General features: G+C 62.0%; 59 protein-coding genes and 2 tRNA genes (2 of these 61 only partly in view). 20 read left to right on the top strand and 41 right to left on the bottom strand.

The window, feature by feature from the left end:
- From KUV82_RS06635 to KUV82_RS06605, 7 genes are all read right to left on the bottom strand, one after another.
- On the bottom strand, positions 1-364 hold the 5' portion of the coding sequence (locus KUV82_RS06635) for a DsbE family thiol:disulfide interchange protein (RefSeq protein WP_219956076.1). 161 nt of this gene lie to the left of the window's left edge; the window shows 364 of its 525 coding nt (coding positions 1-364); its start codon is at positions 362-364; its stop codon lies beyond the left edge, outside the window.
- Complete coding sequence (locus KUV82_RS06630) at positions 361-2,316, bottom strand: heme lyase CcmF/NrfE family subunit (protein ID WP_219956075.1); 1,956 nt, start codon at positions 2,314-2,316, stop codon at positions 361-363. Before KUV82_RS06630 ends, KUV82_RS06635 begins: the two co-directional genes overlap by 4 nt.
- Entirely contained in the window at positions 2,313-2,783 is a 471-nt protein-coding gene (gene ccmE / locus KUV82_RS06625) for a cytochrome c maturation protein CcmE (protein WP_219956074.1), read from the bottom strand. Before ccmE ends, KUV82_RS06630 begins: the two co-directional genes overlap by 4 nt.
- Positions 2,780-2,920 carry a hypothetical protein gene (locus tag KUV82_RS06620; RefSeq protein ID WP_219956073.1) on the bottom strand — a complete coding sequence of 47 codons (141 nt, stop codon included), beginning with the start codon at positions 2,918-2,920 and terminating at the stop codon, positions 2,780-2,782. Before KUV82_RS06620 ends, ccmE begins: the two co-directional genes overlap by 4 nt.
- Positions 2,920-3,642: a heme ABC transporter permease CcmC gene (gene ccmC, locus KUV82_RS06615; RefSeq protein WP_219956072.1), complete on the bottom strand. Its 723-nt coding sequence runs from the start codon at positions 3,640-3,642 to the stop codon at positions 2,920-2,922. The genes KUV82_RS06620 and ccmC overlap by 1 nt, the downstream gene beginning before the upstream one ends.
- 60 nt (positions 3,643-3,702) lie before the next feature.
- Positions 3,703-4,767 (bottom strand): Leu/Phe/Val dehydrogenase, encoded by a 1,065-nt coding sequence (locus KUV82_RS06610; RefSeq protein ID WP_219956071.1) that lies wholly within the window; start codon positions 4,765-4,767, stop codon positions 3,703-3,705.
- A 50-nt stretch (positions 4,768-4,817) separates the two neighbouring features.
- Positions 4,818-4,894 (bottom strand) — tRNA-His (locus tag KUV82_RS06605).
- 192 nt (positions 4,895-5,086) lie between these two features.
- On the opposite strand from KUV82_RS06605, the gene KUV82_RS06600 reads away from it, so the two are divergent.
- From KUV82_RS06600 to KUV82_RS06590, 3 genes are all read left to right on the top strand, one after another.
- Positions 5,087-5,722 (top strand): prolyl hydroxylase family protein, encoded by a 636-nt coding sequence (locus tag KUV82_RS06600; RefSeq protein WP_219956070.1) that lies wholly within the window; start codon positions 5,087-5,089, stop codon positions 5,720-5,722.
- Positions 5,722-6,144 (top strand): GFA family protein, encoded by a 423-nt coding sequence (locus KUV82_RS06595; protein WP_258319886.1) that lies wholly within the window; start codon positions 5,722-5,724, stop codon positions 6,142-6,144. Before KUV82_RS06600 ends, KUV82_RS06595 begins: the two co-directional genes overlap by 1 nt.
- Before the next feature lie 71 nt (positions 6,145-6,215).
- The gene (locus KUV82_RS06590; protein WP_219956068.1) at positions 6,216-6,533 is read left to right on the top strand and encodes a TraR/DksA family transcriptional regulator; all 318 of its coding nucleotides are present in this window, start codon (positions 6,216-6,218) and stop codon (positions 6,531-6,533) included.
- Between the two features lie 63 nt (positions 6,534-6,596).
- On the opposite strand, the gene rpmE is transcribed toward KUV82_RS06590, so the two are convergent.
- The 12 genes from rpmE to rpsB all read right to left on the bottom strand — a co-directional run bounded on the left by rpmE (position 6,597) and on the right by rpsB (position 18,011).
- Complete coding sequence (gene rpmE / locus KUV82_RS06585) at positions 6,597-6,821, bottom strand: 50S ribosomal protein L31 (protein WP_219956067.1); 225 nt, start codon at positions 6,819-6,821, stop codon at positions 6,597-6,599.
- Positions 6,822-6,916: 95 nt separating this feature from the next.
- On the bottom strand, positions 6,917-7,369 hold the full coding sequence (gene fabZ / locus KUV82_RS06580) for a 3-hydroxyacyl-ACP dehydratase FabZ (RefSeq protein ID WP_219956066.1): 453 nt from the start codon (positions 7,367-7,369) through the stop codon (positions 6,917-6,919).
- A gap of 22 nt (positions 7,370-7,391) precedes the next feature.
- On the bottom strand, positions 7,392-8,069 hold the full coding sequence (locus tag KUV82_RS06575) for an OmpH family outer membrane protein (protein WP_219956065.1): 678 nt from the start codon (positions 8,067-8,069) through the stop codon (positions 7,392-7,394).
- Complete coding sequence (gene bamA / locus KUV82_RS06570) at positions 8,069-10,780, bottom strand: outer membrane protein assembly factor BamA (protein WP_219956064.1); 2,712 nt, start codon at positions 10,778-10,780, stop codon at positions 8,069-8,071. The genes KUV82_RS06575 and bamA overlap by 1 nt, the downstream gene beginning before the upstream one ends.
- Before the next feature lie 171 nt (positions 10,781-10,951).
- Positions 10,952-12,094 carry an RIP metalloprotease RseP gene (gene rseP / locus KUV82_RS06565; protein WP_219956063.1) on the bottom strand — a complete coding sequence of 381 codons (1,143 nt, stop codon included), beginning with the start codon at positions 12,092-12,094 and terminating at the stop codon, positions 10,952-10,954.
- Between the two features lie 3 nt (positions 12,095-12,097).
- Positions 12,098-13,246: a 1-deoxy-D-xylulose-5-phosphate reductoisomerase gene (gene dxr / locus KUV82_RS06560; RefSeq protein WP_219956062.1), complete on the bottom strand. Its 1,149-nt coding sequence runs from the start codon at positions 13,244-13,246 to the stop codon at positions 12,098-12,100.
- The gene (locus KUV82_RS06555; RefSeq protein ID WP_219956061.1) at positions 13,246-13,962 is read right to left on the bottom strand and encodes a phosphatidate cytidylyltransferase; all 717 of its coding nucleotides are present in this window, start codon (positions 13,960-13,962) and stop codon (positions 13,246-13,248) included. The genes dxr and KUV82_RS06555 overlap by 1 nt, the downstream gene beginning before the upstream one ends.
- A complete protein-coding gene (uppS, locus tag KUV82_RS06550; RefSeq protein WP_219956060.1) occupies positions 13,949-14,632 on the bottom strand; it encodes a polyprenyl diphosphate synthase in 684 nt (227 codons plus the stop codon). Before uppS ends, KUV82_RS06555 begins: the two co-directional genes overlap by 14 nt.
- A 25-nt stretch (positions 14,633-14,657) precedes the next feature.
- The gene (frr, locus tag KUV82_RS06545) at positions 14,658-15,215 is read right to left on the bottom strand and encodes a ribosome recycling factor (RefSeq protein WP_219956059.1); all 558 of its coding nucleotides are present in this window, start codon (positions 15,213-15,215) and stop codon (positions 14,658-14,660) included.
- 31 nt (positions 15,216-15,246) lie between these two features.
- Positions 15,247-15,963, bottom strand: a complete 717-nt coding sequence (gene pyrH / locus KUV82_RS06540) for a UMP kinase (RefSeq protein ID WP_219956058.1) — start codon at positions 15,961-15,963, stop codon at positions 15,247-15,249.
- 248 nt (positions 15,964-16,211) lie between these two features.
- Positions 16,212-17,138, bottom strand: coding sequence for a translation elongation factor Ts (tsf, locus tag KUV82_RS06535; RefSeq protein ID WP_219956057.1), 927 nt, complete (start codon positions 17,136-17,138; stop codon positions 16,212-16,214).
- Positions 17,139-17,258: 120 nt separating this feature from the next.
- Positions 17,259-18,011: a 30S ribosomal protein S2 gene (gene rpsB, locus KUV82_RS06530; protein WP_219956056.1), complete on the bottom strand. Its 753-nt coding sequence runs from the start codon at positions 18,009-18,011 to the stop codon at positions 17,259-17,261.
- Between the two features lie 351 nt (positions 18,012-18,362).
- Here rpsB and KUV82_RS06525 point away from each other — a divergent pair, with 351 nt between their 5' ends.
- Complete coding sequence (locus KUV82_RS06525; protein WP_219956055.1) at positions 18,363-18,593, top strand: hypothetical protein; 231 nt, start codon at positions 18,363-18,365, stop codon at positions 18,591-18,593.
- On the opposite strand, the gene KUV82_RS06520 is transcribed toward KUV82_RS06525, so the two are convergent.
- From KUV82_RS06520 to KUV82_RS06510, 3 genes are read right to left on the bottom strand one after another with little or no spacing between them, the layout of a single operon-like run.
- The gene (locus KUV82_RS06520) at positions 18,577-19,389 is read right to left on the bottom strand and encodes a CDP-alcohol phosphatidyltransferase family protein (RefSeq protein WP_258319870.1); all 813 of its coding nucleotides are present in this window, start codon (positions 19,387-19,389) and stop codon (positions 18,577-18,579) included. The genes KUV82_RS06525 and KUV82_RS06520 overlap by 17 nt on opposite strands.
- Complete coding sequence (locus tag KUV82_RS06515; protein WP_219956054.1) at positions 19,386-20,138, bottom strand: phosphatidylserine decarboxylase; 753 nt, start codon at positions 20,136-20,138, stop codon at positions 19,386-19,388. The genes KUV82_RS06520 and KUV82_RS06515 overlap by 4 nt, the downstream gene beginning before the upstream one ends.
- A 40-nt stretch (positions 20,139-20,178) precedes the next feature.
- Positions 20,179-21,321: a beta-ketoacyl-ACP synthase III gene (locus KUV82_RS06510; RefSeq protein ID WP_219956053.1), complete on the bottom strand. Its 1,143-nt coding sequence runs from the start codon at positions 21,319-21,321 to the stop codon at positions 20,179-20,181.
- 112 nt (positions 21,322-21,433) lie between these two features.
- Between KUV82_RS06510 and KUV82_RS06505 the strand changes: the two genes are divergently transcribed.
- Positions 21,434-22,144 (top strand): Crp/Fnr family transcriptional regulator, encoded by a 711-nt coding sequence (locus KUV82_RS06505; RefSeq protein ID WP_258319869.1) that lies wholly within the window; start codon positions 21,434-21,436, stop codon positions 22,142-22,144.
- Between the two features lie 409 nt (positions 22,145-22,553).
- Here the strand turns inward: KUV82_RS06505 and KUV82_RS06500 are convergent, their stop codons facing one another.
- Positions 22,554-23,327 (bottom strand): helix-turn-helix transcriptional regulator, encoded by a 774-nt coding sequence (locus KUV82_RS06500; RefSeq protein WP_219956052.1) that lies wholly within the window; start codon positions 23,325-23,327, stop codon positions 22,554-22,556.
- 145 nt (positions 23,328-23,472) lie between these two features.
- Here KUV82_RS06500 and KUV82_RS06495 point away from each other — a divergent pair, with 145 nt between their 5' ends.
- Positions 23,473-23,880: a hypothetical protein gene (locus KUV82_RS06495; protein ID WP_219956051.1), complete on the top strand. Its 408-nt coding sequence runs from the start codon at positions 23,473-23,475 to the stop codon at positions 23,878-23,880.
- Entirely contained in the window at positions 23,880-24,218 is a 339-nt protein-coding gene (locus KUV82_RS06490; protein WP_219956050.1) for an HdeA/HdeB family chaperone, read from the top strand. Before KUV82_RS06495 ends, KUV82_RS06490 begins: the two co-directional genes overlap by 1 nt.
- On the opposite strand, the gene KUV82_RS06485 is transcribed toward KUV82_RS06490, so the two are convergent.
- Genes KUV82_RS06485 through KUV82_RS06460 form a run of 6 tightly spaced genes read right to left on the bottom strand, consistent with a single transcriptional unit; the run spans position 24,215 to position 32,169 of the window.
- Positions 24,215-24,715 (bottom strand): hypothetical protein, encoded by a 501-nt coding sequence (locus tag KUV82_RS06485; RefSeq protein ID WP_219956049.1) that lies wholly within the window; start codon positions 24,713-24,715, stop codon positions 24,215-24,217. The genes KUV82_RS06490 and KUV82_RS06485 overlap by 4 nt on opposite strands.
- Before the next feature lie 20 nt (positions 24,716-24,735).
- A complete protein-coding gene (locus KUV82_RS06480) occupies positions 24,736-25,314 on the bottom strand; it encodes a DUF4136 domain-containing protein (protein ID WP_219956048.1) in 579 nt (192 codons plus the stop codon).
- Positions 25,315-25,335: 21 nt separating this feature from the next.
- A complete protein-coding gene (gene gltS, locus KUV82_RS06475; protein ID WP_219956047.1) occupies positions 25,336-26,553 on the bottom strand; it encodes a sodium/glutamate symporter in 1,218 nt (405 codons plus the stop codon).
- 6 nt (positions 26,554-26,559) lie between these two features.
- Positions 26,560-27,987 (bottom strand): efflux transporter outer membrane subunit, encoded by a 1,428-nt coding sequence (locus tag KUV82_RS06470; RefSeq protein ID WP_219956046.1) that lies wholly within the window; start codon positions 27,985-27,987, stop codon positions 26,560-26,562.
- Positions 27,984-31,088, bottom strand: a complete 3,105-nt coding sequence (locus KUV82_RS06465) for an efflux RND transporter permease subunit (protein ID WP_219956045.1) — start codon at positions 31,086-31,088, stop codon at positions 27,984-27,986. The genes KUV82_RS06470 and KUV82_RS06465 overlap by 4 nt, the downstream gene beginning before the upstream one ends.
- A 10-nt stretch (positions 31,089-31,098) precedes the next feature.
- On the bottom strand, positions 31,099-32,169 hold the full coding sequence (locus KUV82_RS06460; protein WP_219956044.1) for an efflux RND transporter periplasmic adaptor subunit: 1,071 nt from the start codon (positions 32,167-32,169) through the stop codon (positions 31,099-31,101).
- A gap of 115 nt (positions 32,170-32,284) precedes the next feature.
- Between KUV82_RS06460 and KUV82_RS06455 the strand changes: the two genes are divergently transcribed.
- The 5 genes from KUV82_RS06455 to KUV82_RS06435 are packed head-to-tail and all read left to right on the top strand — an operon-like array spanning position 32,285 to position 36,277.
- Complete coding sequence (locus KUV82_RS06455; RefSeq protein WP_219956043.1) at positions 32,285-32,716, top strand: potassium channel family protein; 432 nt, start codon at positions 32,285-32,287, stop codon at positions 32,714-32,716.
- A 56-nt stretch (positions 32,717-32,772) separates the two neighbouring features.
- Entirely contained in the window at positions 32,773-33,150 is a 378-nt protein-coding gene (locus KUV82_RS06450) for a hypothetical protein (RefSeq protein WP_219956042.1), read from the top strand.
- Positions 33,098-33,568: an HdeA/HdeB family chaperone gene (locus KUV82_RS06445; protein ID WP_258319885.1), complete on the top strand. Its 471-nt coding sequence runs from the start codon at positions 33,098-33,100 to the stop codon at positions 33,566-33,568. Before KUV82_RS06450 ends, KUV82_RS06445 begins: the two co-directional genes overlap by 53 nt.
- 16 nt (positions 33,569-33,584) lie before the next feature.
- Positions 33,585-34,769 carry a patatin-like phospholipase family protein gene (locus KUV82_RS06440; RefSeq protein ID WP_219956040.1) on the top strand — a complete coding sequence of 395 codons (1,185 nt, stop codon included), beginning with the start codon at positions 33,585-33,587 and terminating at the stop codon, positions 34,767-34,769.
- Positions 34,766-36,277 carry a DUF4403 family protein gene (locus KUV82_RS06435; protein ID WP_219956039.1) on the top strand — a complete coding sequence of 504 codons (1,512 nt, stop codon included), beginning with the start codon at positions 34,766-34,768 and terminating at the stop codon, positions 36,275-36,277. The genes KUV82_RS06440 and KUV82_RS06435 overlap by 4 nt, the downstream gene beginning before the upstream one ends.
- Positions 36,278-36,584: 307 nt before the next feature.
- Here the strand turns inward: KUV82_RS06435 and KUV82_RS06430 are convergent, their stop codons facing one another.
- The 7 genes from KUV82_RS06430 to KUV82_RS06405 all read right to left on the bottom strand — a co-directional run bounded on the left by KUV82_RS06430 (position 36,585) and on the right by KUV82_RS06405 (position 41,323).
- Positions 36,585-37,829: a tyrosine-type recombinase/integrase gene (locus KUV82_RS06430; protein WP_219956038.1), complete on the bottom strand. Its 1,245-nt coding sequence runs from the start codon at positions 37,827-37,829 to the stop codon at positions 36,585-36,587.
- Between the two features lie 389 nt (positions 37,830-38,218).
- Positions 38,219-38,413 carry a helix-turn-helix domain-containing protein gene (locus KUV82_RS06425; RefSeq protein ID WP_219956037.1) on the bottom strand — a complete coding sequence of 65 codons (195 nt, stop codon included), beginning with the start codon at positions 38,411-38,413 and terminating at the stop codon, positions 38,219-38,221.
- On the bottom strand, positions 38,410-38,616 hold the full coding sequence (locus KUV82_RS06420; protein WP_219956036.1) for a helix-turn-helix transcriptional regulator: 207 nt from the start codon (positions 38,614-38,616) through the stop codon (positions 38,410-38,412). Before KUV82_RS06420 ends, KUV82_RS06425 begins: the two co-directional genes overlap by 4 nt.
- A gap of 534 nt (positions 38,617-39,150) precedes the next feature.
- Entirely contained in the window at positions 39,151-39,543 is a 393-nt protein-coding gene (locus KUV82_RS06415; RefSeq protein WP_007163745.1) for a hypothetical protein, read from the bottom strand.
- On the bottom strand, positions 39,540-40,871 hold the full coding sequence (locus KUV82_RS06410) for a dihydrolipoyl dehydrogenase family protein (protein WP_007163746.1): 1,332 nt from the start codon (positions 40,869-40,871) through the stop codon (positions 39,540-39,542). Before KUV82_RS06410 ends, KUV82_RS06415 begins: the two co-directional genes overlap by 4 nt.
- A complete protein-coding gene (locus KUV82_RS14260) occupies positions 40,864-41,076 on the bottom strand; it encodes a GDCCVxC domain-containing (seleno)protein (RefSeq protein WP_081432306.1) in 213 nt (70 codons plus the stop codon). Before KUV82_RS14260 ends, KUV82_RS06410 begins: the two co-directional genes overlap by 8 nt.
- Positions 41,069-41,323 (bottom strand): hypothetical protein, encoded by a 255-nt coding sequence (locus KUV82_RS06405; protein WP_241761238.1) that lies wholly within the window; start codon positions 41,321-41,323, stop codon positions 41,069-41,071. The genes KUV82_RS14260 and KUV82_RS06405 overlap by 8 nt, the downstream gene beginning before the upstream one ends.
- A 168-nt stretch (positions 41,324-41,491) precedes the next feature.
- On the opposite strand from KUV82_RS06405, the gene KUV82_RS06400 reads away from it, so the two are divergent.
- On the top strand, positions 41,492-41,881 hold the full coding sequence (locus tag KUV82_RS06400; protein WP_007163748.1) for a MerR family transcriptional regulator: 390 nt from the start codon (positions 41,492-41,494) through the stop codon (positions 41,879-41,881).
- A gap of 195 nt (positions 41,882-42,076) precedes the next feature.
- Here the strand turns inward: KUV82_RS06400 and KUV82_RS06395 are convergent, their stop codons facing one another.
- Together KUV82_RS06395 and KUV82_RS06390 are read right to left on the bottom strand one after the other, a co-directional pair.
- On the bottom strand, positions 42,077-42,304 hold the full coding sequence (locus KUV82_RS06395; RefSeq protein WP_219956035.1) for a conjugal transfer protein TraD: 228 nt from the start codon (positions 42,302-42,304) through the stop codon (positions 42,077-42,079).
- Positions 42,305-42,326: 22 nt separating this feature from the next.
- Entirely contained in the window at positions 42,327-42,632 is a 306-nt protein-coding gene (locus KUV82_RS06390; RefSeq protein ID WP_219956034.1) for a conjugal transfer protein TraD, read from the bottom strand.
- A 173-nt stretch (positions 42,633-42,805) separates the two neighbouring features.
- On the opposite strand from KUV82_RS06390, the gene traA reads away from it, so the two are divergent.
- Positions 42,806-45,691 carry a Ti-type conjugative transfer relaxase TraA gene (gene traA, locus KUV82_RS06385; protein ID WP_219956033.1) on the top strand — a complete coding sequence of 962 codons (2,886 nt, stop codon included), beginning with the start codon at positions 42,806-42,808 and terminating at the stop codon, positions 45,689-45,691.
- Between the two features lie 11 nt (positions 45,692-45,702).
- Positions 45,703-46,467 carry a DUF6118 family protein gene (locus tag KUV82_RS06380; RefSeq protein WP_219956032.1) on the top strand — a complete coding sequence of 255 codons (765 nt, stop codon included), beginning with the start codon at positions 45,703-45,705 and terminating at the stop codon, positions 46,465-46,467.
- A 158-nt stretch (positions 46,468-46,625) separates the two neighbouring features.
- On the opposite strand, the gene KUV82_RS06375 is transcribed toward KUV82_RS06380, so the two are convergent.
- Positions 46,626-47,099, bottom strand: coding sequence for a MarR family winged helix-turn-helix transcriptional regulator (locus KUV82_RS06375; RefSeq protein ID WP_219956031.1), 474 nt, complete (start codon positions 47,097-47,099; stop codon positions 46,626-46,628).
- A gap of 77 nt (positions 47,100-47,176) precedes the next feature.
- Here KUV82_RS06375 and KUV82_RS06370 point away from each other — a divergent pair, with 77 nt between their 5' ends.
- Genes KUV82_RS06370 through KUV82_RS06355 form a run of 4 tightly spaced genes read left to right on the top strand, consistent with a single transcriptional unit; the run spans position 47,177 to position 52,674 of the window.
- Positions 47,177-48,064, top strand: a complete 888-nt coding sequence (locus tag KUV82_RS06370) for an alpha/beta fold hydrolase (RefSeq protein WP_219956030.1) — start codon at positions 47,177-47,179, stop codon at positions 48,062-48,064.
- Positions 48,061-48,474: a hotdog fold thioesterase gene (locus tag KUV82_RS06365; protein WP_219956029.1), complete on the top strand. Its 414-nt coding sequence runs from the start codon at positions 48,061-48,063 to the stop codon at positions 48,472-48,474. The genes KUV82_RS06370 and KUV82_RS06365 overlap by 4 nt, the downstream gene beginning before the upstream one ends.
- Positions 48,468-49,580 (top strand): efflux RND transporter periplasmic adaptor subunit, encoded by a 1,113-nt coding sequence (locus KUV82_RS06360; protein WP_219956028.1) that lies wholly within the window; start codon positions 48,468-48,470, stop codon positions 49,578-49,580. The genes KUV82_RS06365 and KUV82_RS06360 overlap by 7 nt, the downstream gene beginning before the upstream one ends.
- A gap of 46 nt (positions 49,581-49,626) precedes the next feature.
- On the top strand, positions 49,627-52,674 hold the full coding sequence (locus KUV82_RS06355) for an efflux RND transporter permease subunit (protein WP_258319868.1): 3,048 nt from the start codon (positions 49,627-49,629) through the stop codon (positions 52,672-52,674).
- Between the two features lie 162 nt (positions 52,675-52,836).
- On the opposite strand, the gene KUV82_RS06350 is transcribed toward KUV82_RS06355, so the two are convergent.
- Positions 52,837-54,030: a tyrosine-type recombinase/integrase gene (locus KUV82_RS06350; protein ID WP_219956026.1), complete on the bottom strand. Its 1,194-nt coding sequence runs from the start codon at positions 54,028-54,030 to the stop codon at positions 52,837-52,839.
- A 197-nt stretch (positions 54,031-54,227) separates the two neighbouring features.
- Positions 54,228-54,313, bottom strand: a tRNA-Tyr gene (locus KUV82_RS06345).
- 142 nt (positions 54,314-54,455) lie between these two features.
- Here KUV82_RS06345 and rlmB point away from each other — a divergent pair.
- On the top strand, positions 54,456-54,730 hold the start of the coding sequence (rlmB, locus tag KUV82_RS06340; RefSeq protein WP_219956025.1) for a 23S rRNA (guanosine(2251)-2'-O)-methyltransferase RlmB. Its footprint extends 514 nt past the window's final position; 275 of the gene's 789 nt are visible here — the first part of the coding sequence; it begins with the start codon at positions 54,456-54,458; its stop codon lies off the right edge, out of view.

The raw sequence follows: 54,730 nt of genomic DNA, 5'->3' as shown, positions 1-54,730 counted from the left end.
CAATGCGCGTATAGGGATTGCCATGCTGTGCGAGGAAGCGAGTGACATCTTCGGGCCGGTCGCGGATGGCGACCCCGATGATCTCGACGCCCTGCTCCTTCAGCGCTTCAAGATGCGGGGCCTCGGCAATGCACGGCAGGCACCAGCTCGCCCAGATGTTCAGCAGCTTGGGCGTGCCGTCGGCAAAGTCCGCATTCGTCGCGCCTGCCACGCCATCCATCGCGGGCGGCAGGTCGAAATAGGGCAATTCGCGTCCGACCATGCGGCTTTCGACGAACTCATCCTTCGGCTGCGTCAGTTGGTAGCCCGCAAGGCCGAGGAACAGCGCAAAGGCGAATAGTGGAACCCACACGCGCCAGCTCATGCCATGGCCTCCCGGTCAGCGCGGCGTTCGGCAATGCGCGCGGCAAGGCGCCGGTGACGAAGATCGCTGAGAACCCGTCCGATAAGCGCCAGCACGCCGCCCAGCGCCACGATCAAGCCGCCGTACCAGATGAGCGTCACAAAGGGCTTCCACCACAGGCGCACCTGCCAGCGGCCATCGGGCGCGCGGTCGCCCATCACGGCGTAGAGCTGGCCGTTCCATCGCGTCACCAGCGCGCTTTCCGTCGTCTGCTGCAAGGGCGCCCAGAAATTGCGCGCCTGGGGTGCAACCTGCCGCGCTTCGCCGTCATTGTAGCGGGCGGTCATCCGGCCCTGGATCGCGGTCCAGTTCGGGCCGGCCACGGGTTCCACGGCTTCGAGCGTGATGGTCCAGGGCCCGACGGTGGTGGTGCCGCCTTCCTCGACCGCGGCAAGGCGTTCGCTGGTGAAGGCGCTTTCGCTCGCCATGCCGATGAGCGCGACGGCAACGCCGAAGTGGGCGACCACCATGCCCCAAGTGGAAAGCGGCGTGCGCGAAAGCTTGCGGCCGCGCAGCGGCAGGAGGCTCGCCACGGCAAGGCCCAAGCCAAGGGCAAGGCCAAGCAGCGGCAGGATGGCGATGTCCGCCAGCAGGCTGGTGAGGATCAGCGCGGCCAGGACAAGCGCGGCAAACAGCGCAATTTCCTTGCCGATCCGGTCCATCCGGTCCTGCCGCCAGCGCAGCAGCGGACCGACCGCCATCACCGCCAGCATCGGCAGGGTGAATATCGCCCCGACCGGGTTGAAATACGGGGGACCGACGGAAACGCGCACATCGAATGCCTCGGTCAGCAGCGGGTAGAGCGTGCCGAGAAGCACGATGGCGAGGATCGCGCTCAGCATCACATTGTTGAACACCAGTGCGCCTTCGCGGCTCGCGACGGAGAAGCGCTGGCCTTCGCTGATCGTGCCTGCGCGCAGGGCAAACAGCAGCAGTGCGCCGCCGATGTAGATGGCGAGGAGCAAGAGGATGAAGGATCCGCGCTCCGGATCGACGGCAAAAGCGTGCACGCTGGTCAGGATACCCGAGCGGACAAGGAAGGTGCCGACCATGCTCATCGAGAAGGCAACCACGCCCAGCATGATCGTCCAGGTGCGCAGCGCGTCGCGGCTGGCAAGGACGCTGGCCGAATGCAGCAGCGCGGTCGCGGCGAGCCAGGGCATGAGCGAGGCGTTTTCGACCGGATCCCAGAACCACCAGCCGCCCCAGCCCAGCTCGTAATAGGCCCAGTAGCTCCCAGCGATGATGCCAATGGTCAGCAGCACCCAGGCGCCGAGGATCCAGGGGCGCATTGCGCGGGCAAAATCGGGGGTAACCTGCCGCGTCAACAACGCGCCCACGGCAAAGCTGAAGGCGACCGACAGGCCGACATAGCCAAGATAAAGCGTCGGCGGATGGAACACGAGGCCGATGTCCTGCAGCAGCGGGTTGAGGCCCATGCCTTCGGCAGGCGGTGTCGGCAGGCGCTCGAACGGGTTCGAGCTCAGCAACAGGAATGCGTAGAAACCCACGCTCACCACGCCCTGCGCGGCAAGCGTCGCGTTCATCGTGCGCTCGGGCAGGCGGCGTTCGACCAGCGCGATCAGGCCGCCGGCAAGGCCCATGACCATGACCCACAGAAGCATCGACCCTTCGTGGTTCCCGAAGCTGCCGGAAAGCTTGAAGATCAGCGGCTTCATCGAGTGGGAATTCGTCGCGACAAGCTTTACCGAAAGGTCGGTAATGGCGAACAGCCAGACCAGCATGGCAAAGGAGAAGGTCACCAGAGCGCCCTGGACGATGGCGGCCGGTCGGATCAGCTGCGCCAGCGCGCTTTCGCCGCCGTCACGAACCGCGAGGAAGCCCGCGATCATCTGCAGCGCGGCGAGCGCCGCAGCGAGCCACAGGGCAGCGAGACCGAGTTCGGCGATCATTCGAGGCCGACCGTCGTTTCTTCCGCCATGCGCGCCGCTTCGTGCTGCTCCATCTCCTGCAACTCGCGGGGGATGTAATTCTCGTCGTGCTTCGCCAGCAGATTGTCGGCAACGAAGGTCCCGTCAGCGCCGAGCCGCCCTTCGGCAACAACGCCGGACCCTTCCACGAAGAGGTCGGGCGCAATGCCGGCAAAGCGCACCGGAACGCGCGCATTGTCATTGCCCGTCACTGCGAAGGTCAGGGTGATGCCATCGGCCGCGGTCTCAAGCGAGCCGGGCTCGACCATGCCGCCAAGCCGCACGGCCTGGCCCACTTCGGGCGGATCGGCGAGCATCTGCTCGGGCAGGTAGAAATAATTCGCCTGGTTGCGCAGAGCGTAGGCGGCCAGAAGCCCTGCCCCGACCAGCGCCACAAGCGCCAGCACGACTAGGACCAGCCGCTGGTGTTTCGGTTTGAGCGCGCTCACTTCTTCCGGCTCTCCTCGCGCCGTTTCTCAGCGCGTTTCATATCGGCCCAAGCCCACACGATCATAGCAAGCGTGCCCAGCACACCCACGGCGTAGGCTGCAATCACGAAATCCCACTGGTCCAGCGCCTCGCGCATCACGCCGCCTCCATCGCCTTGCGGCGCAGGCGCGCTTCGGCCTGGATATCGGCGAGCAGCGCCCGCATCCGTGCGAGCACTACGCCGCCGAACAGCAGGGAGAAGCCGATCACGGCGACGAGCAGCGGCACGAGAAATTCAGGGTCGATCGCGCTCTTGCCCATGGTGATGCTGGGCGGCTGGTGGAGCGAGTTCCACCATACGACGCTGCGATTGATGATCGGGATGTTGATCGCCCCCAGCAGACCGAAAATGGCCGGGATGCGAGGCGAGACGCCCTCACGCTCGGCGGCCTGCGCCAGCGCGATATAGGCGAGGTAGAGGAACGCCAGCACAAGCATGCTGGTCAGCCGCCCGTCCCACACCCACCATGTGCCCCAGGTCGGGCGCCCCCAGATCGATCCGGTGGCGAGACAGATGACGGTGAAGACGAGGCCCGGGACGGCAGCGGCCCGCGCCGCGAGCGCGGCCAGCGGATGCCGCCAGACAAGAAAGACGAGACTGGAAATGGCAATAGCGGTCCATCCACCCATGCCGAGCCAGGCCGACGGAACATGCAGGAACAGGATGCGCACCGTCTCGCCCATCAGGCGGTCGGGAGGGACCTGGAACAGGCCCCAGTAAAGCGAGCCCGCCACAAGCAGCAGCCCGCTGCCAAGCAGCAGCGGCGTCAGCCAGCGCGCGAGGGACAGAAAGCGCTTGGGATTGGCGAAACCATGCATCGACTATTACCGTTCAGACCCGCTTTGGCAGCGCTCTCCCGGCGTCGCAAGGGCGCAGTTTCAACGGCCGATGAGTTCCTGCGCCATGCGGTCGGCAACCTGGTCGGGCGAGACGCCGCTGGCGTCGCTTTCCTGCCAGATCTGCTCGAGGCGGCCGGGGATCAGCGCGATGCGCTTGCGCACTTCGTTGATGTCGCAGGGCGCCTTGTCCTTGCGGCACAGATACTCGAGCGTGACCGAGATGATGCCGCCCGCGTTGATGACGTAATCGGGCGCGTAGAGGATGCCGCGCTTCGCCAGCATCGGGCCGTGTTCGGGCCGGCGAAGCTGGTTGTTGGCGCCGCCGGCAACGATCTGGCAATCGAGACGGGCAATGCCCTCATCATCGAGGATCGCACCAAGCGCGTTGGGGCTGAACACATCGCAGGCGACCGACATGATCGCATCGGGCGCAGCCGTTTCCGCGCCGAGTTCCGCAGCCAGAGCTTCGGCGCGGTCTTCGTGGATGTCCGAAAGGGTAAGCTTCGCGCCATCGCGCGCCAGCAAACGGGCAACGCCGCCGCCGACGCTGCCGGTGCCCTGCAGGGCGACATGCACGCCTTCGACGCTGTCCTTGCCCATCTTGTGCTGCACGGCGGCCTTGATGCCGAGGAAGATGCCAAGGGCGGTAAAGGGACCCGGATCACCGCCAGCGGCGTCCTCGCCTTCGACCGGGAGACCCGAGACATGCTGGGTACGCTCGGCAACGGCGGCCATGTCGGCTTCCGAAATGCCGACATCTTCGGCGGTCACGTAACGCCCGCCGAGCCCTTCGACCGCGTCGGCGAAGGCTGCGAGCATTTCCGGCGTCTTGGTCCTGTCCTTGTCCGCCAGGATCACGGCCTTGCCGCCGCCCATGGGCAGGCCGGCCATGGCGTTCTTGTAGCTCATGCCGCGCGACAGGCGCAGCGCATCGCGCATTGCGTCCGCAGGTTCGGCGTAGTGCCAGAAGCGCGTGCCGCCGGCGCCGGGGCCGAGATGGGTGGAATGCAGCGCGATAATCGCCGTCAGACCGCTCTTCGCGTCGCGAACCACCTGAACGAGTTCGTGGTCGTCAAAATCCGCTTCGGTCCAGAAAGCCGTCATGCCGTGCGTGCCCCCAAAGAGCTGTTATGGACGGCAGATGAGGGGAAAAATGGGGCGATCGACGGGGTTCGAACCCGCGACCTCCGGTACCACAAACCGGCGCTCTAACCAACTGAGCTACGATCGCCACATGCCCCCGGAACCGTCCGGGAAGCAGGCCTGATACGCCTCGCGGTGACAGCGTCAACCCGCCCTGCGCAACGGCGCGTGCCTGTTGCACAATGAGCCGGGATTGGGAAGCGAAAAACGCGCATCGGGGCAGTGGACGCAATTTTCTTTCGCGGTTGCCGCCGCTTCGCGGGGCGCTATCACTGGGCGCATGACGGGACCGGGCGAATCTTCGGCAGAGAAACTGCTTTCACACAGCGGCGTGCAGCGTGTGCCGAGCGAGAAGATCGAGCTATTCCAGTTGCGCGACTTCGTGCCCGCGGACCTGCGCGAGGAGCTGATCGCGCTAATCGAACAGGACCGGCGGCCCTCCACCCTCGCCGATGCGGGCGATGACCGCTATTTCCGCACCAGCGAGACCTGCGACCTGTCTGCCGATGAGCCCGCAGTGCAACGGCTCGAAGCGCTGTTCGAGGCGCTGAACGGGATCGACAGGGCCCATGGCGAGCCGGTCCAGGGCCAGCGCTATGATGTCGGGCAGGAGTTCAAGGCGCACTGCGACTACTTCAATCGCGGCGGGCAGGATTGGGAAAAGTATTGTTCGGTCGCGGGCCAGCGGACCTGGACCTTCATGGTCTATCTAAACGATGTCGAGGCCGGCGGCGCGACACGGTTCAAGGCAGTCAAGAAGACCTTCCAGCCCGAGGCGGGAAAGCTGGTGTGCTGGAACAACATGCGCCCCGACGGGAGCGAGAATCCCAACACGCTTCATCACGGCATGAAAGTGCGCAAGGGCCTGAAATACGTGATCACGAAATGGTACCGCGAGAAGGAATGGGGCTGGTGATGCTCAAGGCTGGCGATGTGCACGAAGGCGGATGCCATTGCGGCACGGTACGCTTCCGCTTCACTGTCCCCGAAGACCCCGTGGTGCGCCGCTGCAACTGCACCATCTGCGGGATGAAAGGCGTCGTCATGTTCGACGTACCCATCGCCTCGCTCGAAATTCTGGAAGGCGAGGATGCGCTGACCCTCTACACCTTCGGCACGGGGGCTGCGAAGCACCACTTCTGCTCGAAATGCGGCATCCACCCGTTCCACCAACTTCGCTCGGAACCCGATCACTATGGCGTCAATTTCGCCTGCATCGACGGGATGACGATCTACGACATGGACGAAGTGCGCGTTTTCGACGGGCAGAACCACCCTGCCGACGGGGGCGAAGACCGCTACGTCGGTGTGATGCGCTATGTCCGGGAACCGGATTGATCCACATCAACTCCCCGCGCCTTGCCCTGTGATAGCGGTTCCTCAACGCAAATAGCATCGGGGATCGAGGAATGACCGATTACAGCGCCATGCGCACCCAATTGCAGACCCGCCTTGCGGACCTGCTCGGCCGCGCCGAAGTCATCGAAGACGACCTGCGCCAGCCACTTGATGCCGATTTCAGCGAGCAGGCAGTCGACCTGTCCGACGACGAGGCCCTGGAAGGGATCGACGAGGTGCTGCGCACGGAGATCGGGCAGATCCGCCTGGCGCTGCTGCGTATCGAAAACGGCAGCTACGGCATATGCAGCCAGTGCGGCAATCCGATCTCGCAAGGACGTCTCGAGGCGCGCCCGATTGCCACGCGCTGCATCGACTGCGCATCCTGACCGGAACGCAAAAGGGCGGCCCCGCAGGACCGCCCTTCGAAAAGCCAGCGTGGCTTGCCGCTCTTACTTCTTGAGCGAGAGGCCGCCGAAACGCTTGTTGAAGGCTGCAACGCGGCCGCCTTCCTGAATCTGCTTGGTGCCGCCGGTCCATGCCGGGTGGCTGGTCGGGTCGATATCGAGCTGCAGCGTATCGCCCTCGCTGCCCCAGGTGGAGCGCGTCTGGAATTCGGTGCCATCGGTCATCTTGACCGTGATCATGTGATAATCGGGGTGACCTTCGGTCTTCATTGTAAGCGTCCTCTTAGCCTCGGAACGGTTCCGACCGGTCCAGCTGTTGTGTGGAGAAGGCGCGCGCATAGCGGCGAGCGCAGGGATTGGCAACCTTATTCGGGGGCGTCGGCGATCATGGCGGTGAACTGCACCTCGCAGGTCACCTTGCCGTCGACGCTGGCCTTGCCGGCAAACTTGCACACGCGGGCGCGCTTCTGGACGAACTCGGCTTCGAGATCGAGCAGCACACCGGGTGTGACCGGAGCGCGGAACTTCGCGTTCTCGATCGCCATGAAATAGACCAGCTTGCCCGAGCCTGCGAGACCGAGGCTTTCCACCGCGAGCACGCCGGCGGCCTGAGCCAGCGCTTCGATCTGGAGCACGCCGGGCATGATCGGCGCGCCGGGGAAATGCCCCTGGAAGAAATCCTCGTTGAAGCTGACCGCTTTGACCGCGTGGATGCGCTCGTCGACGACGAGCACTTTCACGCGGTCAACCAGCAGCAGGGGATAGCGATGCGGAAGGCGCTTCAGCACCTCGACAACGTCGAAACCGGTCTCGCTCATGCCCCTGCTCCCGATAGTGCGATTAGCGGCCGGTCGGCTGCTGGGTCTGTTGCTGCTGTTGCTGCTGCTGGGCGGCAGCCTGGCGCTGTGCAACGCCGAGCAGGACCTGCGAAACGGTCTGCTGGGTCTGCAGCGATTCCTGGCGCGGGCGCCAGCCGGCCGGCGGGGTGATCTGCACGCTCGGCATACGCTGGTTCATCGTCGCAACCAGGTCGTTGGTCACGTTCAGCGTGTCCGGACCCCACTGGATGGCTTCCGGCGTCAGGAGGAGCTGGATGCCCTTCTGCTGGATGACCTGCTGCTGGACGTTGTTGTAGTCGTTGATCAGCTGCTCGATGGCGTAGGTCTGCGCGAGCACGATCGGCTGCGAGATCTGTGCGAGCTGCTGCTCCTTCTGCTGGAGCTGCTGCACGACACCGGCATTGGCCTGGGCTTCGGCCTGCGTGACCTGACCGTCGTTGTTGGTATCGAGGCTTTGCTGCAGCGTGGCCATTTCCTGGCGCAGGGTGACGGCCTGCTGGATCTGCGTCGCGTACTGCTGGTCGATCTGCTGGTAGGCGTTGATGCGCGCCTGGCTGCGCACGATCACGGCTTCCGGGCTGCTGGTGGCGATGCCCGAAACCTGGGCTGCGGCAGGCGTTGCAATGGCGGCCGTGCCGGCAAGTGCGGCCGCGGCGATGGTCTTGGCAAAGAGGTTCATTAGAAAGACGTTCCTACGTTGAAGGAGAAGAGTTTGGTCTGGTCGCCCAGCTGGCTTTTCAGCACATGCGAGAGGTCGATCCGGAACGGACCGAAGGGCGAGTTCCAATTCACGCCGACACCCACCGAAACGCGGGGCGACGGGCTGTCACCGACAAACACTTCACGGAAGAAGGTGCCGGGGAAAATGCTCGGGTTGTTGGGCGTGCCATCAGGCGCAGTCGCGTTGGGCACGAGTTCAAGGATCGGATTGCCATCGGCATCCGTGCCCAGCTGTTCGAACAGCAGGTTGCCGTCCGCATCGCTACGCTGCACGCCGTTCGGAAAGTCCTGCAGGAGCGGCGGCGTCACGTTGAACAGCGAACCGACATCGAGGAAGATCGACGGGCGCAGGCCGAGTTCGCGGGCACCGCTGCCCAGCGGAATCTCGATCTCGGCGCGGCCGAGGTAGTAGGCGCGACCACCGATGGCGTCATCGACGCGGGCGTCCTGCGCCAGCGCGTCTTCGACCGTCTGCGACACCAGCGGCGTGCTGGGATCGCCATCGTCGTCGAAGTAGTTGAGGCGCACGATGCGCGGGCCGACGCCGCGAATGTCGAAGCCGCGGATCTGCGGCTCGCCCAGGAAGAAGCGATCCGTCAGGCGCACTTCGTCCTGACCGGCAGGGACGTTGCTTTCGAGCCCCTTGATCCAGCCTGCTTCGCCCGTAACCGAGAAGATGAAGCCGCTGCCCAGCGGCCAGTACTTGCCGCCACGCAGGCGCGAGCGGATGTACTTCACGCTGCCGCCGAGGCCAGCGAATTCGGTCGTCCAGCTGAAGGTTTCGCCGCGCGTCGGGCGCAGGCGGCTGTCGAGCGTGTTGTAGTTGAAGGTGAGGCCGAGGATCGAGCTCGTGCGTTCGCCGATCGCTTCGCACAGGAAGCGGCTTGCCAGCAGCGGGTCGCAGGTCGCGATGCCGTCGCCGTCGCGGTCGGAGAAGTAGATCGACTCGTCGAGCGACACTTCATCGTAGTTGAACGTATAGCTGGCGATCGCACTGATGTATTCGGTCAGCGGCACACCGGCGCGCAGCGAAAGACCCGTGGTCGACTGTTCGAATGTCGTATCGCGGTCCGCGCTGCGCGGGTTGAAGTTGTTGAGATCGCGGCGGTAGATATCGACACCGGCCGAGATGTTCCGGTCGAACACATAGGGTTCGGTGAAGCTCACCTGCGCCGACTGCGAGAAGCGCGAATAGTTGAGGCTGAGGCCGATGGTCTGGCCGCGGCCGCGGAAGTTGCGCTGGCGGATCGAGCCGGCGAGGATGAAGCTTTCCAGGCTCGAGAAACCGGCCGAAAGCTGGAGTTCGCCGGTCGCCTGCTCTTCCACGTTTGCTTCGAGGACGATCCGGTCGGGCGCGCTGCCTTCGACCTGGTTCACCTCGAAGTTTTCCTGGAAGAAGCCGAGCGAGTTGATGCGCGCGGTCGAACGGGCAACCGACAGCGAGTTGAAGGCATCGCCTTCCGCAATACGGAACTCGCGGCGCACGACCTTGTCCTGCGTCAGCGTGTTGCCGTTGACGTCGATCCGCTCGACGTAAACGCGCGGCGCCTGGCGCAGGACAAAGGTGACGTCCATCGTCAGGTCGTCCTGGTTGCGCGAGAACTGGGGTGCGACATCGGCAAAGGCGTAGCCGAAGGTACCGGCCAGCTCGGTCAGCTGTTCGACCGTGTCCTCAACCAGCTTTGCGTCGTACCAATCGCCGCCTTGCATCGGCAGGCGCTGGGTCATGGCGTCGTCGTCGAAATCGCGCAGCTGCGAATCCACCGCAACTTCGCCGAATTTGTAGCGCTCGCCTTCCTCGACCACGTAGGTGATGATGAAGTCGCGCTTGTCCGGCGTCAGTTCGGCCACAGCCGAAATCACGCGGAAATCGGCATAGCCTTCGGTCAGGTAGAACTGGCGCAGCTTCTGCTGGTCGAACGCGAGGCGATCGGGGTCGTAGCTGGTGTTCGAGCTGAGGAAGCTGGTGATACGGGCCTGCTTGGTGACCATCTCACCGCGCAGCTCGCCATCCGAGAAGGCCTCGTTGCCGATGATGTTGATCTGGCGGACCTTGGACTTCGGCCCTTCGCTGATCTCGAACACGATATCGACGCGGTTCTGCGACAGCTCGACCATCTTCGGCTCGACAGTGGCAGCAAAGCGGCCCTGGCGCTTGTAAAGCTCGATGATGCGGGCCACGTCCGCGCGCACCTTGGAGCGCGTGAAGATCTGGCGCGGAGCCAGCTTGATCTCGGGCAGGATCTTGTCGTTCTTGAGGCGGCGGTTGCCCTCAAGGATGATGCGGTTGATGACCGGATTCTCGACAATGTTGATGACCACATTGCCGTTGTTGTTGATCACGCTGGCGGTCGAGAACAGCTCGGTCGCGTAGAGGTCCTTGAGGACTTCGTCGCCGGCGGCCTGGGTCCAGGCGTCGCCCGGGCGCAGTTCGATGTAGGACAGGATCGTCTGCGGCTCGAGGCGCTGCGCGCCGCTGACCGCGATGGTCTGCACGATTTCCTGCTGGATCACCGGGGCAGGAGCCGGAGCCGCCGGTTCGGCGCCTTCCTCGTCCTGGGCGAAAGCGAGGCCGGGCATCCCGGCAAGCATGGTCCCGGCCAGCAGGCCGATCGCCAGACGCGCAGGGGCGTTCTTGCGTCGCGTGGCGGCAGAAGCAAAATCAGTCATCGACAAGGAGATTCCCGTCCTCGTTTGCATTACAGCAGATCCGGCTGTCGCAGCCCCGATCCGGCGTCAGGCCACACTGTGCGAGGCGGCCATGCCGTCCCCTGCCCCATGCGCCTTTACCAATCAAGCTTTGCTGCGGCGAAATGCCGGTATCCCGCTCCCTTTCCCCGGCTAATTCCCGAAAACGGGAAGCGTCGCCAGATCGTTGATCGTGACGAACACCATCAGCATGAGCACGAGAGCCACGCCGGCGCGGTACGCCACTTCCTGACCGCGCGGACCAATCGGCTTCCGGCGGACTGCTTCAGCCGCGTAAAAAGCCAGGTGCCCGCCGTCGAGAGCCGGGATTGGCAGGAGGTTGATGAATGCCAAGTTAAGCGAGATCAGCGCGACAAAATTGATGAACGCCAGCGCGCCTAGGCTGAGCTGCTCGCCGGAGAACTTGGCAATCTTGACCGGCCCGCCGAGCTCCTGAACCGAACGCTCGCCAGTGAAAATCTGGCCGATGCCGGTGACCATCATGTCGACGATCCCGATCGAGTGGTCGACCGCCAGGCCCAGCGAGGAGACGATGCCCTGGGGTTCGAACTCGAACCCGGCTGCGCCCGAGGCAATTCCGATGAGGCCCACCTTGGAAACGTTGCCGAAATCGTCTTCCATCTCGACGCTGCGCACGGGCACCGGAATGATCTGCTCCGCTCCGTCGCGCTCGACCGTGATGTCGAGAGTGCGACCGGGATAAAGCATGATCGCGTTCTGGACGTCGCGGAACTCCTCCATCACCTCGCCTTCGACCGCGACGATGCGGTCGCCGATCTCGATACCGGCAGCCCGAGCAGGCGAAATTTCCGCAAACTCGGCAACCGTAAGCTGCGCGTCCAGATCGGTCGGGACGGGCTTGCCGTAGAAGGCAAAGAAGCTCGCGAAGATGGCAAGGGTCAGAAGTATGTTCGTGGCCGGACCCGCGAACACGATCAGCGCGCGCTTCCACAGCGCGGCGTGGTGGAAGCTCCCGTTGCGCTCTTCGGGCGAGGCCTGGGCCACCGCATCGGCATCGGGAATGCTGGCCGGGTTCATGTCGCCCTTGAATTGGACATAGCCGCCCAGCGGCAGTGCGGAAAGTTTCCAGCGCGTGCCACGTTTGTCGGTGAAGCCCCAGATTTCCTTACCGAAACCGACGGAGAAAGCCTCCGCCTGGACGCCAAACCAACGGCCGACCAGATAATGTCCAAGCTCGTGAATGGTGACCAGCGGGCCCAGCAGCAGCGGGAAGCCGAGCACATAGTAAAGCCAGAGGGGCAGGTTCAGGTCCACGGGTTATGCAGGCTCCAGAATTCGGGTTGCGCGGGCGCGCGCTTCTTCATCAACGCGCAACACCTCTTCAAGGGTCCTCGGGGCTGCGGGCAGCTCGCCCTGGTCGAGGACACTCTCGACCAATATCGCAATCCGGCTGAACGCAATCTTACGATCGAGAAACGCGGCAACTGCAATCTCGTTGGCGGCGTTGAGAACGGCCGGGGCCGCCCCGCCCGCTTCGGCCGCCTCGCGGGCGAGACGGGTCGCCGGGAAGCGCTCTTCATCGGGATGGAAAAAGGTCATCTCGCCAATCGCCGGCAGGTCGAGCGGCGCCATCGGCGTATCCATGCGCTTGGGCCAGGCAAGGCAGCTGGCAATCGGCACCCGCATGTCGGACGGGCCGAGCTGGGCGAGCGTGGAGCCATCACGGTATTCGACCATCGAATGGATCACGCTTTGCGGGTGAACCACGATACGGATCTTGTCGAGGCCGACCGGGAACAGGTGATGCGCCTCGATCAGTTCGAGGCCCTTGTTGAACATGGTTGCGCTGTCGACGCTGATCTTGGCACCCATGTCCCAGTTGGGATGCGCGATGGCCTGTTCGGGCGTCACGGCGGAGAGATCCTCCACCGTGCGCAAGGGGCCGCCGCTGGCCGTCAGCGTGATCGAGCGCACATCCTCGATCGACCCGCCCTGCAGGCACTGGAAGATGGCGTTATGCTCGCTGTCGGTCGGGAGCAGCGTGGCGCCATGTTTGGTCACCGCGGCGGTAAGGACTTCGCCGGCCGAAACCAGCGCCTCCTTGTTGGCGAGTGCGATGGTCCCGCCCTGCTCTACCGCGGCCATGACCGGGCCCAGCCCCGCGCAGCCGACGATCGCAGCAACGGTCATGTCGACCGGGCGCCCCGCCGCTTCACACAGAGCTCTGCGACCCGCAGCCGCTTCGATACCGCTTCCCGCCAGCGCTTCGCGCAGCGCAGCGAGGTGCCGGTCGTCCGCAACGACGGCTACGCTCGCGCCGAATTCGCGCGCGGCGGCTGCCAGCTTCTCCACATTGGAGTTCGCCGTCAGCACCTCGACCTTCCAGTCCGCAGCGTTGCGCCGGATGAGGTCGAGCGTCTGCTCGCCCACCGACCCCGTCGCGCCAAGGACCGAAATAGTGCGCATCAGGCCGCAGCCCCGAGGACGCCGCCAGCCAGCAGGATCACGGGGATCATGCCGTCCACGCGGTCAAACACACCGCCGTGGCCGGGAATGAGGCGCGAGCTGTCCTTCACGCCCGCCTTGCGCTTGAGCCAGCTCTCGAAGAAATCGCCCGCCTGCGCTGCAACCGCCGTCGCCGCGCCCATGGCGAGGATCTGAACCAGCTCGGCGCCATCGAAGAAGGTCGTCGTATCGCCGGAGATCGAACGTGCGGCGACATAGATGAAACCGGCCAGCCAGACGGTTGCGCCGATAACGCCGCCCAGCAGACCCGCCCAGGTCTTCGACGGGCTGATCGATGGAGCAATCTTTGGGCCGCCCAGCGCGCGACCGGTGAAATAGGCGAAGACGTCCACAAACACGACCGCGCCGACCACACCCACAACGATGAACACCGGAAACCGCGAGAGGACGACACCCGCAAGGCCGATGTAGACAGCACCTGCTAGCAGTCCGGCGAGGCGGAAAGGCACGTTCTGCGTCGCTTTGACGACCAGCAGCAGGAATTCGATGAAGGTGGCGAGGATGACCGCAGCGATAAACCATGTGAACCAGGGATCGCCTGCCACCAGCGCCCCGACCGCAATTGCAACCATGACCAGCGCGGATACGATGCGTACCGGCAGGTCGGATGTCTTCGATTGCGGCTTTGCCGCCTCAGCTGTCTCAGCGTCCGCCAAATCGCCTCTCCCTATCCGCGAAATCGGCCAATGCGCGCTTCAGGTGGTCGGGCGTGAAGTCCGGCCACAGCACGTCGATGAACAGCATCTCCGCGTAAGCCGCCTGCCACAAGAGAAAATTCGACAGGCGCACTTCACCGCTGGTGCGGATCAACAGGTCGAGCGGGGGGAGCGAGGCGGTGTAGAGGTGACGTTCGAGCGCGGCTTCGTCGATCTCACCCTCGGCGGCGGCCTTGCGCGCCGCCTGCACGATTTCCGCTTGCGCGCCGTAATTGAGCGCGACGGCAAGGGTCCGCGAGCCGCCCGAGGTTTTCTCGAGCGCGTCTTGAAGCATGGCGACAATATCGGGCGCAAGGCCCTGCCAGTCACCCAGGATATGGAGCTTCACGTCGTTGGCGATGAATTCGGGCAAGTCCGATTTGATGAACTTGCGCATGAGGTTCATCAGGTCGTCGACCTCTTCCTCGGGCCTCTTCCAGTTCTCCGAGGAGAACGCATAGAGCGTCAGGCATTCGATCGAGGTGTCCTTGATGCTGCGCACGAGCGCGCGCACGGCCTCCACACCCTTGCGGTGACCCATGGCGCGCGGCAGGTGCTTGCGCTTCGCCCAGCGGCCGTTGCCATCCATGATGATGGCCACATGCCGGGCGTGCTGTTCCTCCCCGCTCATTCTCGCGCTCCCAGCCCCTGCCGCCTTACTGGGCCAGGATTTCCTGTTCCTTCTTCGCCACCGCCGCGTCGCATTCGGCGACGTACTGGTCGGTCAGCTTCTGGACTTCGGCTTCGCCGCGCTTTTGTTCGTCTTCCGAGATTTCCTTCTTCTTCTCGTCTTCCTTCAGCGCTTCCATGCCGTCGCGGCGCACGTTGCGGATCGCGATCTTGCCCTTCTCGCCATATTCACCGGCGAGCTTGGCGAGGTCCTTGCGGCGCTCTTCGGTCAGGTCCGGCATCGGCAGGCGCACGTTCTGGCCGTCGATCATCGGGTTGAGGCCGAGATTGGCCTTGGCGATGCCCTTTTCCACCGCGGTGACGTTGGCCTTGTCCCACACCTGCACGCTCAGCATGCGCGGTTCGGGCGCACTGACGGTAGCAACCTGGTTCAGCGGCATCATCGAGCCGTAAACTTCGACCACTACGGGATCGAGCAGGCTGGTGTTGGCGCGGCCGGTGCGCAGGCCCGCAAGATCGCCCTTCAGGCTCTCGACGGCGCCCTTCATGCGGCGCTCGATGTCGGCTTTGTCGTACTTGGCCATGGCGGCTTCCTCTGTCTTGTCTCGTCTGGTCTTAGTTCTTTACGATCGTCTGGGTGCCCTCACCCGCGATGACCCGGGCAAGGTTGCCCTTTTCGCGGATCGAGAACACGACGATCGGAATGTCGTTGTCGCGGCACAGCGCCACGGCGCTTGCGTCCATCACCTTGAGGTTGTCGGCCAGCACCTTGCCATAGGACACGGTGTCGTAGCGCGTCGCATCGGCGTTCTTTTTCGGATCGCTGTCGTAGACGCCGTCGACGCTGGTACCCTTGAGCAGCGCGTCGCAGTTCATTTCGGCGGCGCGAAGGGCCGCGCCGCTGTCGGTGGTGAAATAGGGTGCGCCGACGCCCGCTGCGAAGATCACGATGCGGCCCTTTTCAAGGTGGCGCTCCGCGCGGCGGCGGATCACCGGTTCGCACACCTGGTCCATCTGCACCGCGCTCTGCACACGGGTCTGGACGCCGAGCTGCTCGAGCGCGCTCTGCATGGCGAGCGCGTTCATCACGGTCGCGAGCATACCCATGTAATCGGCCTGCGCGCGGTCCATCCCCTGCGCTGCGCCCGCCATACCGCGGAAGATGTTGCCGCCGCCGATCACGAGGCAGATTTCCAGCCCCGTTTCCTTGGCCGCTTTCACTTCCTTGGCAAGCTCCAGTACGAAGGCCGGATCGATCCCGAACTGCTGGTCGCCCATGAGGACTTCGCCCGAAAGCTTCAGGAGAACACGTTTCATCGTCGAAAAGGGCATGGAGTCTCGCTTCCGTGAGGTTTGCGCGGCCTTAGAGCGCATGGGGGCCGATGCCAAGGGGAGACGGCGCCATCCGTCAACACGTAGTCACCGGCCTTTCAACCCTCCAAAACGAAAACAGCCGCTGAACCGAAGTCCAGCGGCCATTCCCGAATTCAAGCGAATCTCGGAGTAGTTTCACCGAGAGGTGCAGCTACGCGTTCAAAGGACTAAAGTTCCAGTCCTTTTTTACACATAGTGCACAAGTATTAGCCGGCGACGGCGGCAGCGACTTCAGCGGCGAAGTCGGCTTCTTCCTTTTCAATGCCTTCACCAAGCTGGAAGCGGACGTAGTCCACCAGCTCGACCTTGGCACCGACGTCCTTGCCGGCCTGCTCGACGACCTGCGCGATGGGGGTCTTGTTGTCCATCACGAAGATCTGGCTGAGCAGCGCGTTTTCCTTGGCGTACTTGGCGATCGCGCCTTCCACCATCTTTTCCTGGACGTTTTCGGGCTTGCCGCTTTCGGCAGCCTTTTCCTTGGCGATCGCGCGCTCACGCTCGATCACGTCGGCGTCGAGGCCTTCGGCGGTCAGGGCCTGCGGGAAGGCGGCGGCGATGTGCATGGCCAGCTTCTTGCCCAGCTCTTCAAGCTTGGCGGCGTCGCCTTCGCTTTCGAGAGCGACGAGCACGCCGATCTTGCCGAGGTCACCGGCAACCGCGTTGTGCATGTAGGGGACGATCACGCCGTTGGTGACCGTCACGGTCTTCATGCGGCGAACCTGCTGGTTTTCACCGATGGTCGCGACGTTGTCGGTCAGCTTGTCGGCAACGGTGCCGCCATCGGGGTAGGCCGAAGCCTTGAGCGCGTCGACATCGTCGCCCGAAACCGTCAGCGCGACCTGGGTGGTCTTGCGCACGAAGTCCTGGAACTTGTCGTTCTTGGCGACGAAGTCGGTTTCCGAGTTCACTTCGACGGCAACGCCCTTGGTGCCTTCGACGGCAACGCCGACAAGACCTTCGGCCGCGGTGCGGCTCGACTTCTTCTGGGCCGTTGCGAGACCCTTGGCGCGCAGCGCGTCGACTGCGGCTTCGATATCGCCATTGGCGCCTTCGAGGGCCTTCTTGGCGTCCATCATGCCTGCGCCGGTCTTCTCGCGCAGGGCCTTAACGTCAGCAGCAGTGAATGCAGCCATGATAGTATCCTTCTTGGTTCAATGTGCGGGCACCGGGCCTGCCTCGGGGGGAAGCGGCCCGGCGCGTATCTCCGCTTTGTGACGGGCGCGTGATGGCGCCCGGTCACAGGAGGGTTTGGCTTAGGCCGCCGCGGTTTCTTCCGGCGGGTTTTCCATGGCGCCGACATCGGCACCCGAATCCTGCACGCCCTCACCCTTGCCGCTCTTGGCAGCTTCGGCGACGGCTTCGCAGTACAGGCGGATGGCGCGCGCGGCGTCATCGTTGCCCGGGATCGGGAAAGCGATGCCTTCGGGATCGACGTTGGTGTCGAGCACGGCGACGACCGGGATGCCGAGAACGTTGGCTTCCTTGATGGCCAGGTCTTCCATGTTGGCGTCGATCACGAACATCACGTCCGGAATGCCGCCCATGTTGCGGATGCCGCCCAGCGACAGCTCGAGCTTGTCGCGCTTGCGCGTCAGGTCGAGGACTTCCTTCTTGGTCAGACCGGCGGTGTCACCGGCAAGGCGCTCGTCGAGAGTCTTGAGGTACTTGATACGCTCGCTGATGGTCTTCCAGTTGGTCAGCATGCCGCCCAGCCAGCGGTGGTTGACGTAGTGCTGGCCCGACGACAGCGCGGCTTCGCGGATCGCGTCCTGCGCCTGGCGCTTGGTGCCGACGAACAGCACCTTGCCGCCCGAACGCGCGGTCTGGCTGACGAAGTCGAGCGCACGCGCGAACAGCGGCACGGTCTGCGACAGGTCGATGATGTGGATGCCGTTGCGCGCACCGAAGATGTACGGCTTCATGCGCGGGTTCCAACGGTGGGTCTGGTGGCCGAAGTGCGAGCCGGCCTCGATCAATTGCTGCATCGTGACGGTAGGAGCCGCCATAATCGTATTCCTTTCCGGTTATGCCTCTGGAAAGCTGGAACCCTTGTGCGGAGTTATCCCGCGACGGGCACCGGTATGTGCGCCTTCCATGTGGATTTGCCCGCTCTGGAAGCAGCCGGAAATGGCCGAATCCCGTGCGGACCGCGCGCCTTTAGCGGGGTCCGGAGAGGAAATCCAGACTCGATTCATCGCCAAAAAAGGGAATCTGGGCGCGAAAAGCGCTTGACAGCCGAGAACAAAACAGGAACATTGTTCTCATCGCCGGAACTTCCGGTGGGCAATACGGGTTTTCCACTAGATTTCCCCGGTCTGTCAACACGATTTTCGACAGCCGGGATGGGAGATTTCGAGATGTTCGCACTGTTCCTTACCGGCCTGTTCCTCGCCACTGCGGTGGTTGTTGCAGGCGTGCTTGCCGATGGCGGACTGCGTTGGTGGTCCGCTTTCGGTGCGCTGCGGCGGGAATTGAAGGGCGACGGCGCCCCGCACCTGCCGGCCCTGCGCCCGGCAGCCAGCTATGTCTGTGGATCGCGCCAGGTACCGGCGCGCAGCTGCAGCCAGCGGGTCAGCCGCGCCGCTTGATCCGCGCGTAGCGGAAGAGCGAATAAGGCAGCAGCAGGAAGTAGCCGACGCAGATCGCGCTCAGCGTCCACCAGGGCTCGACAAGCAGCGCCGCCACCATCAATCCGACAAAAGCCAGGACTTCGAGCCGGATGCCGCGGCGCGGGCGCAGCGACGTCCAGCTTGGCGTTGCCATGTTCGAAATCATGAGCAGCGCAATGACAGCGAGCCAGATGCCGACCAGCAGCGGGTTGCGGAACTCCTCGACCCCGGTGGCAATCCATAGATAGAACGGAGCGAAGGCAAGCCCTGCCCCGATTGGTGCAGGAACACCCGTAAGGAAGCCGAGCGATTTGTGCGGCTGGTCGCTCACGTCAATCTGCGCGTTGAACCTTGCGAGGCGCAGAGCGCAGCAGATTGCGAAGGCGAGTGCAGCGAACCAGCCTAGGCGGGGCTCGGCCGAAAGCGACCACAGGAAGATGATGATCGCCGGTGCCGTGCCGAAGCTGAGCGAATCGGCAAGGCTGTCGAGCTCTGCGCCGAAGCGGGACTGCGCCTTGAGCGCCCGAGCAATGCGCCCGTCGATCCCGTCGAGGACGCCCGCAATGATCACGGCGACAACAGCCGCTTCCCACTTCGCGTCGATTGCGAAACGAATGCCAGTAAGGCCGGCACAAAGCGCGCCTGCAGTAATCGCGTTGGGGATCATCGCCCGCAGCGTCAGCGTGCGCGTGCGGCCGCCTTCGGGCTGTTCGTCTTCGGTCGCCTTGGGGCCAAGGCGCGTGTTCTCGTCCGCGTTGGTCGGCGTGCCGCTCACTGCGACACACCCTCGATCAGCTTCTGCGAACCGATCTCGGCAAGGACCGTCTCACCCGCGATAATGCGCTGGCCTAGCAGGACCTTGGAATCGGTGCCGGCGGGCAGATAGACATCCACCCGGCTGCCGAAGCGGATGAGGCCGACCCGCTGGCCCACGCCGACGCTGTCACCTGGCTTGACGAACGGCACGATCCGCCGTGCGACGAGGCCCGCGATCTGGGTAAAGCCGACCTTCAGGCCATCGGTGCGCTCGATCAGGATGTGCTGGCGCTCGTTCTCCTCGCTCGCCTTGTCGAGCCCCGCGTCAACGAAGCTGCCCGGGATGTAGATCACGCGGCGCACCGTGCCCGCGATCGGGGCGCGGTTGATGTGCACATCGAAGACCGACATGAAGATCGAGATGCGGGTGACCTTGCCCGGTTCGAGCCCGGCGTGGCCGGTGCCATCGTCGAGCACCATTTCCTCGGGCGGATCCACCTCTGCAATCAGCGAGACGAGGCCATCGGCCGGGGCAACGATCAGATTGTCGTCCTGCGGCACCACGCGCTCGGGATCGCGGAAGAAGGCAAAGACGCCCAGCGAAAGCAGCAACAGAGGCCAGCCGACGATTTCCCAGTCGAGCCCGACAAGGAAACCGAGGCTGATCACAACGGCGATTACGCCGAACTTGCGCCCCTCCGGATGGATCGGGGGCCACGACCAGCGGACATCGCCGCGGCCACGATTGTCGAGAAGATCACCTGCCATGGGTCGCCACGTAGGCGCAGTTGCCTTTTGTCACAAGGCGCTAAGCGACCTTGCGCACGAACACGGCGCCCGCGGAATAGCCCGCCCCGAAGCTGCAGATCAGGCCGGTGTCGCCGCCAACGAGGTCTTCGCTGTGCTGGTGGAAGGCGATGATCGAGCCGGCGCTCGAGGTGTTGGCGTAGGTGTCGAGCACAGTCGGGCTTTCGTCCGGATTGGCTTCATGGCCCAGGACGCGCTGGGCAATCAGGCGGTTCATTCCGGCGTTGGCCTGGTGCAGCCACAGGCGGCGCAGCCCCTGCGGATCGATGCCGAGCTTCTCCGCTTCGGTCACGATCATCTCGGCCACCATCGGCACGACTTCCTTAAAGACCTTGCGCCCCTCCTGGACGAACAGCTTGTCCTTCTTGCCCTCACCCTCGGGCGACGCGCGGTTGAGGAAGCCGAAATTGTTGCGAATGTTGTTGGAGAACACGGTCTTCAGCTTGGTGCCAAGGATGTCCCAATGCTCTGCCGGCGCGACCGCGGCGTCTTCGACCAGCACGGCCGTGGCGACATCGCCGAAGATGAAATGGCTGTCGCGGTCGCGCCAATTGAGGTGGCCGCTGGTGATCTCGGGGCTAACGACAAGGACGCTCTTGGCGTTGCCCGAGCGGATATAGTCCGCGGCTGTCTGGATACCGAAAGTGGCCGACGAGCACGCCACGTTCATGTCGAAGCCGAAACCGTCGATGCCCAGCTCCTGCTGGATTTCGATCGCCATGGCTGGATAGGGCCGCTCCATGTTCGACGCAGCACAGAGAACCGCGTCGACATCGGCAACATCGCGGCCCGCACGCTCAAGCGCCTGGCGCGCGGCAATCACGCCGATTTCCGCCATCATTGACAGCTGGTCGTCCGAACGCTCGTCCCAGCGCGGCACCATGATTTCCGGGTTGAGGATCGGCTCCTTCGCCATGACATGGCGCGCCTTGATCCCGCTCGCTTTCTCGATGAATTCGACCGAGCTGGGCTGGAGGGCCTCGACCTCGCCTGCCGCAATGGCTTCGGCGTTCTCGGTGTTGAACAGCTCGACATAGCGGTTGAAGCTATCCACCAGCTCTTCGTTGGTGATGGTCTCGCTCGGGGTGAACAGGCCCGTGGAGGAGATGACGGGGCGCCCGGTGAGTTCTGTGTTGTTTGTCATGCGCGCTGACTAGGCCGCCGCGCGGCCGGTCGCAAGACGCTTGCGAACATCGCAACACGGACCGCCATTTGGCCACTTGGCAGTTTCCAGCGCCCGCCCTAGGATTGCGCGAATGAACGAAATGCCGCCTCTCCGCACGACGAATTTTTGCGACGCCTGTTCGATCCGCAACCGTGCAATCTGCGCCGATCTCGACAATGACGAGATTGGCCTTTTGAACGGCATCGGTCGGCGGCGCCGCGTGAGCGCTGGCGAACAGATCCTGTGGGAAGGCGACGAGGCGATCCTGGTCGCCAACGTGATCGAAGGGGTTCTCAAGCTTTCGACCCAAACCGCTGAGGGGAAGGAACAAATCCTCGGTCTGGTTTACCCCTCGGACTTCCTCGGCCGCCCGTTCGGTCAGACGACACCCTACGGCGTTGAAGCACTGACCGATGCGCATATCTGCGTGTTCGAACGCAAGGATTTCGACCGTTTCGCCCGCGAACATCCGCGCCTCGAGCACAAGCTTCTCGAACGCACTCTGGGCGAGCTCGACCGGACGCGCCGCTGGATGCTTTTGCTCGGCCGCATGAACGCCGAAGAGAAGGTTGCCAGCTTCCTTCTGGAGATGGGCGAGCGGCTCGGCACCAAGACGGCCGATGGCGCTATCGTCATCGCCCTGCCCCTCTCTAGGCAGCAGATGGCCGACGTCCTCGGCCTGACGATCGAGACGGTGAGTCGCCAGTTGACGCGCCTCAAGAAAGACGGCGCGATCGAACTGCCTTCGCGGCGTGAAGTAGTACTGATCGACACGGGTGCGCTGGAAGCGCGCGCCGGCTAGGCGTTCCCCTACTTTCCCATCACCGCGCAGATCCGGGCTTCCATGTCCGGGCCGCGCCCTCGCCCTTGCGACACCGCTGAAAACGCGGGGTATGCGTCATCGATCATTGACCGATACGGTCGAGTTTCGAGCTAGCACGGGTTTTGAGGGATGGCGGTGGTGGACAGGGCTGCTATCACTTTACGCTGAGAGAATATTGAATAAGCGACGAATTTTGGAAGGTCCTTCCACGTATTGCCCCCACCGTTGCCCCCGCTAGCTCCCGGTTAAAGCATTGATCGGATGCCGATCGAGTTCGAATCAGTCATTCGGTCTAGAGGATTTTTGGAGTTTCATGACCGTTTGTCTTTTCTTGTCCTGGTATCGCGCATTGATAGCGATACTGGCACCGGTCCAAGCTGCGAAGCCGCTACAATTGCGCCAATTCCCCTGTGGCCGAAGCGCGTAGGGCGGCGGTCACGCGGTTGTCGACTTCGAGTTTCTTGAAGGCGCGTTCCAAGTAGGTGATCACGCTGCTCTCCGTGATCTCGAGGATTTCCGCAATCACTCCATTGCTCTTGCCTTCTGCCACCCAGGCGAGGATTTCACGCTCGCGCGGAGACAATCGCTTCTTGGGCGAAAGCGGCGTGCGCAGGAGCTGGCAATACTGCTGGTGGGCGGCCTGGCAGCACAGCTGCAGGTTGGCCAGATCATCCTCGTCGAAGGCTGGTTTCTCGTGTCCGAACTCGATGGCCACATACCCGTCCCTGCCGAACGGGCCATACGTGGGCAGATGCACCCCGACACCAACGTGCGCATTCACCTGCTCGAGATATTCCCGCTCTGCCTTACTTAGACGCTTGGCAGGCTCGGTCTCATCCCACCACTGCGCGCGACCTTCGGCAAGGACCACCTGGATCGTCGGCTCGACTTTCATCAGTTGGTTCTGCTCGAAGTGGTCGGACCACTCGCGCGGGAAACCCACACAGATGACATTTATGCCGACAGGCTCGAGTGAACCGACAGCCGGAAAATGGTGGTAGGCAACGCCGGTCGCGCCAATCCTTGCCGCAAGGCGCAGGCATGCGATGTTCAAGGCGGCTATCGTGCTGCAGCCCTGTGCCGATCGCCGAAAGCGTGCGGCCGCATCATTGGAAAGCTCCGAGGCGATGTGGCGTGGACCATGCATCAGGCCGCTATACACGCATCAGACGCTTTTTGTCGGAAAGTTGTAGGACAAGGCACCGCGTGGGTTTGGGTGTAGCCCGGTGGTCGGATCGATGGTTCGCATGAAGGCGTCACGGCGGTCAGCCGATACGTGGTCGCGAACCGACTTGGGGGAGCATCACGTGACGCGAACACGACCAATTGCACGCAAGGCCACTGCCCGGCTTGCCGCGCTTCTCGCCGCATCCGCAATGCTGGCGAGCCCGCTTTCCGCCCAACAGTCGCGCTACGAATACTGTCACGAACGGGCTGTCGAATTCTCGGGCTACACCGGCCCCGTGCCAGACAAATACAAGAAGGGCGGCCTGCTCGAAGGCGCTGCCCAAGGCGCAGTGACCAGCGGGATCGGTGCGCTGATCTTCGGGAAGAACAAGAAGGAACGCCGCAAGGCCATTGGCCGGGGTGCAATCTTCGGCGGCATCGTCGGCGCGATCAAGCGCGGCAATGCCAACCGCGAAGAGAAGCGCATCGCCCGCATCTACCGGCTGGAACTGGACGCCTGCATGGGCGCCGCTCAAGGAGACCAATAGTGTTCAAAGTGTTCGCAGCGCTCTCCGCGCTTTCGCTCGCAGCTGCCCCCCTGGCTGCGCAGCCAGCTGATTCACAGACAGCTGCCAATCCTTTTGCGCTAAATTCCGACATCACCGTCGATGTCTCGCAGCTGCGTTGCTGGGACATTGTCACATTGAGCGAGGACGACAGGGCATTCGCAATGGTGCTTGTCTACGGTTTCGCCCAGGGCCAGGCCGGAGCGACGGTTTTCTCGCCGCGCGACATCCAGGTTGCCGTCGTCAACACGATGATGGAATGCGTGGACAAGCCCGATGACCTCGTGCTCGATGTGCTCAAAACGCACCTACCCGGTTAAAGCCGCCCAAGACTGATCAGCACCTGGCTGGCAAATAGTACCGCGAAGGTCACTCCGGCGCTGACCAGCGCCACCACGAACCGACGGCGCTTGCTTTCCCTGAGCGCCGCGACGGCGATCAGCTCGTGGGCCAGCTCTTGGTAGGGATCGGCCTCCTCGGCCGCCTCGATAAGTTGGGTGCTGGACCCATATCGCTCAGGGTGCAGGAACAGGATGTGTTTGTAGGCATCATTGCCTGCGAGCGACTGCGACTTGCGCTTAGGATAGAGCACATAACCGAACAGGACGATGGGCAAGATGACCAGTATCCAAGCCGCGACCACCGTGATGACATTGCCGCTCTCGTTGCTCGACGCGAAGCGCCCGATGTCGCCGATGACGTTAAGCGCGAATATGTAGCCGACGCCGACGATCTGCGCCTTGGTGTCGTAGGTGCGCACTGAGATCTGGGCCTCATCGAGGCTGTCCTTCAGCAAGGCGAAGGTGTGTTCCTTCATCTGTACGCCCCTCGTGTCGGTCAGCCCGGCGGAAAGCCAGCCAGGATTTGCCGGGTTGCTTCTCCGGCAGTGTTGGTCTCTCCTCGCAGCTCGCTGCGCGTAAGATCACGCGTTCCAGCCCCATGCCATACCGGAGCTCGCCGCTCGACGTCGTAGATGTCGATCGAAAGCGTGCCTTCCGTATATTCGCGGTACTGCATGCGCGAGATGGACGGGGTAGCAATCGAAGGCCAGAAGGGGCCGCCCCAGCGCCAGTTCATGCGATTGTTCCAGAACGGATCGATAGCCTCCCGAAACTCGACGTTGTCGCGCGTACCTACGGTGAAGGAAACGGCGAAGTCGGCGTTCTCCATGTCGTCGGTGAAGGTGTAGCCCTTGGCCGACAGGTCCGCGATAATGGCTTCCGCGATGCTTGCCTGTACGGTTGTCGGGACCATGCGATTGCCAAACGCGAGCATCGGCCGGATCCCAGCCCATGAGAAGGTCGAGTACTCACTGAAATTCTGCGCCTGGTCGTAGTCGGTGCTGATCTGTCCAGTGGTTGCGCAGCCTGACAAGGCCAGCGCGCTAGCAGCCACTGCGATTGCAAGAGTCCTCATTCCCATTCTCCCTCTCAATGATCAAAGCGACAAGAAAAACTGGATCAGAAACGCGTTGGCGACATCGACGAAGAAGGCTCCGACGAGCGGCACGATGATAAAGGCGGTCGGTGCCGGGCCATGCGTTTTCGTCACCGCCGACATGTTGGCGATCGCGGTGGGGGTCGCCCCAAGACAAAAGCCCGCAAAGCCCGCCGAAAGGACCGCGGCAAAGTAGTTTTTCCCCATGAGCGGAAAGACCACGAAGAGGATGAACAGCACCGCGACGACCACCTGAGCCGCAAGAATGCCGAACAAGGGCCCAGCGAGGCCAGCCACTTCCCACAGCTGCATCCCCATGAGCGACATGGCTATAAACAGGCCGAGCGATAGGTCGGATATGAGCGCAAGGGCTTTCGAACCCGTTGGCCAGGTGACTGTCTTGAACATGAGAGGGATGGTGTTGGTGAGCAGGATCGCGACCATCATGCAGGACACGAACAAAGGAAGGCGCAGGCCCATCTCGCCAATGGCGAGATTGAGGACGTAGCCGAGGATCATCGCGATATGAATGACGAGGATCGCGCCCATCAGATTGAGGTGAGTGATTGCGGTCTCGTCCTGCTTCTCGCGCTGGATACCGACCAAAAGGTCGCCGTCCGACTCTGGCTTCAAATTGTATCGAGACAGCAGCACTTTCGCGATCGGCCCGCCGAGGAGGCTGGCGATGACCAGGCCTATCGTTGCAGCAGCCACACCGATTTCTAGCGCATTGGCCACGCCCTGCTGCTGCGAAATGGTCGGCGCCCAGGCAATGGCGGTTCCGTGGCCACCTGCCAGCGAGGCGGAGCCGACCAGTACGCCGACACCGCTCGGCTGGCCCATGGCAGCGGCTGCGGCGTAGCCCACACCGTCCTGCAGTGCGAGATAGGCCAACGTCAGGCCGAGAAATATCAGCAAGGGTTTGCCGCCTGCCAGAAGCTGGGCGAAGCGTGCGTTTATCCCGATCGTCGTGAAGAAATAGACGAGGAATACGTCGCGCGCGTAGAGGCTGAACTCGACCTCGAAATCAAACGCCAGATAGGCGAACAGGCCGAGCAGCGAGGCAACGATCCCACCGGTGACCGGCTCCGGGATGTTGTATTTCTGCAGGAAGCCGATCCGCTCGGTGACCTTGATGCCCACGAACAGGACGATGATCCCGAGCGTGAGCGTTACGAAGTTGTCGAGCTGCAGCGTGTTGGCGTCGAGGAATTCCATTAGACGCTACTGCTCCGGCTCGACGGCGATCGGGGTCGCGTTTCGCCAGTCGCCGCCCAGCGCGAGGCTCAGCTCGACATACTGGTTCAGTTGCGCGCGCTTGATTGCGAGCAGGCTGCTCTCAGCGCCGAAAACCCGCTGCTGCGTCCCGAGCACATCGAACAGGTCGATCTCGCCTTGGCCGAACTGGAGGTTGGAGAGGCGCAGCGCGTTGCGCGAGCGGGCGACCGAGGTTTCCAGAGCCTCGCGCCGGGTCCGCAGGAAGACGCCGCGATCCAGCGCGGACTCGACCTCGGTGAAGGCATTGATCGCCGTGTCGGCATAGATTGCCGCAGCCGCATCGACATCCGCCTGCGCGATATCGACCTGCGCATCCAGGGCGCCGCCCTGGAAGATCGGGGCGAGCAGATTGCCGGCCAGCGTCCAGGCGAGGTTGACCGGATCGAGGATATTCTCAAGCTGCGCCGACGACCCACCGACCGAGGTCGAGAGCGACAGGCTCGGCAGTCTTGCTGCGCGTGCTACCGACAGGGAGTTGAGAGCGGCGGCGACATCGCGCTCGGCAGCGATGACATCAGGGCGCCTTTCAAGCAGCTGCGAGGGCAGTCCCGCCCCCGGAGGTGGCGGGACACCGGGCAGGTTCTCTGCTGTCTCGAGAAGACCTGCAGGATAGCGGCCCACTAGCGCCTCTAGGGCACGCAGCGCCTCGATTTCGCCGTTGCGCGCTGCCGCAAGGCTGTCGCGGGCGGATTGCAGGTCAGCTTCTGCGAGTGAAGTGTCGTATTCGGAGGCAAACCCGTAGCGGAAACGAAGGTTCACGATCCTTACGATTTCCGTCAGCGCATCGACGATCCCGGCAGCGACATCGGCCTGTTCGCGGGACTCGATGACGAGGAAATACGTCCGCGCAACCGAAGCTGCGATCGAGTACTGGGCGAAGATATAGTCTGCTTCGGCAGCCTGCGCGCTGGCGATAGCTGCGGCCTCGCCAGCCGCGATGCGGCCCCACAGGTCGACCTCGTAAGAGACCTGCAGCCCGACGCCGAAGCGGTTGCCGCTGCCCGGGCCTTCGAAGACTTCGGTACGTGCGGCATCGGCCGACAAACCGACCGACGGGAGAAGCGGCGCCCCGGCCTGGCGCGCAAAGGCATTGGCGCGTCGCACGCTTGCCGCAGCGGCCTGCAGGTTTCGGTTGTTGCGCTGCGCTTCCTCGACGAGCGCGGTCAGGACGGGATCGTTGAACGCGGCGATCCAACCGACATCGACCGGTCCGACCCGCTCGCGAACCGAAGTCCACTGATCGGGCACCGGCGGAACGCTTTCGGCAGCGAGAGCTTCTGCGCGCTCGTCGTTCACGGCCCGCACGGTGCTGCATCCGGCGAGAAGGGTCGCCATCGCGACAGCGGAGACGAGCTTGAAGGGAGGCTTGCTCATGCGACCGCTCCTTCGATGGGTTCGACCGGATCGTTGGTGGGCGGTGTGTCCTTTGCCGTCTCATCGGAGGTGATGCCGAAGGCCTTGGCGTAGAACACCGGCAGGATGATCAGCGTCAGCACCGTGGCAAAGGTCAGACCGAAGACGAGCACGACCGCCATCGACTTGAAAAACGCGTCGAGGAACAGCGGAATGACGCCCAGCACGGTGGTCAGCGAACCCATCATCACGGGCCTGACACGGCTAGCTGCGGAATCGAGTACGGCGTCGAAGCGCGGTTTGCCCTCGGCTATCTCCAAATCCATCTGGTCGACGAGGACGATCGCGTTCTTGATCAACAGGCCTGACAGCGAAAGCAGGCCGAGGATCGCCATGAATTCCATGGCCGTGTTGGTCAGGAGCAGACCGAACACCACACCGATGAGGGCGAGCGGGACGATCAGCCAGATGACGAGCGGCTGCTTCAACGCATTGAACAGGACGATCACCGTCAGGACCATCGCGAGGAAGCCGAGCGGCAAGGTGCCAGCAAGGCTCTCGTTCGCTTCGGCACTGTCGCCGAACTCGCCGTTCCATGTCAGCGCGTAGCCGTCGGGCAGCGGGATGTCCTCGATCTGCGGGCGCAGGCGTTCGAACAGGTCCGATGCCAGCTCGCCCGGCAAGGGGTCGGCCTGGGCGTTGATGGTCCAGACCCGGTCGAGGCGGCGCAGCTTCGCGTTTTGCCAGACGGTCTCGAAGCCATCGACGACTTCCAGGATCGGCACCGCACGGCCCGACGCCTGGCTGAATATCTGCACACCGCGGAGCGAGGCTTCGTCGAGACGCTCGCGGGCAGGTGCGCGGACGATGATGCGGATCAGCTGATCGCCTTCACGATAGACACCGACGTCCCGGCCCGAGAAATTGGTCCGCAGTGCATTGGCGAGGTCCTCGCGCGAGATGCCAAGGCGGCGCCCGCTGTCTTCGTCGTACTGGACCTCGACCACGCTTACCGGCTGGCGCCAGTCGTCCTTGATCGAGATAGCGCCCCCATCGGCGGCCATGATGCCCTTGGCCCGGTCCGCCAGCTCGCGCAGGACGGTTGGGTCGGGACCGGAGAATTCGGCTTCGACCTTCGAGCCACCGCCCGGGCCAAGCTGGAACTGCCAGACCTTGGCCTGCGCGTTGGGGAAGTTGCCGTCGATGTGGTTCTGGATCTGCGGCAGCAGGTCCGCGATCACGTCGTAGCTCTCGGTCTTGATAAGGAACTGGCCGTAGGCCGAGTTCGGCGATTCCGGAGAATAGACGAGCATGTAGCGCAGCGTTCCCTGCCCCACGAGCGTCTTGACCCCTTCGACACCCTCCAAGCCTGCGAGATAGCCCTCGAGTTCGCGCATATTCGCATTCGTGACCGAGATGTCGGTGCCTTCCGGCATCGTGAAATCGACCACGATTTGTGGACTGGTGGACGGCGGGAAGAACCCTGCCTTGACGAAATTGAAGCCCACGATCGCCAAAGCGAACAGCGCAACCACGCCGATGATGGCCTTGTTCGCATTCGCCATGACCTTTCGCATGAAGTCGCGATACTTGCCGAAGAACGGATGCTCGGGCTTGGGCTCGGCATCTCCGTCGCTTTCCTGGAACAGAAGGTCTGCAAACAGCGGCACGGCGGTGATCGCGAAAACCCAGCTGAACAGCAGCGAAATCATCACCACCCAGAACAGGTCGCCGGTAAACTCCGCGGTCGCCCCCGGAGCGAAGCCGATCGGGGCAAAGGCGATGATGCCGACAAGCGTACCTCCGAACAGCGGCCATTTGGTCCGCTGGACAATCTCTTTGGCGATATCGAGCTTCTTGCGGCCTTGCTGCGTCCCAACGAGAATGCCTTCGGTCACCACGATGGCGTTGTCGACGAGCATGCCGAGAGCGATGATCAACGCGCCGAGCGAAATGCGGTGCATGGGGATGCCCCAGACATACATCACCGCCAGTGTCGCAGCGATTGTCACGATCAGTGTCGCTCCGATGATGATGGCAGAGCGCAGGCCCATGAAGAAGAACAGCGTGACGAGGACAATCACCAGTGCGGCGATCACGTTGACCGCGAAATTGGAGACGGCCTCGGTCGTTACCTTGCCCTGATGATAGAACTCATGGACCTCGATGCCGACCGGGCGCAGCGCCTCGGTTTCGGTCAGCTTGGCGTCGATCCCCTCGCCCATTTTCGAGACGTTCGCGCCTGAAACGTTTGAGACGCCCATCGCCACGGCGGGCTTCCCGTTCCAGCGAACGATGTTGCCGGGAGGATCGATGTAGCCGCGCGTGACATCGGCCACATCGCGCAGGGTCACGATCCGGCCCGAAGTGGCGGTCGAGACGATCAGGTTGCGAATGGCTTCGACGGAACCGATTTCGCCGGTGATCTGGATCTGGTTGCGCCGTTCGCCGAACTGCACATCGCCCGCCGACACCACCGAGTTCTGCTGCGCCAGATCGGCGTAAATCTGTTCGACCGACAGGCCCAGAGCATTGGCACGCTCGCGCGAGACCTCCACGTAGATCGCTTCCTGCTGTGCCCCGAATACGGCGACCTTCGCGACGTCATCGACCTCAAGCAGGTCCGTGCGCAGCGAGCGGACGTATTCGTGGATTTCTGCCGAGGTGTAGCCATCCCCGGTGACGAGGTAGAGCAGGCCATACACGTCGCCGAAGTCGTCAGCGACGTATGGCGTCCCGGCTCCCGGCGGCAGCTGCGCGGCTGCATCGTTCACCTTGTTGCGCAGCTTGGTCCAGATGAGCTGCAGGCTCTCCTTGGTCGGCGAAGCGCCGTAAAGGATTTCGACGCTGATCTCGGAGCGGCCAGCCGAGGAAACCGATTTGACCTCCTTGACCTCGCCCAGCTGCTGGATCGCGCTTTCGAGCGTCTCGGTGACCTCGTTGGCGACTTCCTCGGGCGTTGCGCCGGGATATTGCGTGATCACCTGCGCCGTGCGGATCGTGAACTCGGGGTCCTCGAAGCGCGCGATGTTCTGGTAGCTGTACCATCCGCCCACCATCACCAGCGTGATGATGATGAACATAATGAGACGGTTCTTGATCGAGAATTCGGCTGCCCCCATCGGTCTGGCCTCAGCTCTCGTAGGGACGGATTTTCATGCCGTCGTGCAGGTATGCTGCCCCGGCGGCGACAATGGTTTCTCCGGCCTTCAGGCCCTTCGAAACCAGCACTTCCTCGCCGATGCTATCGGCAATAGTCACGGCACGGCGCGATACCGTCATGTCTTCCCGATCCACGATCCACACAAAGCGCTGCTTGCCGTCGGACTGCACCGCTCCCAGCGGCACAGCAATCCCGTCACCGGGCAGCTCGTCCTCGACCAGGTCGCGGCTGACATAGACCGTGGCGGTCATCCCGGGCAGCACCGTGACACTCGGTGGTGGGTTGAACGCAAACTTCACGCGAAAGGTCTGGCTTTCGGTGTCGGCCTGCGTTCGGGCGGCAAGGAAGCGGCCCGGAATCTGGATGTCCGGAGCTGAGGACAACGTGATGTATTCGTTGGTCGCCCTGCGACCGGCAAACCGTGCCACGAGGCGCGAGGGCACATTGACCACAGCCTCTGCCGAGCCGGTCGACTGCAGCGTCACGATATCCTGCTGCGCCGCGACGTTCTCGTACCGGACGGCCAGCTTTTGAGCGACGACACCGCTGAAAGGTGCACGGATAACAGTGTCGGCGAGGTCCTTGCGCGCGCTATCGAGATTGGCGGCCGCGACATCGCGCTGCGCTGCTCGCTGGCGCACCTGGATTTCGGCGATGGCGTTTTCTTCGAGCAGCGCTGCGGCGCTTTCGTAGTCGCGCTGGGCAACGTCGTACTGGGCCTTGGCCGACGCGACGGCATTGGCGAACCGGCGCTGGTCCAGCCGCGCAAGCACCTGGCCCTGGCGCACGAACTGCGATTCCGAGACCGGGAAATGCGTGAGCAGCCCGCCGACCTGGAAGGTCAGCGTGGAGGAATTGCGCGCTTCCACGATTGCCGGAAAACTCGCGTCGAGCTGGTCGCTAGCCGCCTTTACCGTGAATAGCTTGGCCGGACGGACAAGTTCCGGCTCCTCGATATCCGAGCCGCCGCAACCGGCGACAAATACAGCTGCTGCCAGCGCGAAAGCGCGCCAGCCAACCCGAGAAACCATCAATTTCATCCCCCGATCGATCCCTTCGATCCCGCCCTCAGCTTGAATTTGAATCGCTTCAGACGATAGACCTGCGACAATACCCCGAACCAGATTGATACCATGTCCTAGAGGCTTACGACAAATGATCACGCAGCTGCTCCTGGGGTCCGCACTGGTGTGCGTATCGATTTTCATCACCGTCGGTTTCATGGCCACAGCCAGCGCAGTACTCAGGAATAACGGGGCGCGGCTCGCCGGCAATGCGGGTATGGTGCGCATTGCCTTTGCCTTGGCTCTTGTCGCCCTCTGGCTGCTGGGTGCGCTTTCTGTGTCCGTATGGGTGTGGGCAGGTGCCTTCGTGGGCCTGGGCCTGTTCGGGACGCTGGAAGAAGCGCTCTATTTTTCTGCGGTCGCGTTCACGACGCTCGGTTTCGGGGACATCGTGATCGGCCCCAAATGGCGTCTGCTATCCGGCGTGATCGCGGCAAATGGGCTGATCCTCTTCAGCCTCGTCACCGCCTATCTGATCGAGTTTGTCAGAAGACTACACGACGTGAACGCCGACGAGGAGTGATCTACCCCTGTCCCATGCAGCCAATTGATTAAGCTGCAAAAGGGAGGGAGAAACCCGTGAAACCATCATTACTCCTGGTTCCTCTGGTCGGGGCGCTGACGATTGTCGCGGCCGAGCAGCCTGCAGCGGCCCAGCGCGGCGACTACGAATATTGCCGCCAGCGTGCTGCCGACATTGCCGATTATTACGGCAATTCTCCGCGACGCTATCGTCAAGGAAACGTAGTCGGTGACGCCATTCGCGGCGGCATCAGGGGCCGGGTCATCAGCGGCGTGTTCGGCGCGAACAAGCGCGAAAGGGACCGTGCAGCCCGCCGGGCGGCAAGGGGCGCGGTGATCGGCGGTATCATCCGCCGCAGCATCGAGCGCGACCGTGAGCGCGATGCGCGCAGGCGCTACCAGCGCGAACTCGACCGTTGCATGTCAGGATATTGAGCCGAGCCAACGCTCCAGGATTCAGGGAAACAAAACGATGAACTTCATTGCAAAATCCACCTTCGCCGTCGGCCTGTCGGTCGCATTGATCGGCTGCAACCAGCAAGCGGCAGAAGAAGCCGACACCGGCGAAGCAAACGTCGAAGCCGAGGCAGCGACCGAAGAAACCGCCGAGACCGCAGAAGCACCTGCAGAGCCTGTCGAATTCGACCTCGCGCAAATCACTTGCTGGGACCTCTCAACGAGCGAAGACGAAGATCGCGCCTTCGCTTCCACGATGCTTTATGGCTACGCCGCAGGGCAAGCCGGGCAGAGCGCCCAAAACAGCGAGGAAGTCGAAGCGCGGATTGTGAGCGCGATCGAATTCTGCGTCGAGAATCCGGACTCCATGGCTCTCGAAGCGTTCAAGCAAGGATAGCACAAAGCCCATGCGCATGGTGGTCGCCGCCGGTGTTGCAGCATTCTCGCTAGGGGGATGCGCGCAAACGGTTTCGCACAGCCCGCTCACGTCCTCCGAGTTTGCTCGGGTCGATTTCGCCCAGGTTGTGCCGGAACGCTACTGGGGCGACGAACCACCGCCCAATCTCGAAGCGGCATTGGCGGCACGCGCCCCGCTCCTGCGCGAACTACATTTGCCTGCGATCGAACGCGGAGAGATACCGAGGGAAAGTGCCCTGGTACTTTCCGGCGGGAGCGCGAACGGAGCTTTCGGAGCAGGATTGCTCGCAGGCTGGACGCAGTCTGGAACGCGCCCGAGCTTCAACTATGTGACCGGCGTCAGCACCGGGGCGATGATTGCGCCGTTCGCCTTTCTCGGCCCGGCGTATGACGAGCAGATGGTCGACGCCTACACGTCCATCACGCTGCAGGACATCGTCGACAACAAAGGTCCGGCAGGGCTGCTGTTCGGCTCGGCAATCGGCGATACCGCACCCTTGCGCGCGCTCGTGGCGCGCTATCTGACGACCGAAATGGTCGCTGCGATCGCGGCGGAACACCGCAAGGGGCGAACCCTGTCGGTCATTACGACGCATCTGGGCGCGTTGCGCCCGGTGGTGTGGGACATCGGGGCAATCGCCGACAACCGGGGCGAGGCAGGCGTCCAGCTTATCCGCGACGTCATCGTCGCCAGTGCTTCGATCCCGGGTTTCTTCCCGCCCGTCCCGCTATCGTGGAATGCCAAGGGCAAGGCATTCAGCGAGCTTCATGTCGATGGCGCGGTAACGAGCCAGATATTCGCCTACCCTGCAGGCGTCGACATCGAAGCGCTCGACAAGGCCATAGGGTTCGACATCGAGCGCGAGATATTCGTCATCCGAAACTCCAATGTGGCGAGCCGGTACACGCCTGCGCCCGTCAAGACGCTGCCGATCATGATGCGTTCGCTCGACGGGCTGCTGCAGTCGCAGCTGACGTCCAATATCGAGAACATCTACTGGCAGAGCAGGCGCGACGGTATCGCGTTCAAAACCATTGCCATACCTGAAGAGTTCAATGCGAACCGCTCGTCCGAATTCGACCCTGCATATATGAACGAACTGGCCGAGCTTGGCCGCGAAATCGGCAGCACGGGCGATTTTTGGCGTTCCGCTCCGCCTTCGTTAGAAAAGGGCGAATGAGACTTTCGCGAAAGCTCCTCATCGCAGCCCTTGTCCTTGCGGCAGCGATAGCGGCCGCGATCTACTATCTCGTCGTCCACCAAGTCCGCATCGAGGACTACCCGGTTCCCGCGCGTTCCGCTGCCGCGCCGCAGTACGCGCAACAGGAGTCGGTCGTCGTGACGTCCGTTTCGGTTCCGATGCGCGAGCTACGCCTCGGTCTGGAAAAGGACGTGCCCCGGACCCTTGTCACGATCAACGAACGGGTCGACGATTGCGTCCCGCGCGAAACCGTCAGGCTGTTCAAGAAAAATCTGTTCAAGACGCCGCGTTTCGGCTGCGACCTTGTGGGAAATATCAGGCGCGGATCAATCTCTTTCGCCCAAAGCGAGGGTTCGACCCTGCATGCCCGCATGCCGATCAATGCAACCATCGAAATTCGCAACATCGGCGACATCATCAAACGCGAAACCGCTACGGCTACGGCCATGGTGACCATGCGCGCCCGGCTCGGCCTCGGTCGGCGGTGGGAACTGCAACCCGATATCGACCTGTCCTACGAATGGTTCGAGGAGCCCGGCGTCGATTTCGTCGGCCAGCGCATCCGGTTCACCAGGCAAGCCGACGCGGAGCTGGCGAAAATCCTGCCGAAGATCGAGAGGCAACTTGCGGCTCAAATCGCCGCCGTCCGTGTTCGCCCGGACATCGAGAAGCTGTGGCGGCAGGTTCACACCGTTGAATCGGTCAACCGCGAGAATCCGCCCGTGTGGCTTACCCTCGATCCCGAAGGCGCCGGGGTCGGCGCCGTCCGTATTCGCGGCGACAGCCTTGCGATTGACGTCATGCTTCGCGCCAATGCCGGGCTGAGGGTTGGCGAGCGTCCTGAACGGCCCGCAATCTCTGCCTTGCCGCCCAATGAGGGTGTCGCACGGTCCGAGGGCTATTCTCTGCAGGTCCCCATCCTTGCCGACTACGACGAAGTCGAACCGGTAATCCTTCGCGCTCTCAAAAGGCTCGCAGCGAAGGGAATAGCAAACGACGACCTCGGTCGGCTCGAGATCGATTTCGAGAGCGTGGAGCTTTACGCCACCGACGGTGGGCGCCTGGCAGTCGGTGTCGAGACGACAGTGGAGCCGATCGGCAATGTGACCGGGCGGATTTGGGGCCGGTCTCGCGGGACCGTCTGGTTGACGGCCCTCCCGATAAGCGAAGCCGGAAGCGAGATCATCAGCGTCCGCGACGTCGAAATCTTTGGCGACATGGACACCGATGTCGGCGACCTGCTGGTTCGCGTCGTCTCCAGCCCGGAAGTGAAAGCGGAAATCGAGACAGCGCTGGTCGAGGATTTCCAGGAGGATTACGACCGTGTCCTGTCGAAGGCACGGCAGGCGCTCAGGGCAATTCGGGTAGGTGCCGTCACCTTGTCCTTCACCATCGACCAGGTCCGACATGGCAAGATAACGTCAACTGGGTCAGGGCTCTTGATGCTCGCCGAAGCGGAGGGTGAGGCGGCAATCGTCCTGCCTTAGCGTTGCGCGCCGAAGCGGCTTTTCCTCTTTTTCTTATTAGCGTTAGGACAACACATATTAACGCTTCTAGGGAGATTGACATGCGTGAAGCTGTGCGCGCTTTCGTAACATGGAGGGGTCGGATTGCGTCATTACTGACCAATGATTCTTGTCGAACTCGCGCGAGCAACAGACAGCGAGATTCCAAACTCAGAATTGACGCGCCTCTGGGTTCAGCTCAGATGCCGGATTCGGGCGTAAAACTGTTCCTAGAGCTGCAAAGAACCGCAATGCAGATAGCGCCGTCAACTTCGGCGAGCCAGTATAACTAGGGCTTCAACTGGCCGCGCGTCCTTGAGCAGCAGCCCGCCCATTCCATCGCTATCTCGCGCCGTCGGGTCATATGTTCGGCGCGGTTGTAGGCTGCCTCAACCTTATCCTTCGGGACGTGTGCCAGCATCATGTCTATCACCGCGCGATCTTCGCGCCTGCGCTCGTTCATGATCGTGGAAAATAAAGCGCGCCACCCATGTGGCACATGGCGCCCGTGCCAACCAACGCGGTTGTAGAGATAGTCGATGGCGTTCTCGGATAGTGGGCGGTGTGTGTGCCGCTGCCCGGGGCAAACGAGCGCCGCCCTGCCCGACAGCCCGCGCACAGCCCGCAAGACGGCCACCGCTTCGGGAACGAGAGGAACGATGTGGTCGTTCGCCACGTCCTCTTTGCGATCGCGTGTCAGCTTCATCTCATCGGCGGGAATATGCCAGATGGCGCTAGGGGCAGGAGCGTCGTCGTCCAAAGAGATATTGAGCATGTCCTCCCATCGGGCGTGTCGCACCGTGCCAGGGCGCTGCGCGGTGAGCGCGAGGAAGCGAGACGCTAGGATGGTCACCGGATAGGCCGGGCTGCTTTCGACCTTCTCGATCAGTTCGCGCAGCTCGACGATCTCAGTGACCGCCGGTTGCCTGCCCTTGCTCCGCATCGGCTTCATCGCCGGCTTGACCGTCGCTGCGGGATCTTCCGAGAGTAGCCCCAGCGATATCCCGTATACGAATACCATCGAAATACGCTGCCGGATGCGGCGCGCCGTTTCGATCGCGTGACGCCCCTCAACCTGTCGCAAGCAGACCAGCACTAGCGGAGCGGTGATATCGGCCGGCGGCACCGCGCCGAGCATGGGGAACACATCACGCTCGAGGCTGCGAAGGACGTTGCCGGAATGCCGGTCGGTCCAGCGCTCGCTTTGGAGATCATGCCACTCGCGGGCGAGCGATTCGAACGTATGCTCCGATGCCACACCGGCAGAAGCCACCTGGCGTAGCTTCTCGACGCGCGGGTTCTTTCCGTCCCGCAGGAGGGCGCGGGTTTCGTCCCGCTTGTTGCGTGCCTCCTTAATCGACACTTCGGGATAGGCCCCGTAGCTCGCCTTACTCTCCTTACCTGCGAAACGGTACTTGTGCTGCCACAGCTTAGAGCCGTTCGAATGGACAAGCAGGAAGCGCCCCTTCTCGTCGGTCAGCTTGTAATCTTTCTCGCCTGGGCGAGCCTTCCGCGCTTTGGCGTCCGATCGCATGACCGTTGCCCCCGTCCTGAATACCGTAGCCCCCGAAGTTGCCCCCGTCGATCGTGGCAATCAGTGGCACAGGCTGGCACCAATCGCCGGCCTGTTCTGGACAGAATAGCAGATTTCTGCGGGGTTTTTGGCACTTGCTTGCACAGGTTGGCAGAGGGCGGTGGTGGCAGGGCTTGAATCGAACCGGAAAAATAACACTTTGAAATCAATTCTATTCTTGAGAGAAGCGTAAGCCCTCCCCCACACTCTCCCCCACATTTTCGTTCATTTAACGGTGGTTCGGTTCAGCGTTTTGGGCAAAAAGCTGAATAAGTTGGCAGTCCGCAGAGCGCCTGATCGCAACATAATGGCACGTTCTGACACTGTCCAATTGCGAGTTAGCGACTTGGTCAATTCAACGCCCGATGGCGCTCCACCAGCCTATGCAAACTGGCTGTCGTGATGCGCGTTGCCTTGCCGATCTTCACGGTTTCGAGTTCGCCACTGGAGATCAGCTCGTAGAGCTTTGTGCGCCCGACACCGATCATGCGGGCAGCGTCATTGACCCTGACGCAGATCGGCTCGACAGGTTGTTGGCCGCTCATTCCGCCAAATCCTCTTCGCGGTAGTGAACGGGATCGGCGATCCAGCGATTGATGGCTGACTCGTGCCAGCCCGCTCCATGCACGCTGATCTTCACTTGCGAAGGGAATGTGCCTTCAGCGATCTTGCGATAAATGGTTGAGCGCGAAAGGCCCGTGCGGTCGAGTACGGTCTTAAGTCGGATGATGCGTTCGGTATTGGACATTGGGCGTTCTCACTTTGACATTGCCAGCCCCTCTATGGAACATAATGAGAACTTTGAAGCGGAACACAAGGCTTCGTCTGAGCCGGATTTCAGGTAAATCTTCAGAGATTTTACGGCTTTGAAGCATCTACGGACCGTCAGAGACCTTTGCGGACAAATTGCTCGAAAACTCTCGGTTCTGCAGAATTCTTTCTAACGTGCCGATTTCGCGACCGAGACGCGCGGTCTTGCAACGGCAACGACAGGTTTCCGCGCCAGCGGTACCTGGATTTGCGCGAAGCGCGCTCAGATTGCGCCGCTATGACGATCCTTGGGATTTCGAATTTTCATGAAACGCGAGAGATGGATCTTACCGAATGTAGACGCCCGGAATGACTGAAACTGGGCCGGTTGCTGACAGTCCGCTCCCAGGCGACTGCGCAGCAGAAGCAGACGGCAGTCTGCTTGATCGAGACCACCCGCTCGTGTTCGCTTTGAAAAGGTTCTTGGTGGAGAGGGTCTCGTTTCTATTTCGCTGTGAACAGAAACCTGAGCTTACGCCGGTCTTCGCCAATACTTCCCTGCTATGCGTTCGGCGATAAAGCTGCCAGCAACTACCCCAAACGTGACCCAGATGATGACGCTTGGACCGTGTTTCCCGAAATCAGCCAAGCCGAATGCCACCATGGCAAGAAGCGCAGCACCAATCAAAAATGCTGGCCCTGCGATCATGCAGTGAAGCCGACGGCAACGCAAAGCGTTTAACGAGCACGCCGCCCCCATCCATAGGAACAGCACCGCCGCGATTTCCACCCTCTCGTTCGGTTGCAGAAGTTCTGCGGTAAAGTTTAGGCCGATTAGCGCCGCAAACGGCACGCCCCAGATTAGGATGCGGTGCAGACGGTTGGCGGCCAAGTCACGCTTGTTGGTGGCTTCCGCGTTGCTCATCCCAACATATACCCTGCATCGGAGGCCGCCGTCGGATAAGCGAACATGGTAGATTTGATGTCGTCCGCGTTTAGCCCATGGCGCATGGCCAAGCCGAAGATATTGACGAGCTCGTCGGCGTCAGGGCCGACCAAGTGGGCTCCAAGGATGCGTCCCGTTCCGTTCTCGACCAGCAGCTTGTGGCCGTAGATCTCTTCGTTCAGCCGCCTCGCCGAGAACCAACCAGGGTGCGAGCCAGCATGCACCGTGAAATCCAGCCCTGCCTCACGCGCCTCGCTTTCCAGCATTCCGACCCTGGCCGCCGGCGGCTCCGTGAAAAGTGCACTTGGCACCCCTCGATAGTTCGGAGTTCGACCGGTATCATCGAGTATGTTTTCTACCACGACCTTGGCATCGTTACTGGAGACTGGAGTCAGTGGCGGGCCATTTGCAGCAGCGTCACCTGCCGCGAAGACCTTGGGGTTACTTTGGCTCCGTAGCTGGGCGGTAAGTGCCAAGCGACCCGCGTCACAGGCGACGTCTCCCGCCTCCAGATCGAGCGAGCCGATCGCAGGGATTCTTCCGGCAGCGTGCACCACCAGGCTCCCTTCGATCCTGCGGTCGCCAGCATGGACGGTCAGCACGTTGCCTTTCTTCGTTACGCGGTCCACTTCAGCGTCCACAATTTCGATGCCGAGATCATCGAAACTTGGCATGAGCCAATCGACCGTGTCAGGGTCGAAGGCTTTCAGAATGCGGCCTCGTTGGAAGATTGTGACCTTTGCACCGGCGCGCGCGGCGAGGTGGGCAAATTCTGCGGCAATGTATCCGCCGCCGACGAATACGATCCGATCTGGAAGGGTTTTGTGTTCTAGGAATGCATCGCTGTGAATCAGCAATTCCTCACCTTCGATCCCAAGCGGCCGAGGCTCTGCTCCCGTTGCGATAAGAGCGTGCGAGAAACTCAGTTCCCGGTCGCCTATCACGATCCTGTCGGGGCCGGCAAAGCGTGCCGCGCCGTGAAAAGTCGCGACGCCCTTACGCTCGTAGCGAGCTTCCTGCTTTTCAGGGACGGGGTCGGTAAAGCTGCGCTTGAATGCCTGGAGGTCGGCCCAATCAATTGAAACCGAGCCCTTGATGCCCTTCCCCTTCATTCGCCTGTATGCCGCGAGCGCTTCCTCTCCGCTCACCATCATCTTTTTCGGGTCGCACCCTCGAAGCGCACATGTGCCACCGTAAGGCCGATAATCGATAACCGCGCAGCGCTTCCCGGCGTTGGCCATCTGGTGGACCGCGACCTGCGCAGCAGTTCCCGATCCGATGGCGACGAAATCGAAAGCCTCAGCCATGGCAGCAATCCCCTTCCTGTATTGGGGGGCAGGGAACGGTGCCGTACGAGCAGAACACGCAGCAATCGCCTTGGAGCGGCTGAAGGCGAACGCCGCAACCCGCGCAGTTATGGAAGAACAGGCAAGCGTTGGTCGGCATTTCCATGTCCTCCTCATGACCGCATTCGGGACAGCGCAAGCGCGAGATCAGGATCGGATCAGCCATAGAGGAAGGCACCTGTCAGCAGCGCCGCACCGATGGCAATTCCTATGGCGGTCAGCGCTCGATAAGTCGATGATCCGCATGCACTGTCCGCCGGGCATGTTCGTGCCTGCCGAAACTGCCAGAGCAAACGGAGGGTCGCAGCGAGAAGAAGAGCCGACGCCAGGGTCAGCAACGGGACGCGATAGGGGGCCAGGACCGGCGAGATGCTGCCAAGCCACGCCGAGCCCACACCCACCGACGCGAGCATCAAGGGCAGTGCACAGCATGCAGCTGCCCCGAAGGCTGCAAAGATACCCCCGCCCGTCGCCAATCCGTTCCACCATGTGCTGATGCCGCGCATCGATCGTCCTTTTGCAAACCTCGATTCGCATACCTATTTACAGTCTGTAGCAACTACAGACTCAAGAGGTTGGCTTTGAAAATTGGCGAAGTGGCGAAGCGGACCGGGTGTAACATCGAGACAATCCGGTATTACGAACGGATAGGCGTTATCGATGCTCCGCCGAGAAGGGGCGCCTACCGCGACTATGGTCCTCACGACACGGAGCGCCTCCGCTTCATTCGGCGCGCGCGCGAACTCGGATTTTCCCTCGAAGAGGTGCGGGCATTGCTTGACTTAACGCCAGGTCAGGAAGTGCGTTGCGATGAGGTGCAATCGATCGCCGAACAGCACCTCGCAAACATCCGTGCGAAGCGGGCCGACCTTGAGCGTATGGAGAACGCTCTCGCTAAACTGATCGAGCAATGTGGCACCACGAGCAATGATCGGTGCCCGGTATTGGAAAGCCTCGCGGGCGAAGGCTAGCCCAGCGAATTCAAGCTACAGACCAACGGGTTTCCACCCAGCACTCAAAATTGGCGCAGCCTGCCGGATCAGAAAAGCAATCGGTCCGCTTTCGGGCACCTTGCAATGTGCGGCCTACGACCAGAATTGGGGCGCAAAACAGACCTGAGCAATCGACTCCAATTTGCAGAGACCGGAGCCGCTTTCTTTTGTCGCTCAGTCTAACTGCTCCGCCTCAAACGCCCGCTTGCCTTTGCGTCTAAACAACACCAACGCCTGCGCGCCATCAGGCCCGCGCAGCTTGGCTGCGACAGTGAGGAATGCTCCGTAAAGCGCGGCGCGATCATCGTCTGTCAGCTCGACCAAATCGGCCTTTGCGACCAGGCCGCCCAGCTCGATCAGTTGTTTGGTCCGTTCGCGACGTTTGACCTGCCATTCGCGCATGTCGGTTCGTGCCTTTGCCGCTTCAAGCCGATGCCGCGCCGCCATCGAGCGGGAGAGTGCCTTCCGGCTCTTCGCGAGGTCCGCTCGAATTGTTGCGCTGTTTGCCCTGAAAGAAGGCCGCGCCGCGCCTGCGCCAGCCCTCCCCGATTGCCTTGTCGGTATTGGTGGCAGCATCGAGCAGTGCGCCCGCAAGGACTTCAGCATCGAGCGCGTCGGCACCGGTTGCCGTGACCAGCGCGCCAAGGTCGCGCACGCGGCGTTCCTTCAATTGCTTTGCCCTGTCGGCGAGGGCCTTGAGTTCCGAATCAAAATCGCGGGGTTTGCGCATGGGAGGTCTCCATCGTTGGTGTGAAGGAGCCATGATAATCTCTGAGCTTTCCCAATGCAGTAAGGTCGCCGGGACAGTGTGATACGGCCTAGTCCCGATCAGGATTTTATGATGAGAGGGCGCGCTTATACGTCGTGCCGACGTTGCGTTTGCGGTGTAACTGGATTGCCGACATGGCAATCTTTCACTTCAGCGCAAAGGTCATCGGACGGTCGAGCGGACGCAGTGCCGTGGCGGCTGCGGCCTATCGTGCGGGCGAGCGGTTGCACGACGAACGCATCGACAGAACCCATGATTTCACCAACAAGGCAGGCGTCCTTCATTCCGAAATGATGCTGCCCAAGGGCGCACCCGAAGCATTCCCTGACCGGGCCACTTTGTGGAACGCGGTCGAGGCCGCTGAAAAGCGCAAGGATGCCCAGCTTGCCCGCGAGGTCGAGTTCGCCCTGCCCCGCGAGTTGTCGAAGAAGGACAACATCAAACTGGCGCGCAAGTTCGTGAAAGCCGAGTTCGTCGAGAAAGGCATGATCGCCGATCTCAATGTCCACTGGGATATTGGCGAGGACGGCGAGGCCAAGCCGCACGCGCATGTCATGCTGACAATGCGGGAGGTCACGAAGAATGGCTTTGGCGCGAAGGTCCGCGACTGGAACAAGACCGCACTGATCGAGCAGTGGCGCGAGCGTTGGGCCAATCATGTCAACCGCGCGCTGGCCGAACGCGACATTGATGCGCGGATCGATCACCGGAGCCTGGAAGCGCAGGGCATTGCTCTCGAACCGCAGGACAAGATCGGTCCCGCAGCATCGCGCATTGGCGGGCGCGGACTGGAAGCCGAGCGGATCGAGGAACACCGCGCGATCGCGCAGCGCAATGGCGAGCGGATCATCGCCAATCCCGCGCTCGCACTGGATGCTATCACGCACCAGCAAGCCACCTTCACCAAGCGCGACCTTGCCGGATTTGTTCACCGGCACAGCGACGGCAAGGAGCAGTTCGACGCTGCTTACAACGCGGTCCGCGCATCGCCCGACCTGATTGCGCTGGGCAAGGATGGTCGCGGGCAAGATCGGTTCACGTCGCGCGCGATGATCGAGACCGAACAGCGCCTGCACCACGCCGCTGACATGACGGCGCAGCGCACCGGTCACGCGGTCAATGACGTTCAGCGAAATGCCGCATTCGCCAGCGCGGCGAAGCGCGGCCTGGTTCTTTCCGGCGAGCAGAAATCAGCCTTCGAACATGTCACCAAGAAGGACGGTCTTGCGTTGGTCGTTGGCTATGCCGGGACCGGCAAAAGCGCGATGCTGGGCGTGGCGCGCGAGGCATGGGAAAGTGCGGGCTGCACTGTGCGCGGCGCGGCGCTTTCCGGCATTTCTGCCGAAGGTCTGGAGAACGGCTCAGGCATCGCATCGCGCACCATCGCCAGCCTAGAGCATCAGTGGGGCAAAGGACGCGAGCTGCTGACTGCCAAGGATGTGCTCGTGATCGACGAAGCGGGCATGGTCGGCACGCGCCAGATGGAGCGCGTGCTTTCTCATGCCGCCAAAGCCGGGGCGAAAGTGGTCCTGGTCGGCGACCAGCAGCAGCTTCAGGCTATCGAGGCAGGCGCGGCATTCCGGGCGATCCACGAACGCCACGGCGGCGTCGAGATCAGCGAAGTCCGTCGCCAGCTTTCCGCATGGCAGCAGGACGCGACCCGGCTCTTCGCCACCGGACGCACTGGGGAGGCAATCCGCACCTATGAAGAGCGCGGCATGGTCCATGCCGCCAACACGCGCGAGGTCGCGCGGACAGAGTTGATCGAGCGCTGGAATCAGGAACGCCAGGACAGCCCCGGCGATAGCCGGATCATACTTACGCACACCAATGACGAGGTCCGCGAGCTTAACCAGATGTCGCGCGAGAAGATGCGCGAGGCTGGCGCACTGGGAGCCGATGCCAAGATCAGATCGGCACGCGGCGAACGCCAGTTTGCATCGGGCGACCGGATTATCTTCCTGCGCAACGAACGCGGGCTTGGGGTCAAGAACGGGACACTCGGCACGGTCGCGAAAGCCAGCGCCCTGAGCCTCTCCGTGCGCACCGACGATGGCCGCGAGGTTGCCTTCGACACCAAGAATTACGCCCATATCGATCATGGCTATGCGGCCACGATCCACAAGGCGCAGGGCATGACGGTTGACCACACCCATGTGCTCGCGACACCGGGCATGGATAGCCATTCCGCCTATGTCGCTATGTCGCGCCATCGCGACGGGCTTGCGCTGCACTTTGGGCGCGAAGACTTTGCCGATCACTCCAAGCTGGTTCGGACGCTGAGCCGTGAGCGCGGGAAGGATATGGCTGGCGACTACAAGCCCGAGCAGGCCTTCGCTGAACTGCGCGGCTTCACCTTCGGACAGCGGATCGTGGAGATGGTTCGGCAGGTGCCGGAGAAGGCCAGATCCATTTTCGGAAACTTCCGTCCGCATGCCCGCAAGCTTGAGCCACTGCCGGTGCAGTCGAACACCCAAAACGACCAGCGCCGCGCGGTCGAACGCTACGCCCGCGCGTTTGGCGATATCGGCACGATGCAGGCCCAGGGCTTGCCCGTCCTGCCGCACCAGAATGACGCGCTGGAGAAGGCAGGAAAGGCGCTCGACGCTATTCGGCCCCATGCCGCCAGCGATCTCGCCAAGGCGCTGGATCGGCAACCTGAGCTGATCGCAGACGCCGCTGGCGGGCGGACCCAGGAAACCATGCGCGCCATGCAGAACGAAGCCGCCGTGCGCACCGATCCGGCGCTGCGATCCGAGCGCTTTGTCAGCGACTGGCAGGCACTGAGCACGACACGCAAGCAGCTTGAGCAGCAAGGTGACCGCGCAGGCGCAGCCTGCGTGTCGGCGAAACTGACCGAACTGGCGAAGGGGCTTGAACGCGATCCGCAGGTCGAAGGCCTTCTGCGAGGCAAGACGCGCGAACTCTGCATCGATCCGAAGCCCGAACGCAATATCGCAAACGAACTTACCGCAACCCTCACCCGCGAACGCACCCGCGCTTTCGACATGGGCATTTAGGAGAAAGAACAATGGACGACGACCACATCGAAGAAGTTCAACTGGACCTCGAAGTCGAGGAACCGCCCGCGTCGCAGCCGAATCTGGAACTTGACGCGGTGGAAGAAACCGATCCGGCGACGGAGGCCTTCGCTCGCCTCGAAGGGGAAATGGCGATGGTACGCCATACGGTCCAGAACATGGCCAGGGAGCGAACCGACATCGTTATCCCGGACTACACGGCAACGCTCGGCCAGATGGCCGGTCAGTTAGAGAAGTTGTCCGACAGGCTGGCAGACATCGGCCGCAAGCCTGCTTTCGAACTGACGCCCGAAGACATTGCAGTTCAGATCAAGCGCGCCTCGCACGAGATGCAGCGCGATGCCTGCGATCTGCTCCGGCAGGGCCGGAAGGATTTGGACAATGCAACCGGTCAGCTCGCTGCGATTGTCGGGCGTGTCCGCGCCGAGGACGAGCAGAAGCGCCAGACCTGGCGTTTTGCAGGCTTAGGGCTGGCTACCGGTATTCTGTTCTGGTCGATCCTGCCCGGCACCATTGCCCGTACCGTGCCCGAATCTTGGCATTGGCCAGAATGGATGGCCCGCAAGGCTGTTGGCGAGCCGACTATCGTAGAAGCGGGCATTCGTTTGATCCGGTCACAGAATCCAAAAGCTTGGGAGGAACTGGCTACAGCGCAGCTCATCCTGAGCGCAAACCGAGAAGCCTTGGCACGCTGTCATGAGCGAGCGTTGAAGACTGAGCAACCTGTCAATTGTACTATCAAGTTGGCTCCATAGCGCGACCGCTTTATCCCTCGCCAATCCGGAACGGACGTTCAGCTGACGACCCAATTGCGGACATAACTGGCCAAGCAGCAAAATTGCCACCGCTTCTCGGGGATGGCACCAAATCCAGCTGGCCATGTAACATTCTCTTCGGGGAACCGTCCCTCCCTTTAAGCATCGCCCAAATTGTGCTGCATTGTGGCCAAGGTAGACTTGAATGCGTCCAAGTCCTCGCCCTTTATTCCCTCAAGCAAGCGCGCATAGATCTGATCCGCCTCGACCCGCATTTTTGGGAGCAAGTCGATTGCAGCGGGCTGGAGGTGCACTTGCCACACGCGCCGGTCGTTTTTGGCGCTGCGCCGCTCGACCAAGCCCAGATGTTCTAGCCGGTCGATTGCTTGCCCGACGCTTGCCCGCTCCAGTTCCAGTTGTCCGGCCAGTTCCGTCTGGGTCATGCCGGGTGTGCGGTAGAGATAGGCCAATGCACGCCACTGGGTTCGGGTGAGGCCAAACTGTTCGACTGAGGTGTCGAAGGTACGACGCAATCGTCTTGTCAGCTCTTCCAAGCGAAAAACCAATCGGTCTTGATCGGTTAGGAAGGCTGCTGCCTTTTCGTCGGCATCATTGTCGAGCTTGGTTGCCATGCAGAGCACCTTAACACAGCACCGATTTAGATAAAGTCATTTACTGTAAAGCGATTTACAATATAGTGGTTTGCGATATGGAAAGCGTGACCACCAAAATCGAGGGATCGGGAGGTCTCTCCCTTGCCGCAGAAGTGGTCGGTGACGACAGCGCGATGCCGGTCCTGCTCGCCCACGGCGGTGGGCAGACACGCCGCGCTTGGAAGCGGGTAACTGGTGATCTGGCGACGGCTGGGTACCGCGCGATTGCCATTGATATGCGCGGTCATGGCGACAGCGAATGGTCTCGTAGCGGAGCATACGAAATGCGTGACTTCGCCTCCGATCTCGTTGCTATCGCTTCGAAGCTGGATCGCAAGCCAGCCCTCGTGGGTGCCTCTCTTGGCGGGCTCTCCGGGATTATTGCCGAGGGATACCTCGCCCCCGAAAGCTTTGCATCGCTAACCCTTGTTGACATTGCTCCGCGCATGGAGGCGGGCGGCGTGATGCGCGTAGTGGGCTTCATGGAAGAACATGTCGACCGGGGCTTTTCTTCACCTGAAGAGGCGGCAGAAATTATCGCCCGCTATATGCCCCATCGCCAGAAACGCGGTGCAGGCGAAGGACTGCGCCGCTATCTAAGACAGAAGGAAGATGGCCGCTACTATTGGCATTGGGACCCTGCGTTCATCCGCAACATCATGACCGCTAAGCGAAGCGATCCGACCCATCAGGAACGGCAGTTCGATATGCTGAGCGATGCAGCAAGTCGGCTTTCCTTGCCGCTTCACCTCATTCGCGGCGGATCGAGTGATCTGGTTTCCGAAGACGCAGTGACACATCTGCGCGGTCTCGTTCCGCACATGGAATACACCGACATCGCCGATGCGACCCATATGGTGGTGGGTGATGCGAACGATGCCTTCTCGATTGCTATCGTCAATTTCCTGATGCGCCAGCATGGTCCCGATGGGCCGGTTTCATGAATCAGAATCATACCCCGATTGATCGTGAGCGCCTCGATGAGATGTTGCGGATTGCCCCGTTTCATCGATGGCTCGACCTCAAGATTCGGTCCGTAACGCGTGATCAACTCGTGATCGAAATGCCCTGGCGTGATGAGATTGTTTCCAACCCGATGATTGGTTCGGCCCATGGAGGGGTTCTCGCGTCATTGATCGACCTCACAGGGCTTTATACCCTGCTTGCGCACGGTGTGACTGCGAAGGCGACCGCTGATCTGAGGGTCGACTATCATCGGCCGGCGACCTCTGGACCGCTGATCGCGACTGGTCAGGTGGTAAAGGCCGGGAGACATTTCTCGGTTGCCGAGACCAGTGTCACAGGGCCCGATGGCAAGCTGCTCGCCAGCGGCAGAGGTGCCTACATATGCTAGCGCGCCTTGCTCTTGGTGGGTTGGCTGTGTTTGCGCTGACGCTTGCTGGCTGTTCAGGCGAAACTGAGGGGGACGAGACTGCGCCAGAAGCTCAGGCAGAGCCGCGCGAAGTTACGACGGCGATGGTCGAATCCCAACCGTTCGCTGAACCAGTGAAAGCATTCGGCACGATTGCAGCCAAACAGCGCAGTGCGGTTGGTGCGCTTACCGAAGGGCCAGTAGAACGAATTTTCGTCAAGGTCGGTGACAGGGTATCTCGCGGACAACCGCTTTTTCGTATCCGCCAGGCCGATTATCAGCGACGCGTAGTTGAAGCACAGGCAGCAGTCGATCTGACAAGTGCGCAAGCGATTGAGGCCGAAAGGCGTTACGAACGCGTTATGGCCCTTGCCCCAAGGGGTTTCGTTTCGAAAGCCCAAGTTGACGCAGCTGAGACGGAGCTGGCTGTAGCGCGAGCGCAGAAGGCACAGGCTCAGGCGGCCCTCGGCACTGCACAGCAGGCATTGGCCGACACAATCACGCGTGCGCCATACGATGGGGTAGTAACCGCTCGGATGGTCGATGAAGGTGTATACCTGAACAATCGCTTTTCGATGGGAGGGCAATCAGCCGCGCTGGAATTGCAAGAGCTCGGGATCGTTGCCGCCATCGTCAACGCGCCGCAGGAATATGTCGACGCGTTTAGACGCAACATGCCAGCGCGGGTCTACATCGAAGGATTCGAGCAGCCATTCGACAGTACCGTGTACATCATCAACGACCGGGTCGATCCTGAAAGCCGGATGGTCGAACTGCGGCTACCGATCGGCAATCCAGATTACCGCATCAGTTCAGGGCTGGCAGTCAGAGCCGAGATCTCGGTGCCGCCAGTGCAAGCGATCGTTTTGCCCCGCACGGCAATACTCGGCGACAGCGCTGCAGCCTACGTCTTCGTGGTCGAGAATGGGAGGGCAGAGCACCGGGAAGTGGCGTTCGAGAGTATCGATCTCGATCGGGTGCGTATCCGTTCAGGGCTGAAACCGGGTGATGAGTTTATTCTCGATCCTCCGGCCACATTGCGGAATGACGAGCCGGTTAAATCACGCAGAACCCGCGGCGCGAGCTGATATGTGGCTTGCAGACGTTTCGATCCGGCGACCAGTATTCGCGACGATGCTGATCGCTTCGCTTGTCGTACTTGGCTTGGTCTCGTTCAACCGGCTCGGGGTCGACCTCTTTCCTGAGGTAGAGTTTCCATACGTCTCTGTAACAACCGCTCTGCCCGGCGCTTCTCCGGGCACCATGGAAACCGAAGTCACCGACGTCATAGAGGAACAGCTCAACACGATCGCCGGCTTGCGCCAGATGCGATCGATTAGCGCCGAGGGTGTAAGCATCGTCAATCTCGAGTTCGAGCTGGAGGAGGATGCCGACCTCAAGGCGCAGGAAGTACGCGACAAGATGTCGCGGCTCGCGGCCGATCTGCCAGACGATTCCGAACCGCCGGTGATCGAGAAGGTTGATCCCGATGCCGCGCCGATCCTGTCGGTTCTCCTGTCAGGCGACATGCCAATTCGCGACCTGACCACTTTTGCAGATGAGGAGGTAAAAGAGCGATTGCAGCGCGTGCCCGGCGTCGGTTCGGTCGAGCTGGTTGGCGGGCGAGAACGCGAAATGCGCATATGGCTCGATGCAGCTGCGATGCGCGCGCGCGGAGTAACGGCAGACGATGTGCTCGGCGCGATCCAACGCGAGAATGCCGAACTGCCCGGTGGTCGCCTTGTTACCGAAGGGCGCACGCGCCAGTTCGGCATCCGCACCCTTGCCGAAGCACGAACGGCGGCGGAATTTGCCGCAATACCGATCCTTTACCGGCCCAATGGACAGACTGTTCGGATCGGCGATGTAGGGCGCGTCGAGGACTCCATTGAGGATGAGGAGAGCTATGCCCAGCTCGATGGGGAACCGGGCGTTGTTCTCGAAGTGCGCAAGCAAAGCGGCGAGAACACGGTCGCGGTGGCAGAACAGATCCGCGCAGAAATCGAAAGCATCCGGACCACCGCTCCCAAGGGTGTCAATTTCATCATCGCTCGCGACACATCTCGCTTCATTGAGCAGGCCATTGGCGACGTGCTGTTCGACCTGTTCATTGCCGTGGTGCTGGTGGTGGCGGTGACATTCCTGTTTCTCCTTAGCTGGCGCGCAACGGTCATCGTGCTGCTCGCCATTCCGACCTCGATTGTCGCAACCTTTGTTGCCTTCGCGGCTTTCGATTTTACCGTTAACATGGTCACGTTGCTGGCGCTGACAGTCGCTATCGGGTTGTTGGTCGACGATGCCATCGTCGTGGTCGAGGCGGTCCAGAACGATGTCGATGAAGGGAAAGACGCGACCGAAGCCGCCCACACTGCAACCAGACGAGTGGCCTTGGCCGTACTGGCAGGCACATTCGCAACGCTGGCGGTGTTTGTGCCGATCGCCTTCATGGAAGGAATTGTTGGTCGTTTCTTCTTTCAATACGGTCTGGCAATCGTCTTTTCGGTCAGCGTGTCGATGCTGGTCGCCTTCACGCTCACACCGGCACTATCGGCAAGGTTGCTGCGCCCCGAACATGCGGAAAGTGGCTGGCTCGGACGCATTGAACGGTTCCATATCGGGATGCGTCAACGCTACGAATGGCTCGTGTCCTGGGCGATAAACCGCCGTTATCTCGTGCTTGGGGGCGCGCTCGCTAGCGTGCTGATCGGCGGATTTTTTGCTGCGCTCGTTCCAAGCACCTTCATGTCCACCACGGACCGATCCGAATTCCTTGCGACGGTGAAGCTCCCTCAGGGCACAGGGGTTTCCGAAGCGAGGAAGGCGGCAGAGCAGGTCGATGCCTCGCTGCGCCAGAATCCTGAAGTCGAACTCGTTTTCGTGAGTGCAGGCAGCGGAACCAATCCGAAGATCAACGAACTGGATGTATATATCGGGTTGACGCCCAAGCGGTCGCGCGAGGCAACGCAGGACGACGTGATGACCTTCGCGCGGAACGAGATACTGGGAGATGTTCCGGCAGCGCGGGAGGTGTCCGTGGAGGAGGTTCCATGGGTATCGGGTGCCGGGGTCGGACAGACTGCAATTGAATTGATCATCACCGGACCTGACATCACAGCCATCAACGAATACGCGCGGTGGCTGGAGGGCGAGCTTGCCGCACGATCCGAATTTGTCGACGTACGTTCGTCTTACGAAGGTGGCAGGCCGGAACTGCAAATCGTCCTAGACCGCGACCGGGCCGCCGATCTCGGGATTTCTGCGCGCAGCCTGGCCGCCGCATCGCGAACGCTGGTTGGCGGAAGCGATGCAGGCACGTTTGAGGCTGATGGACGTCGCTATGACATTCGCGTGCGCCTGGAGGAAAGTGGACGACAGGGGCTTGGCGATGTCGAGGTACTTCCGCTCAGAACCGGACAGGGAACTCTGGTCGATCTTGCTGCCATTGCCGATGTTGACGTTGCGCTGAGCGCTGCGGAAATTGAGCGCATCGATCGATCGCGTCAGATTTCAGTGCTCGCCAATACCGCTCCCGGTGTGGCGCTTAGCGTTGCCGTGGCTGACGTGGAGGAGTTGCTTACCGCCAATCCGCCACCTGCCGGGCTGGCGACGCGAATGGAAGGCACTGCCCGTCGCCTCGCCGAAACCAGCGAGGCGATTATCTTTGCATTCGCGCTTGCAATCGTCGCGCTCTACATTGTGCTCGCCAGCCAGTTCAACAGCTTCGGGCAACCCATCATCATCATGCTTACGGCACCACTGTCGTTCTCCGGCGCCTACTTCCTGATGTGGGCGGCGGGCCAGGAAATGAGCCTGTTCGCGCAAATCGGCATGATCGCTCTGATGGGGATCGTGATGAAAAACGGTATCTTGCTGGTCGATCTCGCCAATCGGTATTGCGAAGCTGGTAAGGATGCGGCTTCTGCAATGCGCGACGCCGCGCCAGAACGCCTGCGACCCGTCCTCATGACCGCGCTTGCTGCCGTATTCGGGATGCTGCCAGTAGCGCTGGCGCAGTCAGATGCAGCCGAGTGGCGCAATGCTATGGGCTTCATCATCATCGGCGGGCTGACCACTTCGACTTTCCTGACTCTGCTGGTCGTCCCGGCAGCCTACGCGGCGGCCTCGGACCTACGAAGTGTCGTGACCAAATTCCGACCCCCGTTTTTGCAGAGACCGTCGTAGGAAGGAGCGCTGGATTCGTCGGTACCAGTTTTTGTGATCTGCGCGCGGTCGAACAGATATTGCCAGCGTTCACCCCCAATCCCGGTCGAAAAGATCAGCAACCGACCTTGCCAAGAGCGGTCATCCAAGCTTGTTGTGGGCGCGCACGAGTGGCTGGCGATCTTACGGCTTCGGGGAATCTGTCCCATTACAATAACTGCCCCATGCTTCCATCAATTCGACCCGTGGACCTGGATTGTCCGGCGTGCCGAGATAGGTCGTGCGGCGATAGGCCGCCTGCACTGCGTCAGGCGTCTTGTGCGCCAGTGCAGCTTCGACAACCGCATTGGGGAAGCCTTCGTTTGCCGCCCAGTCGGTAAAGCTGGAGCGGAAGCCATGGACGTGGAACGGCTCCTGCATGTCGCGCATGACCTTGAGTAGTGTCATGTTGGACATCGCCTTGCCGGTCATGCCGGGGAAGACCACTTCGGCTCCCTCCATCTGCATTGCTTCTGCCTTCGCAATTACCGCCAGGGCCGCTTCTGAAAGCGGCACGATGTGCGCCCTGCTGCGCTTCATGTGTTCTGCTGGGATTGTCCAAAGGCGCTGGTCCAGATCGAATTCGTCCCATTTCGCAAGACGGACCTCCTGCGAGCGAACGCCGGTCAAAATGAGCAGGTCGAGCGCCAAACGCGAATAGGATGGCTTGCGACGCAGCGCGGTAAGGAATGAAGGCACCGCCACATATGGCATCGCTTTGCGGTTCGCCGGTTTCTTGACCTGTCGCGGCAGCCCTCGCCCCGCTTTCAGGCTGCTATTGCCCGATGGAGCCTCCGTGGACCTCCAACCCTTGGCATGGGAGTAGTCCAACACCGCGCAAATCCGGTTGCGTACCTGGCGGGCGGTTTCCGGGATTTCCTGCCAGATCGGCGTGAGGACAGATATGATGTCGGCAGCGGTGATTCCGCCGGTCGTCATGTCGCCTAGTTTCGGGAAGGCGTAGTTCTCCAGACTGGCGAGCCACTGTCGACCATAGACATCGCTTTTCCAGCCTGCCTCGTTCTCGGAATGATATTGGGTAGCGGCTTCGCGGAAGGTGACCTTGGCGGCTTCCTCGTCCTTGCGCTCAGTCAGCACGTCGCGCTTTTCGACCTTTACCGCCTTGCGCAGGTCGGCGGCTTTCGCGCGCGCCTCGGCCAGTGTCACCAGCTTTGCACTGCCCACGCCGATGTCTCGTCGTTTGCCATCCTGCTGGAGTCGCAAATTCCAGTAGGCACCGCCGCGTTTGTCCACTTTCAAGAATAATCCGTCACCGTCCTGATAGGTGCCCGGATTCGCCAACGCTGCCTTGACCGCTACCGCCGTGAGTTTGCCCATTTCTCTACCCCCACATTTTTCGGGAACGAGTTGCGAAACCAAAGTGTGGGGGTAAGCCACTTTACCCCCACATTACCCCCACACTTGGCTCCGGTTGCAGGCAAATTGCAGCGGTCAAATGCGGACGGTAAGGGCGATAATACCCTTGGTTTTCTGCGATTTCTAGGGCTTTTCGGGGATGTTCTGAGAAAGGGCGGTGGTGGACAGGGCTGGATTCGAACCAGCGTACGCTTGCGCGGGCAGATTTACAGTCTGCTGCCTTTAACCACTCGGCCACCTGTCCACACGGGCCATTTCGCTTAGGAAATCGAGGGATCGGAGCGCCGATCCCGTGCCGAGAGGCGCCCCTTTGGCGAAGCGAGCCTTGCCTGTCAATGCCCTCGCTGGCACAGGCCGGGGCCAAAGTTGCAGACAGGACGATTTCGATGGCTAAGGGCGAACGCAAGAAGGCACTCAGGGGGCGCGCAGGCCGCATGAAGGGCGGGCGCGGCAGCGGCCGTGCAAGCACGGGGCAAACGCGCCTTTGGGGCCGGCACGCGGTCGAAGCCGCGCTCAAGAACCCGGACCGTGTGCACCGCAAACTGTGGGCGACCCGTGAGGCGATCGAAACGCTGGACGGCGAACTGCCCAGCGATTTCCCGGTCGAGTATTGCGACGTCACCGACCTAGCGCGCCTGGTCGCAAAGGATGCGCCCCACCA

The sequence above is a fragment of the Qipengyuania flava genome (assembly GCF_019448255.1).
GTDB classification, from domain to species: domain Bacteria; phylum Pseudomonadota; class Alphaproteobacteria; order Sphingomonadales; family Sphingomonadaceae; genus Qipengyuania; species Qipengyuania flava_A.
The sequence above is the reverse complement of the archived record's forward strand: the minus strand, read 5'-3'. Positions and strand labels throughout refer to the sequence as shown.

Excerpts from the sequence above, each read along its gene's own strand:
- KUV82_RS06350 (WP_219956026.1), bottom strand. The coding sequence starts at position 54,030 with ATGGGCAAACTCACGGCGGTAGCGGTCAAGGCAGCGTTGGCGAATCCG.
- KUV82_RS06510 (WP_219956053.1), bottom strand. The coding sequence starts at position 21,321 with ATGACAAACAACACAGAACTCACCGGGCGCCCCGTCATCTCCTCCACG.
- KUV82_RS06360 (WP_219956028.1), top strand. The coding sequence starts at position 48,468 with ATGCTAGCGCGCCTTGCTCTTGGTGGGTTGGCTGTGTTTGCGCTGACG.
- KUV82_RS06620 (WP_219956073.1), bottom strand. The coding sequence starts at position 2,920 with ATGCGCGAGGCGCTGGACCAGTGGGATTTCGTGATTGCAGCCTACGCC.
- uppS (WP_219956060.1), bottom strand. The coding sequence starts at position 14,632 with ATGAGCGGGGAGGAACAGCACGCCCGGCATGTGGCCATCATCATGGAT.
- KUV82_RS06630 (WP_219956075.1), bottom strand. The coding sequence starts at position 2,316 with ATGATCGCCGAACTCGGTCTCGCTGCCCTGTGGCTCGCTGCGGCGCTC.
- KUV82_RS06480 (WP_219956048.1), bottom strand. The coding sequence starts at position 25,314 with ATGAGGACTCTTGCAATCGCAGTGGCTGCTAGCGCGCTGGCCTTGTCA.
- KUV82_RS06415 (WP_007163745.1), bottom strand. The coding sequence starts at position 39,543 with ATGAGCAACGCGGAAGCCACCAACAAGCGTGACTTGGCCGCCAACCGT.
- KUV82_RS06410 (WP_007163746.1), bottom strand. The coding sequence starts at position 40,871 with ATGGCTGAGGCTTTCGATTTCGTCGCCATCGGATCGGGAACTGCTGCG.
- KUV82_RS06575 (WP_219956065.1), bottom strand. The coding sequence starts at position 8,069 with ATGAACCTCTTTGCCAAGACCATCGCCGCGGCCGCACTTGCCGGCACG.
- pyrH (WP_219956058.1), bottom strand. The coding sequence starts at position 15,963 with ATGCCCTTTTCGACGATGAAACGTGTTCTCCTGAAGCTTTCGGGCGAA.
- ccmC (WP_219956072.1), bottom strand. The coding sequence starts at position 3,642 with ATGCATGGTTTCGCCAATCCCAAGCGCTTTCTGTCCCTCGCGCGCTGG.
- KUV82_RS06440 (WP_219956040.1), top strand. The coding sequence starts at position 33,585 with ATGGTGGTCGCCGCCGGTGTTGCAGCATTCTCGCTAGGGGGATGCGCG.
- gltS (WP_219956047.1), bottom strand. The coding sequence starts at position 26,553 with ATGGAATTCCTCGACGCCAACACGCTGCAGCTCGACAACTTCGTAACG.
- bamA (WP_219956064.1), bottom strand. The coding sequence starts at position 10,780 with ATGACTGATTTTGCTTCTGCCGCCACGCGACGCAAGAACGCCCCTGCG.
- KUV82_RS06420 (WP_219956036.1), bottom strand. The coding sequence starts at position 38,616 with ATGTCCAATACCGAACGCATCATCCGACTTAAGACCGTACTCGACCGC.
- traA (WP_219956033.1), top strand. The coding sequence starts at position 42,806 with ATGGCAATCTTTCACTTCAGCGCAAAGGTCATCGGACGGTCGAGCGGA.
- tsf (WP_219956057.1), bottom strand. The coding sequence starts at position 17,138 with ATGGCTGCATTCACTGCTGCTGACGTTAAGGCCCTGCGCGAGAAGACC.
- KUV82_RS06375 (WP_219956031.1), bottom strand. The coding sequence starts at position 47,099 with ATGGCAACCAAGCTCGACAATGATGCCGACGAAAAGGCAGCAGCCTTC.
- KUV82_RS06395 (WP_219956035.1), bottom strand. The coding sequence starts at position 42,304 with ATGCGCGAATGGCAGGTCAAACGTCGCGAACGGACCAAACAACTGATC.
- KUV82_RS06590 (WP_219956068.1), top strand. The coding sequence starts at position 6,216 with ATGACCGATTACAGCGCCATGCGCACCCAATTGCAGACCCGCCTTGCG.
- frr (WP_219956059.1), bottom strand. The coding sequence starts at position 15,215 with ATGGCCAAGTACGACAAAGCCGACATCGAGCGCCGCATGAAGGGCGCC.
- KUV82_RS06405 (WP_241761238.1), bottom strand. The coding sequence starts at position 41,323 with ATGCTCGCGTCGGTGGGTGTGGGCTCGGCGTGGCTTGGCAGCATCTCG.
- KUV82_RS06460 (WP_219956044.1), bottom strand. The coding sequence starts at position 32,169 with ATGAAATTGATGGTTTCTCGGGTTGGCTGGCGCGCTTTCGCGCTGGCA.
- KUV82_RS06595 (WP_258319886.1), top strand. The coding sequence starts at position 5,722 with ATGCTCAAGGCTGGCGATGTGCACGAAGGCGGATGCCATTGCGGCACG.
- KUV82_RS06465 (WP_219956045.1), bottom strand. The coding sequence starts at position 31,088 with ATGGGGGCAGCCGAATTCTCGATCAAGAACCGTCTCATTATGTTCATC.
- rpsB (WP_219956056.1), bottom strand. The coding sequence starts at position 18,011 with ATGGCGGCTCCTACCGTCACGATGCAGCAATTGATCGAGGCCGGCTCG.
- KUV82_RS06435 (WP_219956039.1), top strand. The coding sequence starts at position 34,766 with ATGAGACTTTCGCGAAAGCTCCTCATCGCAGCCCTTGTCCTTGCGGCA.
- KUV82_RS06485 (WP_219956049.1), bottom strand. The coding sequence starts at position 24,715 with ATGAAGGAACACACCTTCGCCTTGCTGAAGGACAGCCTCGATGAGGCC.
- KUV82_RS06390 (WP_219956034.1), bottom strand. The coding sequence starts at position 42,632 with ATGCGCAAACCCCGCGATTTTGATTCGGAACTCAAGGCCCTCGCCGAC.
- KUV82_RS06525 (WP_219956055.1), top strand. The coding sequence starts at position 18,363 with ATGTTCGCACTGTTCCTTACCGGCCTGTTCCTCGCCACTGCGGTGGTT.
- KUV82_RS06445 (WP_258319885.1), top strand. The coding sequence starts at position 33,098 with ATGCGCGCAGGCGCTACCAGCGCGAACTCGACCGTTGCATGTCAGGAT.
- KUV82_RS06515 (WP_219956054.1), bottom strand. The coding sequence starts at position 20,138 with ATGGCAGGTGATCTTCTCGACAATCGTGGCCGCGGCGATGTCCGCTGG.
- rpmE (WP_219956067.1), bottom strand. The coding sequence starts at position 6,821 with ATGAAGACCGAAGGTCACCCCGATTATCACATGATCACGGTCAAGATG.
- KUV82_RS06355 (WP_258319868.1), top strand. The coding sequence starts at position 49,627 with ATGCTGATCGCTTCGCTTGTCGTACTTGGCTTGGTCTCGTTCAACCGG.
- KUV82_RS06610 (WP_219956071.1), bottom strand. The coding sequence starts at position 4,767 with ATGACGGCTTTCTGGACCGAAGCGGATTTTGACGACCACGAACTCGTT.
- KUV82_RS06505 (WP_258319869.1), top strand. The coding sequence starts at position 21,434 with ATGAACGAAATGCCGCCTCTCCGCACGACGAATTTTTGCGACGCCTGT.
- KUV82_RS06430 (WP_219956038.1), bottom strand. The coding sequence starts at position 37,829 with ATGCGATCGGACGCCAAAGCGCGGAAGGCTCGCCCAGGCGAGAAAGAT.
- KUV82_RS06455 (WP_219956043.1), top strand. The coding sequence starts at position 32,285 with ATGATCACGCAGCTGCTCCTGGGGTCCGCACTGGTGTGCGTATCGATT.
- dxr (WP_219956062.1), bottom strand. The coding sequence starts at position 13,246 with ATGCGCACTATTTCGGTCCTTGGCGCGACGGGGTCGGTGGGCGAGCAG.
- KUV82_RS14260 (WP_081432306.1), bottom strand. The coding sequence starts at position 41,076 with ATGGCTGATCCGATCCTGATCTCGCGCTTGCGCTGTCCCGAATGCGGT.
- KUV82_RS06370 (WP_219956030.1), top strand. The coding sequence starts at position 47,177 with ATGGAAAGCGTGACCACCAAAATCGAGGGATCGGGAGGTCTCTCCCTT.
- KUV82_RS06425 (WP_219956037.1), bottom strand. The coding sequence starts at position 38,413 with ATGAGCGGCCAACAACCTGTCGAGCCGATCTGCGTCAGGGTCAATGAC.
- KUV82_RS06600 (WP_219956070.1), top strand. The coding sequence starts at position 5,087 with ATGACGGGACCGGGCGAATCTTCGGCAGAGAAACTGCTTTCACACAGC.
- KUV82_RS06470 (WP_219956046.1), bottom strand. The coding sequence starts at position 27,987 with ATGAGCAAGCCTCCCTTCAAGCTCGTCTCCGCTGTCGCGATGGCGACC.
- KUV82_RS06380 (WP_219956032.1), top strand. The coding sequence starts at position 45,703 with ATGGACGACGACCACATCGAAGAAGTTCAACTGGACCTCGAAGTCGAG.
- KUV82_RS06365 (WP_219956029.1), top strand. The coding sequence starts at position 48,061 with ATGAATCAGAATCATACCCCGATTGATCGTGAGCGCCTCGATGAGATG.
- fabZ (WP_219956066.1), bottom strand. The coding sequence starts at position 7,369 with ATGAGCGAGACCGGTTTCGACGTTGTCGAGGTGCTGAAGCGCCTTCCG.